This window comes from Streptomyces sp. NPDC085931 (assembly GCF_044540565.1).
Lineage (GTDB): Bacteria > Actinomycetota > Actinomycetes > Streptomycetales > Streptomycetaceae > Streptomyces.
The window spans coordinates 1-57,007 of the sequence record NZ_JBITSK010000003.1 but is presented as its reverse complement, the minus strand read 5'-3'; the positions used below and the strand labels follow the sequence as shown (position 1 = coordinate 57,007).

Sequence of the window (57,007 nt, the reverse complement as noted above, 5' to 3'; positions counted from 1 at the left end):
TCCAGCTCTCCGCGCACGGTGATGAGCACACCCTGGTCGTGGTGGGTGACGTGCACCTTCATGTCGCAGGCTTCAGGCATTGGCCCATCCTCACACCGGCCCCGCAGCGAGGCCAAGCGGGCGGCAATGCCAGGGGTCCAGGACCGAAGTGGTGGGCGTACTGCGGACTCCAGGGGCAACTCGCCGTCGCGGCACAGCCGTCGGTATCCGAGCTGGTGGCACGGGTCTCACGGGCTGGGGTTGTCGGCGCTGGGGGCCTCGGGCTCGAAGGCGAACGCGTTGTGGAGTCCGAGCCGGGTCAGCATCGCGTGGAAATGACCGGCGAGGCCGGTGAGCGTGAGCGCGCCGCCGACTGCGTCCAGACGTCGGTGCCAGACGATGAGCGCGGTGACACCGGTGGAGTCCAGGTGCTGCAGGGCTGAGGCGTCCAGATTGAGATACCGGCAGCCCTCGTCGATGATGCGGTCCACCACCGCGCGCAGTCCTGGCGTCGTGTACAGGTCGACGTCCTCGGGGAGCCGGGCGGTGACGCGGTCTCCAGCTCGGCCGGTGACATCCAGCATGCCGTACCCCCAGGCGCCGCTCAGAGCTGCCGCAGAGGGCCGGAGCGAGGTGCCCGCTGGGTTCGGACGCCCAGGCTACTGCTCACCCGGCGCGCGTGCACGTGTGCGCCCACAACCACGGAGGCCGGTGCCGGCGCCCGCCACCCACCGGGGCGCCTCTTCCCGCATGCCCCGGGTCAGTGTGGAGGACCTTTCTCCTGAGGTGCCGCCGCAGGCAGTGCCGCCCCGGGCGGACTCGTGCGGGGCGTCGTCTCGGGAATCGTGGCGTGGCTTCCGTGGTCGAGCGGCGTGGTCCCGGTGAAGCCGCTGCGGGTCATCTCGCCCCACACGGGGGTGCCGTTGCGCAGCGACGCCCACCATCCCTGCAGTCGCCACAGGGCTGTGAGCTGGCGGTAGCCGAGGTTCTCGACGATGGTGGCGGCGGCTACCGCCGCCAGGTCCGGCAGGCGGCGGTAGCGGTGCAGGCCCAGCTCGTCCAGGAGCAGAGCCAGCAGCGAGAGCAGCACCGCGTAGCCGAAGGCGGCCAGCAGGAACAGCAGGGCCAGGGACGGGGAGATCAGCGCGAAGCCGAAGCCGATGGTCACCGTGATCAGGCCCCACACCTCGAGCAGCGGGGCCAGCAGTTCGAACAGGACGAAGTAGGGGTAGGCCACCATGCCGATGACGCCGTAGCGGGGGCGCAGCAGCATCCGCCGGTGGCGCAGCAGTGTCTCGTACAGGCCTCGGTGCCAGCGCCGGCGCTGGCGTGCCAGGACGCGGCCGTTGTCGGGGACTTCCGTCCAGCAGACCGGTTCGGGGATGAATTCGATGCGGTAGGGGCGGCGCCGGTCGCGCAGGTGGCGGTGGAGGCGCACGACGAGTTCGAAGTCCTCCCCGAGGGAGTCGGCGTTCATGCCGCCGACCTCGACGAGGACGTCGCGGCGGTACAGGCCGAAGGCCCCGGAGATGATGAGCAGGCCGTGCAGGCGGGCCCAGCCGGTGCGGCCCATGAGGAAGGCCCGCAGGTACTCGACGACCTGGATGCGGGGCAGCCAGCCCTTGGGGATGCGGGGTTCGAGGACTTGTCCGTGGCGTACGAGACTGTCGTTGACGGGACGGATGACGCCTCCGGCCGCGACGACGTGCAGCGGGTCGGCGACGAACGGCTGGGCGAGGGTGAGCAGGGCGTCCTCGTCGAGCAGGGAGTCGGCGTCCACCATGCACACCAGGGGGTGAGCGGCCAGGTCGATGCCGACGTTGAGGGAGTCCGCCTTCCCCGAATTGTTCTTGCGTACGACGGTGAGGGGCACGGAGTGGGTGCTGACGTACACCGAGCGGGCCGGTTCACGTGAAGTGATCTCGTGGGGGCGTACGCGTTCGACGGGCACGAGCCCGAAGGCTTCGCGGAGCCGGTCGAAGGTGCGGTCACGTGAGCCGTCGTCGACCAGGACCACCTCATGGCGGGGGTAGCGCAGGGCGAGCATGGCGCGCACGCTCTCGACGATGGTGGGCTCTTCGTTGTAGGCGGCGGTGACGATGGACACCGGCGGGGTGAGGGGACTGGTGGCGAGGTCGTCCAGGCCGGTGAGGCGGCGGCGTCGCGCGAGCCGGGGAATGGTGCGTCCGGCCACCGCCAGCAGCACCAGGTACACGGTGTTCAGGGCGAGGAAGTAGCCGATCACCACGTACTGGCTGACGAGGATGAGGGTGACGACGATGTCCTTCACGTCCCGGGGCCTCCCCGGTGGTCGGGGGTGAGGGAAAGGGCCTCACGGGCATGGGCCCCGGCGGGATCCGCACCGCGTGCGGCGTCGGTCAGCACCGTCCGTCCCGGCGGGCCCAGGCGCAGCAGGGCGCGGGCCGCGGTGTGGGCCGGGCGGTAGGGGCGGTGCCGGAGGGTCTGCTGCAGTGCGGGTACGGCGCTGTCGTCGCCGATCAGACCGAGTGCTTCGGCGGCGGCCACCACGACCCGGCCGGAGGGGTCGGTGCGGACGGTGTCGGCCAGCGCGGCAACGGCCGCGGGTTCGCCGACCCGGCCCAGGGCCGCGGCCGCGGCCGCCCGCACCATGGGGGCGCCATCGTGCAGCGTCGCTGACAAGGCGGGCACGGCCCGGCGGTCCTTGATCAGACCGAGCAGTTCCACGGCCAGGGCGCGGTGCTGCTCGTCACCGTCGCCGGCCGCTGCCGTCAGTGCCTCGACGGCGGCCGGGCCGATCCGCACCAGTGCGTCACCGATCAGTCCCGGGGCGACCGGGCGGGGCGCGTTCACCGTGGTCAGCAGCAGGCCGGCGCTGACCGAGTCACCCAGACGCCCCAGGGCGCGCACGGCCGTCTCGCGGACCGTGACGCTGCGGTGCCCGAGCAGGGCGTGCAGTACGCGCCGGGCCTCGGGCCCGCGCACCGGATCCGTGCGCAGGCTGGGACCGGCCAGAGCGAGCAGGGTCGCGGCCCGGGCCCGTCGCAGGGAACGCGGCCGGGCGGCGTGCGCCAGGGCCGCGTCGACGACTCCGCGCTGGACAAGGACGTCGGTGAGTGCCCGGTGGGAGCCTCCTTTGACGCGGCTCAGCAACCGGGTGACGGTCGGCTCCACGGCCTGCCACGAACGCCCGTCCAGCGCGGCCAGTGCGGCACGAGCCGAAGGACTCTCGCCGCCGGCGGTCTCCACGACCAGCTGCCTGGTGGCCGTCGCCGTACCGGTCAGGGCGCGTTCCCGGCGGTTGCGCACCACGCGCACGACGCAGAGCACGAGCAGGCACAAAGCCGCCTCGGCCACGGACACCAGCAGGACCAGCTGCACCACCGTACGCACGGCTGTCCGCCCCCTTCCTCCCTCACACGGGAACAGCCTGAGGCGGCGCGCGGTCGCGGGCCACGCGGCCGACTGCAAGTGCCGAGAGGCGTCCCTCGCAGGGATGACCGGCACCCGCACGGCCGGCTCTGCGCCGGAGCCCGCACGTCCAGCCGGCGTTGCGAGGAGCGACCGGCCGGGTGAAGCTACAAAGGACTGCTGGCGTGCAATCGAGGGCAGGGATGGCCGGACTCGTCAACGCGGGCGACGACCCCGCCGAGCACCGCCGCCTCGCGGTGCTGGAGCGCTACGGCATCATCGGGGCGCCCGCACCGCCGGATCTGGACGCGATCGTCCGGCTGACCGCGCGGGTGTGCGAGGCCCCTCAGGCCGCTGTCAACATCATCTCCGCCGACCGTCAGCACCAGATCGCCGCCGTCGGTATCGCTCCCACGGTGTGTTCGCGTTCGGACTCCATGTGCGCTGTGAGCATCGCCGCCCCCGGCCAGGTTCTCGTGCCGGACGCACGGCAGGACCCCCGCTTCGCCGCCAACCCCTGGGTGACCGCCCCCACAGGCGCCGTACGGTTCTACGCCGCCTCCCAACTGCACTCACCGGAGGGCGAGACGCTGGGCACCCTGTGCGTGTTCGCCCAGGAGGTCCGGTCGCTGAGCGAGCGGCAGCGCCAAGCGCTGGACGACCTGGCCTCCCTCGTGGTGGACGTCCTGGACCTGCACCGGCACCGGCAACTGCTGCACCATGCGCTGCTGGCCGCCGATCAGGCACGGGCCGAGCTGGAGCGCTCCAACATGGCGCTGGAACAGTTCGCCGGGCAGGTCAGCCACGATCTGAAGAATCCCCTGACGGGCATCACCGGTCACGCAGGCCTGCTGGCAGAGCTACCGGGCGTCAGCGGCAACACGCAGGCGGCGGCCTTCGTCGGCCGCATCGAAGCGGCCACCTCCCGCATGAACCGCACCATCGAGGCCGCCCTGTCCCAAGCGCGTACCGGCGGACAACTGCACCTGACGGACACCGACCTCCAGGCCCTGACCCAAGAGGCCGTCGAGGACCTGCGCGAGGAGCTGACACGGACACAGGCACACGTGTGTCTGGGAACACTGCCTGTCATCTGCTGCGACGGCACGCAGATCCGCAGGCTCCTGCAGAACCTCATCGCCAACGCGGCCAAGTTCCGACGTCCCGGCCGGCCCGCGCGCATCGAGGTGAGCTGCGTCAACGACGCGGACGGCTGGAACATCCGCGTCACCGACAACGGCGTGGGAATCCCGCCCGAACAGCGCCGGCACGTCCTCGAACCCTTCGCGCGGCTGGACACCGGCGCGCCCGGCTCCGGGATCGGTCTCGCCACGTGCCTGCGGATCGCGGTGGCGCACCGCGGCACCCTCACGGTCGATGCGGCGGACGGAGGAGGGACCACGGTGACCTGCCACCTGCCCTACCCGTCCGGCATGCGCGACTGAACCGTCCGACCGCGACCGCGTCGCTCAGGAACACGAACGGGCCAGCAGGGCCTGGACCCGGCTGCCGACCTCGCGCGGGCTGAACGGCTTGGCGATGTAGTCGTCCGCCCCGGCCGCAAACCCCGCCTCCACATCGCCCTCTTCCGACTGGGCGGTCAGCAGGATGACCGGAAGCGCGGCCGTCGCCGGATCCTGCCGCAACCGCCGGCACACCTCCACCCCGGTCAGCCCCGGCATCCGCACGTCCAGCACGGCAAGGTCCAGGTCGCGGCTGCTCGCGATGCGCAGAGCCTCCGCACCGTCCGCAGCGACCACCACGGTGTGATGAGCGTTGCCCAGCTTGAAGGACACGACATCGCGGATGTCCTCGTCATCATCCGCCACCAGAATGGTCGCCACGGCACCCTCCCTGTCAGCGAACAACTCCGCGTCGCGCATCGGCCGGTCTGCGGCCCCGGGCGGCGCCCGTCGCGGCCGCGCGCCGCGACTGTCAGTATCCCGCAAGGGCACCGACCCCGCCCGGCCGCAGGCACCTGCCGCCCTTAATCGGCCCCCTTATTTCATACGGGTCGACCCGTATGATAAATCTCAGGACATGACTCCTTCACCTGCGGGGCGCGGGCGCCCGAGAGATGAGCGGTCCGGCGCCGCGATCATCCAAGCGGCTGCCGAACTGGTCGCGGAGAGCGGCTATGCGGCGATGTCCATCGGCGCGGTCGCCGCGCGGGCCGGTGTCGGCAAGGACACCATCTACCGCCGCTGGACGGGCAAGCCCGAGCTGGTCTACGAAGCGGTCTTCACCGCCGCCGACACAGCGGACCTGCCGGACACCGGCACGGTGGAAGGGGATCTGACCGCAGTGGTCCAGTCGCTGGTCGAGGAGTTCTCCACCCCCGCGGCCACAGCGGCCCTGCCCGGTCTGCTCGCCGACTTCGCCGCGACACCGCAACTGCGCGCGACGATCCGCACCCGATTCCTCCAGCCCGCCAAGGAACGGCTCGTCGCGGTGTTCGACCGGGCTGAGCGGCGCGGCGAGAGCGGCGCGGACCTGCCGGTCGACCTCGTGCTCGACACGCTGGCCGGGGCGGTCTTCTTCCACCTGGGAATCATCGGCGAACGCCCGGACGCGGATCTGGCCCGGCGCATCGCAACGATGATCGCCAAGGGAATCGAGGCCCGGTGAACGGCTGGCTGCTCACCGCGGGCACCGTCGCGGCGGCAACCACCCTCATCCACGCCACCGCCGGCGGCCGGACGGTCCTGGGCCCGCTCCTAAACAGCACGGTGGCCGCCGAGCCCAAGCACACCCTGCACGTCGTCTGGCACATGGTCACCGCCGACCTGCTGCTCAGCTCCATCGCGCTGCTGGCCCTCGCCTTCACGACCACGCCCAGCACAGCGCTCGTACTCTTCATCGCCGCCCACTACCTCGCCTACGCGGTGCTGTTCCTCACCATCGCCCTAACCGCCGACTGGCCACGCCCTCTCCTGAAACTGCCGCAGTGGCTGCTACTGCTCCCGGTCGCAGTCCTCGCCTTCATCAGCACCGCCTGAACTGCCACCCGCATGGGCGCCAACGCCGATTCGGCCTCATGGGGGTGCGGTTCGGGGGCAGTGGGGGCAGCTCGCGCCGCGCGGTCAGCGCCCGCGGCGGGCGAGAGCTAGTCGTCATGGCAGCATCCTCATCGGCGGAAGGTGCCTGATGCAGGGCTTACTGCTGCTGCGCGGATATGGCTGCTCGCCGGGGGCGCCCGCCGGGGCGGCGGACTCCTGGTGCGGGATGTCGGGAGGGGGCGGCTGGCTTGCCCGGTTCTTCGGCTCGGGCCGGCCCCGGCCGCCCGTGTCCGTCAGCGGAACGGGAACGGCGGTGTGCGCTGGGTGGATACCCGCTGCCGACACGTCAGCGGTCTCAGGGACTCTCTTCTGACGGCGGGTGCGTGGGGCGCTCGGCCGGTGCGGCGGTCCGCCTGGCCAGGAGGTCGACAGCTCGCCGGTCAGGGCTGCCCGGTTCGGCGGTGAGCAGGTGGAGGCGCAGATCGGGGTCGTCGGTGGGGGCGAAGGATTCGTTGCTGAGAGTGAGGTCGCCGACGAGGGGGTGGTGGAAGCGGGTGGTGCCATAGGTGCAGGTGGCGACCTCGTGGTGCGCCCACCAGCGCCGGAAGTCGTCGCTGCGAACGGACAGGTCACCGATGAGTGCGGGCAGGGCAGGGTCGTCGGGATGGCGGCCGGAGTAGACGTGCAGCGCGGCGATCGTGTCGCGGGCGGATCTCTCCCAGTCGGGCTGCCTGGTGCGGGCCCCGGGGTCGAGGAAGAGGTAGCGGGCCATGTTGCGCTCGCGGGCCGGGAGGGCGTCGAAGTCGGTGAACAGGGTGCGAGCCAGACGGTTGGCGGCCAGGACGTCGGTGCGGCGGCCAAGGATCATGGCGGGGACGTCGTCGAGACGGTCCAGCATCAGCCGCAGTGACGGGCGCAGGCGCTGCGGCGACTCGGGGGTCGCACGGTTGCGGGAAGGCCGCGGCGTGGCCAGGGCACGGAGGTGGGCGTGCTCGGCGGAGTCGAGCCGCAGCGCGCGGGCGACGGCGTTCAGGACGCTGTCGGAGACATTGAGGTTCCGGCCTCGTTCCAGGCGGACGTAGTAGTCGACGCTGACGCCGGCCAGTCGCGCGACCTCCTCTCGGCGCAGGCCCGGTACCCGGCGCACGCCCGCGCTCGGGGGCAGTCCTGTGTCCTCGGGGGACAGGCGGGCGCGGCGCGTGCGAAGGAAGTCCCGCAATTCAAGGTTGCCGCCGGACCCGCCGGATGATCCGCTGCTCATGCGGTCCAGCGTACGGCGGCGACACGGGCCGGTCCGGCGTTCCGAGGGGGTCTGACGGTGCCCCTCTGACACGGTGGTCCACCCCGGTGGACCTGGTTGTGTGGAGGGACGGCCGAGCGATCGTCTCACGCCGACCCCGTGCAGTGAATGGAGCACCTCATGACGACGTCCCTCCAGGTGGGCGGCATCACCGTCACCGCGCTCAACGACGGCGTGAGCCACCTGCCCCCGCTGTTCTACCCGGGCCTGGACTTCGATGCCCACCCCCACCTCCTGGAGGCCGATGGCACGCACCACATCCCCGCGGGTTGCTTCCTGGTCCAAGGGGACGGTTTCACCGTGCTGGTCGACGCCGGCACCGGGCCGGTGTCCATCCCCTTCCCCGTCGAACTGGCGGCCGCCGCCAAGATGGAGTCCGCCCCCCAGTCCATTGCGGTCGGCGGTGAGCTGCCCGGCGCGTTGGCGGCGGCAGGTGTGAGTCCCGAGGACGTGACCACCGTCCTCCTCACCCACCTGCACGCCGACCACGTCGGCTGGGTGGCCCCCGGCGGGACGCCGTTCTTCCCGAACGCCGAGGTCGTGTACGGCGCCCTCGACTGGGATGCTCTGATCGCCCCCGCGCCGGCCGGCGACCCCACCCGAGTCGTCATGGAGGGCGCCAGAAACGCTGGAGTATTGCGGGCCGTCGACGCCCCCGAGGTGGAGATCGCTCCCGGGGTCACCGCCTACCACACCCCCGGGCACACCCCTGGCCACTACATAGTGCGGATCGCCGACGGCGGCCGGGAGGCGTACCTCCTCGGAGACGCCGTCCACCACCCGCTCCAGCTGAACGACACCGGCATCTCCTTCCTCTCCGACACCGACGCCGAGCACGCCCTGAAGACCCGTGAGCAACTTCTGGCTCGGTTGGCCGGACAGGACGTCGCCATCGGCATGGACCACTTTCCCGGGCTCGGCTTCCAGCGCATCACCGTGGGCAAGGACGGGCGGGCCTGGACCGCCGCGTGAGTTCCTCGGGAACAGCGCGGAGTCGCTCGTCCGGGACCGGGCTCGGGCGAACTCGGCCGGGCAGGCGTCACAATGAGCGCGCCCAGGGCCAGCGCCGGGCCAGCAGCAGGCCACGAAAGCCGGCGATGTGGTCGATCAGCGCCCACAGCATGGTGCGGCGCGGTGCAATGCGGTCCGCCCGTGCGGCGCCGGCGATCCCCCCGGGACACTGCACGAGGGAGGCCACGGCCGGGACGACGCCGACCATGCCGAGTCCCATGCCGGGTCCCATGTCGAGCCGGTCGTGCAGGAACACCGAATGAAAGTGTCCTGCCGCATGTCCTCGACGATGCGGGGTCGGGCGGCGCCGGTGACATCCAGGACCTGGCGGCGCCGCCCCGGCCCCGGCCAGCCTCGTGAAGGCCTGTGACAGCACCAGCAAACCCCTTCACGCAGCGCACGGAGTGTGCCCCGATCGAGTGGTAGCGCGCAGATGGACTCAACGCCTTGGAAGGCGGGCTCGTTGGCAGGTCCAGTGGCAGTTTTCTTCCTACCGAGGGAGCCGGGAAAAGGTATGCGTAGTCTCAAGTCCCTTGCTGTGGCCGTGTCGAGCTTTGCTCTGGCCACCACGGGCGTCATTGCTGGCGCTGGAAGTGCCGGCGCCACTTACAGCGCCTGCATCGATACCGTGGCCGCGAACGGAGGGTTGGCGACGGCGAGCATCGTGGAGAACGCCTGTCAGGACGGAGTCGCGAAGCGATTCGACAAATGCGAGAGCGCTTTGCAGGTCACCTCCGATCCCGTGGGCAGGGGTTACGGCCCGGGCCTGTCGGAAGCGAAGGCGCAGCTGGCGTGCAAGAGGGCAGCCGTCCTGCCCGCCCCGTAACAGCAGGTAGACACCCCACCTCACCCCCCCGGAACAACACATCCGCGTCGGGGGAGAGGTGGCTGCGGCGCAGTGGAACGCCCGTCGGCGGCGGCCGCTATGAGGCGGTCTGGTGCAAAGCCGCCGGGGCCGGCTGGAGCGATCCGAGGAAGGCTCCGAGGGGACGAGGGGACGAGGGGACGGTCGCAGAGCCATGTGACGCACCTCGTCGGCCGAGACCCCCGACCTGGCCGGGGTCAGCGCCGCGGACGCGAAGCGGGTCCGCCGCAAGCTTCGCCGCCTGGGAGGCCGTCACGGGCAGCGGATGATCCTTCCCGAGGACCTCTCGCACGGGCAGGATCATCCGCCGGTCGGATCAACTGCCGTCCTTCTCCCGGCCCTCGGATGTGTCGCCCGCCTCGTACGCCCTCCGTTGCACGAAGTGCCGCTGCAGCGTCGGTACTTGCGCCGTCCGGGCCGCCCGTGCGGCTGCGGAGGTCCAGGACGGCACAGGCACGTCAGGTCGGTCGGTTGGTTCAGCCGTTGTACGCAGCGGTGACGTCCAGGACCCAGGTGATGCCGAAGCGGTCGGTCAGCATGCCGTACAGCGGTGCCCACTGCGCCGGCTCCAGCGGACGCACGATGGTCGAGCCCTCGGCGAGCTTGCCCCACAGGGCGCTGATCTCCTCGGCGTCGTCGCCGCGCACGGAGACGAAGAACGGGTTCTCGCCCTGGTTCCAGGGCAGCTGCGAGGGCACGTCGTAGGCCATGACGTGGAAGCCGTTGTCGCCGGCCACCTCGCCCCACATCACCCAGTCCGCCTCCGCCTCGTTCTGGACGGCGCCCGCGTCCTTGTACGTGACCGCGACGGTACGTCCGCCGAAGACGGACCGGTAGAAGTCCAGCGCCTCACGTGCGGTGCCCCGGAAGTTCAGGTGTGTGGTGGTCGTGACGGACATGATGTGCTCCTCGCTCGATGTGGTGACTGCACCGCCGACCGTCCCAGCTCCAGCGGCGGCTGCCGTGACCAGGAGCGATGCCCCCGAACGGCTCGTAGGCCACGATGGCAGAGGTAGAGGACAGGATGTGTCCGGTACTCCGGGAGTATGGGTGCCATGCAGAAGACATCCGCCCGGCTGCTCGCGCTGCTCTCGCTTCTTCAGACGCCCCGTGACTGGTCCGGCGACGATCTCGCCCAGCGTCTTGGCATCTCGTCGCGCACGGTGCGCCGTGACATCGACCGCCTGCGCGAACTCGACTACCCGATCAAGACCCTCAAAGGACCGGCCGGTGGCTACCGTCTGGAAGCCGGCACGCACCTGCCGCCCATGCTGTTCGACGACGACCAGGCGGTCGCCCTGGCCGTCGCGCTGCAGACCGCGGCCGCCGGCACCACCGTCGCCGAAGACGCCACCCGCGCGCTGGCCACCCTCCGCCAGGTCATGCCACCCCGCCTACGCCACCGCGTCGACCTGGTGCACATCACCACCGTCCAGCCGCCCGCGACGGCCGACGACACCCGCCAGGTCGACGCTCAGGTCCTGATGGACCTGAGCCGCGCCATCCACGCCCGCGAGGAACTGCGCTTCGACTACGGCCCGGGGCCGAGCACCTCGACCGAAGACGTCCGTCGCGTACAACCCCACCACCTGGTCACCTGGCGGCAGCGCTGGTACCTCGTGGCCTGGGACCTCCACCGCGAGGACTGGCGCACCTTCCGCGTCGACCGCATCCGGCCCCGCACACCCACCGGCCCGCGCTTCACCCCGCGTGACCTCCCCGGCGGCAGCGTCTCCACCTTCGTCACCAGCCGATTCCGCGGCAACGACGGCACCACCACCGACTGGCCCTGCCAGGGCGAAGTCATCCTCCGCCTCCCGGCCGCCGATGTCGCTCCCTTCGTCCAGGACGGAATCGTCGAGGAACTCGGCTCCCGTCATTGCCGGCTCATCCTCGGCTCCTGGTCATGGACCGGACTCGCCGCAGCCATCGGCCGCTTCGACACCGATATCGAAGTCATCAGCCCGCCCCAACTGGCCGTCGCATTCGCCGACCTCGCCGCCCGCTACGCCCGCGCCGCCCGCACCACAGGACCGGAGACCGGCCCGGCGCGGTGATCACAGAACGCACCACGCCGCTCGAGCCCGGGTGTGAGCGGTTGGGCCCCCCGGGCCCCGGCCGAGATGGCCCAGCTCTACGCCGCCTACGAGGACATCAGGCCCCAGCGCTCCGTCATCGGCATCGGACATCCCCCAGCGCCATGGTGACCGCTTCCAGGCCGCTCCGACGACGCCGACCGGCTGCATGGGGCAGCCGACGCGGACCGCGGTCACCTGCCGGGCCGGCCTCCCTGACCAGCACGGCACACGGCGGTAGCGCCCCGCGCTGACCTACTAACCGGCCCGGGCAGTCTCGCCGCGGTTTCAGCCGCCCGCGGCACCCGCCCACTGACCAGGCAGGCAGAGCGGAACGCGGCGTTCGACCGTTTCGTCAAGCTCGCCGGCCAAGGAATCACCACTGACGTGCGGCCGGAGCGCCCAGCGCTGATCGGCCGCCTTCAGGTCCGCTTCGAATTCCCGTCGGCCCACTTCACGAGGACGGCAGCTTCTGCGCCGCCCTGGCCATAAGGGCCTTTCCCTGCCACGGGCCACGTGCCGCGACATTCTCAGCGAATGCCAGGGCGTCGTAGCCTGGCCGAAGACTTCCGCCGCCCGAACGAGTCACAGTTCCAGATCGATGTGCCTCCCTCGGATGCGCGCCTGAAGCGACTCGCGGCCAGGATCCGCAGCTGGGGTGACACACCCGGCCAAGGCGGGGGGACGCTCGCTCTGGGCGCTTGACGTCGACGCAGGGTGGCGGGTAGGTGATCCGGCCGAAACCGACCTGGTAGATCGTGATCTACGTACCGTCCGGGTGGGGAACCACGGTCCGGCCGTCCGGGAGCGCCGGTAGGAATATTACCGCAATTGGGTCCGGTTTCTGGAATTCAAGCTATTTTCGGGACGCTGTGCGCCGTTCGTATGAGTGCCGATTTCCGGCCTTGTTAAAGTCGGTTACGCGGATATTTCTGCGTAATATGCGGCGGCAGTAACAGTAACGAGGCTTCCCGGGTGGCCAGTAGGTCCCGGTTTGCCATGGCCCCACAGGAAATGGCTTTTCGATGAAGTTGAAGATCCCTCAGGTAACTCACGGGCGTGGTCCGTCCGGCTTCCTGGCCTCGGCGCTCGCCGCCACGGTTGCGGCCGTGATGGTTGCCCTGACCCCGACGCAGGCAGTGGCCATCGCGACACCCGTGCCCCTGGCAACCGCCGCGGACTTCTCCGTTCTCGCCGGTCAGGGCGTCACCAATACCGGCCCCTCGGTGATCAGCCAGGACCTCGGCACGCACCCGAATCCGTCCATTACCGGATTCCCGCCCGGCCTCGTGCTGGGCGAGGTGCACGCCGGGGACGCCGTCGCACTGCAGGCCAAGTCCGACCTGGTCACGGCGTACAACCAAGCGGCGGGCCAGGCCACGGACTTCGCACTCCCGGCGGCCATCGGCAACGGCCAGACGCTGCTTCCGGGCGTCCACACCGCCGAGGTGGGGGTCGGACTCACCGGCGACCTGATCCTGAACGCCGGGGGAAACCCGAACGCCGTCTGGGTGTTCCAGATCCCCGAAGCCCTGACGACGGCTTCCAGCAGCCGGGTGCTCCTCACCAACGGCGCCTCGCCGTGCAATGTGTACTGGCAGGTCGGCAGCTCGGCCACCCTGGGCACCGACTCCACGTTCGTCGGCACCATCATGGCTCTCACCTCGATCAGCGTGAACTCGGGGGCGAACATCGAGGGCCGGGCGCTGGCCCGTAACGGCTCCGTGACGCTCGACAACAACAGGATCTTCCTCAGCGGGTGCGCGACGTCCACCAACGGCGGAACGACCACGGGAACGACCACCGGCACGACGACGGGAACGACCACCGGAACCACGACTGGCACCACCACCGGAACGACCGGTGGAGGCCTCATCAGCGGTGGCCTCGTCACCGGCGGTCTCCTGGGCGGACCCATCGCCTCACCCGGCAGCACTTCGGGCAACGTCGCCGGCAACACGTCCGGCAACACCGCGGGCAATACGGCGGGCAACACCACCGGTGGCAACGGCGGAGACAACGGCCACGGCCCCGGCAAGCCGGACCACGGCGACAAGCCCGGCAGGCCAGGCCACGGCGGCAAGCCCGGCAAGCCGGGCCATGACGACAAGCCCGGAAGGCCCGGTCACGGCGACGACTCCGACCACGGCAAGGGCCCTCATGAGGCCTACGGCTACGGCAAGCGCCCCCACGAGGCCTACGGCTACGGCGAACGGCCCCACGAGGCCTACGGCTACGACGGGACACCCAAGGGCCACAAGGGCGTCGATCACGCCAAGGGCCACGACGACTAGGCAGCGCACTGCGATCGGCCGGTTCACCTGAGAGCGGCGTGAGCGACCGACAGGGAAAGACAGGTAGGCGATGTCGAGGGGAATTGACGCAATGGGCGTCAAGGAAATTCAGCATTCCGAATCCGGATCGGTCGACCAGGAATCTCCTGACGCCACGACCACTCCGACCAAAGCGCCGAGAGGCACCCGTCCGATCAGAGCGGGCGTGTGGGTCGTAGTGGCTGCATGCCTGATGGCGAGTGTCGTCCATGTTCTTCTGGTGTTCTTGCACGTGGCACCGGCCAACACCGTCTCCAGGCGATACCAGGCGCAGATCAATGCATGGGTCTTCCCCTTCTTCGAGCAGAACTGGCGGCTCTTCGCCCCGGATCCCGAATCCGTCAACCGGCAGATCCTGGCGAGAACGGCCCGCACCACTGCCGACGGGTCGGTCCAGGTCAGTCCCTGGTACGACCTGACCGCCGTCGACGTCTCCGCGGTCGAGCACCACGTGTTCCCGAGCCACACCGCGCAGAACATGCTGCGTCGTGCCTGGTCCGGCTATACGGACTCGCACGGGGGAGACGACAGGGCGCGCACGGAACGCGCCGTCATGATGCGCAAGTACCTGACCAACATCGCCGCAGACCGCCTCGCTGCCCGAAAAGGCGGCGCCTTCGACTTCGTCCAGCTCCGTGTCGTCACACGGCCCGTCGCCGCGCCCGGATCAGCGGTCGGCGACCGCCCGTCGAAGCCCTCCGAGAACCGGCTTCTGCCCTGGTGGAAAGTGACCCGCCATGCGAAATGAGACGCACAGGACCTTCCTCGCGGACACAGACCGGTGGCTCGGTGACCGGTTCACCGCAGCATGGGACCTCCTGACCGCACGCCCGGTGTCCCTGTACGCCGCGTCGGCGCTGCGCATCGGCTACGGGCTGCTCTACCTGGTCTTCCTGCTGCGTGAGTTTCCGCACCGGGACGAGATCTGGGGCCCCGGATCTCCATGGACACCCGAGCTGGCCCAGGAACTGTTCGGACAGACGGGCTGGATCAGCGTCCTGGCCCTGTCCGACAGCCGGTACTGGCTCGAGTCCTGCTATGTACTGGCCCTCGTGACATCCGCGCTGTTCATGCTGGGCTGGCGCACCCGCCTCATGTCCGTCCTCTTCGCCGTCGTGGTGACCTCCTTCCACGCTCGCGCGATCTTCATGACGGACGGAGGTGACAACCTGATCCTGCTGATGTCCCTCTACCTCGTCCTCACTGCCTCCGGCCGACGCTGGTCCCTCGACGCGCGCAGGAACAGGAGGAAAACGGCTCGTGCCGCCAGCGCACCGCAGCCGGCGGGCAACCCTCTCGCCGACCGACTCCGCGACGGCCGGACCACGGTGGTCACGGCGGTGCACAACTGCGGCATGTTCCTCATCGCGGCCCAGGTCTGTCTGCTGTACGGATCAGCCGGTCTGTACAAGGTCCAGGGCGGCACCTGGGGCAGCGGCACCGCACTCCACTACGCACTGAACCTCGAACTCTTCCGGCCCTGGCCGGCCCTGTCACAGTTCGTCGACGAGCACACGCTCGTGATCGCCGTTGCCGGTTACCTGACCGTGCTCCTGCAGGTGGCCTTCCCGTTCGTGCTGTTCGGCAAGCTCAAATACCCGGTACTCACGATGCTGCTGGCCATGCACATCGGGATCGCCGTGCTCATGGGGCTGCCGCTCTTCTCCGCAGCCATGATCGTCGCGGACGCGGTGTTTCTTCCCGACCGCTTCTACACCGCGCTGGCCCGCTACCGGCGAGAGGTGAGACGGCGGAGGGACCGGGCAGCACCGGCACGAGTGGCGGACACCGGAGGAGTACCCGCCCAGGGCGGACCCGGCGGCGCCCACGGCCCTCAGAGACGACCGGCCGTGCTTCCCGCCGAGCACAAGGACACACACGGCCGCCCTGAGACCACATCCGCTCACCTTCCCTCCGAAAGGTGCTGACAACGCTGCTGCGGCAGACGCCCATGGAGACCTCCCAGGGCTTCCCTTCGCCCTCCCAGGGGCTTTCCTTCGGATCACGTCGCTGACCAGATGAAGATGGCAAAAGTCGGGCTCGGTGGTGCAAGGTGACCTGTCCGGGTACCGGAATCGGTACTGATTTCCCGCGCCACCGGGCGAGGTCCTGCGGCATCGGGCAATGGAGGAGTCGCTGTGACTGTAGGAGAGCCGGATGGCGGGCGGGTCTCTCGGCTGCCCGAGGGCCGAAGCGGCCGGGGTCGGGCGATGACGTTGGCGGGGACGTTGGAGGCGGCGGAGGCCGCGGCGCCGGTGGAGTCACTCGATGTGGTCGCCCGCCTGCTCCAGGAGCACCTCGGGGCGGTGTCGGTGTCGTTCCTGATCACCGACTTCACCGGCAGTTCGGTCGTGCGGCTGGGGGCGGCGGGCAGCGTCGACACCGACGAGCCCGCCCGGAGGATCACGCTGCGCGGCACCCTGTACGACGACGTGATCCGTACCCAGCGGCCGGGCGTTCAGGACGAGGGCGAGGGCGCTCTGGTGCGGATCGTGGCCCCGGTGACCAACCGCGGGGACGCCATCGGGCTCCTCGAACTGTTCCTGCCGGCAACGCCCGACGCGGAGGTGATGCGAGAGATCGGTGAGACCGCGCACGCGCTGGCGTACATCGTGATCGCCAACCGGTCCTTCACCGACGTCTACCAGTGGGGACGCCGGACCAAGCCCTTGAACCTGGCCGCGGAGATCCAGCACCGGCTGCTCCCGGCGTCGCTGGCGTGCGAGGCGGCGCAGTTCACGGTGGCCGGAGCGCTGGAGCCGGCCGACCACGTCGGGGGCGACACCTTCGACTACGCCATCGACCGCGACACCGTCCAGCTCTCCGTCACCGATGCCATGGGGCACGATGTCGAGGCCGCGCTGCTGGCCACCCTCGCGGTGGGCGCCCTGCGCCGGGCACGGCGGGCCGGCGCCGATCTCGCCGAACAGGCCCGCCAGGCCGACGAGGCCCTGCGCGAGCACGGCCACAAGGGCTACGTCACCGGTCAGCTCCTGCGCATCAGCCTGATCGACGGCACGACCGAGTTCATCAACGCGGGGCACCCCTGGCCGCTGCGGATGCGCGACGGCCAGGTGCGGGAGATCACTCCGGCTGTCGACATGCCGTTCGGTTTCGACGCTCCTCATACCTACCGTGTCCAGTCGCTGGACCTGCGTCCGGGGGACCGGCTGGTGATGCTGACCGACGGCATGCTGGAGCGCAACGCAGGCAGCCTCAACCTGCCCGACCTGATCGTGCGCACCCGCCCGCTGCATCCCCGCGAGGCCGCCCGCACCATCATCGCGGCGATCGTCGACGCCAACGACGCCCACCTGCAGGACGACGCGACCGTCATGTGTCTGGACTGGCATGGCACCAGCCACTTCCAGCGGGACGCCGCCACCGGCGCCGACCTCACCGACGCCTCACAAGCGTCAGGGACGGCACGGACCACGCCCGGGCAGTGACCCTGAGCGTTTGGTGGCGACCGGCCGAGCAGCAAGAGGCCCTTGCTGTCCCCGTGTCCCCGTCAGCCACCCGGGTCGGGTGCCGCTGAAGGGGCGTGAGCGGTTCAGGCGGCCAAGGCCTCGTTCAGGGTGGGGTGGCATTCGATGATGTCGTCGACGCCGACGATGTGCAGGACGTACAGCACGGAGTCGGTGGGTCCGGCCAGGCGGATCCAACCGTCGGCCCCGGTGACGGCCTGGTAGGCGGCGATGAGGATGTTGACGCCGGTGGAGTCCATGAAGGTGACCCGGCTCATGTCGATCACGATGCGGGGCCGGGCGGTGCCGGTGACATCCAGGGCGCGGCGCAGCTGATCGCCGGTGTGGTGGTCGATCTCCCCGGTCACGGTGAGCACGTGGGTGCCGTCCGTGACGGTGGCCACCACCGACAGCCTCCCGTCCGGCGCGGCCCGCCCGGTGTCCAGTTCTCGCCCCTCAGTCATTAGGTGATACTTGCACATCAAGACCTTCGGCCCGAAGTGCTGCCCTGCACGTCCGGGCGATGCTGCCGCGCCGGTGGGGGAGCCGGTGCGGGGGAGTGGTGCGTGTGCCGCACGGGTGCGGGTACGCGCGGGGGTGTGAACGGGGTAGCGAAAGCGGGCCGTGATGGAACCATTGCCTGTGAATGAGGACGACGGCACCGCACGAAGCGAGCAGAGCATGCAGACCACGGTGGCTCTGGAAGGTGACGGCACGGTCATCGCCCAGGCCCGTCATCTGGCATCGCAGTTCCTCACCCGGGTCCAGGGCGAGCAGGGCCTGCCCGTCTCGCAGCGTGCGATGGATCTGACGCAGCTGGTGGTCAGCGAGCTGGTCACCAACGCCCGCAAGTACGCGCCCGGCCCGGTGCTGATGGATCTGCGCATCGTCGGCGACACGGTCGAGGTGGCGGTGTGGGACTCCGAACCGGTGCTGCCGGTGGCCCGGGCCGCGGATGCCGGACGGGTCGGACAGCACGGGCTGGAGATCGTCATGGCCGTCGCTCAGGCCTTCGAAGTCCGCCGCGAGCCGGTCGGCAAGCGCATCACCGCCCGTATCGCCCTGCTGGACGACCCCGGCGGAGCCCTCGCAGGACGCAACCCCCTGTAGCGCCACCCGGGCATCCGGTGGCGGCCGGCCGCGGAGCAAGGCCGACCAGACCCGCCCCGCGTTACGTGCCAGTCATCCGTCCAGTACGCGGGAAGGCAAGGACGCCAGGTCCTCCCCCATCTCCTGCTGAAGACTTGCGGGTTGCTGCTGCGCATCGCCCCCGGACCGGGAGCGGATGCTACCGGGCCCGGCCACGCAGGCGCAGGCTCAGCCCCTCAGCCCGAGTATCGCGCCTAGGGCGACGGCACCGTCGGCGCCGCGAACCGCTTCCGATGTCGTCGTGCGGCTCCGAGCCGAGCCACTGCGCGGCGAGCATCGGCACCCACTCCGCCGCCGCTTCCGCCGGCATCCCCGCCCGCTCCGAGAGGACGCGCTCGAGGCGGGCTTCGCCGCAGAAGGCGGTCAGTGCCCCGATCTCGCGGAGATATGTCAGAGGAGTCGGCAAATTGTCGGTTCGATCATGCTCATGATTGTGTAATTTCGCCGACCCGCGTGTGATAGCGCGCCGTGGCCTGAAGTCATACTGAAGGAGCACGTTGTGTGCCCCGTGCCATGCACGCCGTAGAGACAGCGGTAAGGAAGCCACAGCGATGCTTGTACCAGGACGGGAACCACTGCCGGCGGCTCGAAGACCCGGGGACGGGTGGCCGTTGCCGGTACGGGCTTTCGTGGACGCGCTGGAGCGGCTGCCCGAGGCGGTGTCCGTGTCCGTCGCCGTGCGCGGTGCCGCTGGGCAGGCCGTGGACATGCGCGTGGAGTACATGAACAGGGCGGCACGATCGCGGCAGCCGTCTCCGGAGGCAGCCGTCGGCGGGCTGTGCAGCCAGTTGTGGCCCCAGATGGTGGACAACGGCTCCTTCGCCGCGTGCATGCGGGTGCTCAATACCGGAGTTGCCGAACACGGCGCATTCACCTGGACGCAGGATGCGACGTACCGGCCCGCCGACTACGAGTACCAGGCACTCCGGATCGACGGCGACCGCCTTCTGTGGGTGCTGCGGGACAACAGCGCCCGCGTACTGCGTGCCGAGCTGCTCTCCTCCGTCACCACCGATCTGGCCCGTGCGACCGACACGGACCAGGTACTGCGCACTCTGACCACGCAGATCATGCCGGCAGTCGGCGCCACGGTCGGCGCTGCGGTGCTGAACGAGCCGGACAGCAACACTTACGTCGTCCGTCACATTCACGACGCCGAAGAAGGGCCACGCCCACCTGTCCCCTTCAGCGTGGACGCGCCGTACCCCATGGCGCACACCGCTCGTACCGGACTACCGCTGTACTTCAGCACCCCGGCCGAACGCAGCAGTGCCTTCCCCGAAGCCGCGCGCTTCTTCAGCGACCGTCATCAGGCGACCGCGGTGCTGCCCCTGCAAGCACGCGACGCACTCCTCGGAGCCGTCAGCTTCCACTTCGCCGTCCGGCACTCCTTCGACGACGCGGAACAGGCTTTCCTCACCGCCTTGGTCGATCACTGCGCACAGGCCGTCGAACGCATCCGGCTGCAAGCCACGCTCGACAACGCGCACGCACAGTTGCAGGTCCTCGCCGACCTGGGACGACTCCTGCCCACCTCACTGGATCCGAGCACCACCTTCGACAACATCGTGGAAGCGGTCGTCCCCCGCATCGCCGACGGATGCGTCATCCACCTCCTCGACCGGGCCGGGCAACCCCATTTGGCCACCGCGCGCCACCACGACCCCAGCCAGGAAGAGGACCTTCGCTCCTTGCTGGACCGGTTCCCCCCACAGCTCGACGCCGAAGGCGGCATCGGCGCTGTCATACGCACCGGACGGCACGAGCTCATCACGAATGTGCCCGGCACCCTGGACCGGCTGGCCCGCAGCGACGAGCACCGAGCGGCGATGCGCCGCCTGGTCCCTGCCGCGTCATGGCTTGCCGTGCCCATGACCCACACCGGCAGTGTCATCGGCTCCATGGTCCTCATCCAGTCCGCGACCGCCTCCACCCTCTTCACCCCCTCGGACATTCCCTTCGCACAGGAACTCGCACAACGGGCCACCCAGGCCGTCACCAACGCCCGCCGATACGCGGAACAACACCATGTGGCCCACACGCTCCAGTCCAGCTTGCTGCCGGGCAAGCTCCCCGACCTTCCCGGCGTCGAACTGGCCACTGCTTACCACCCCGGAGCCCAAGGCACCCTCGTGGGCGGCGACTTCTACGATGTCGTTCCCACCGGTGACAACACCTGGTTGATCGCCATCGGTGATGTGTGCGGCAAGGGCCCGCTGGCCGCGGCCCTGACCGGACTCGTCCGGCACACGGCCCGCGCCGCGGCCCGAACCGACAGTCATCCCGCCGCGGTCCTGCAAGCGATCAACACCGCCATGCTCGCCGAGGACGAGAGACCGGGCTTTTGCACCGCCGCCTACGCCCGGCTTCGGCTCGGCGAACGCGCTGCCACGCTGACTGTGACCCTGGGTGGTCACCCCCGGCCGCTTCTGCGCGACGCCAGTGGCCGCATCACCGCGATCGGCCGACCGGGAACCCTCCTCGGGATGACTGCCGCGCCTCGATGGCACACCGTCGAATACCGGCTTCTTCCCGGTGATCTGCTGTTGCTCTACACCGACGGTGTCACCGAACGGCGAGCGCCGGAGGCGATGCTGGGTGAGGAGGGCATCCAGCGTGTGCTGCGCTGCACCCGGAACAGCTCCGCCAAGGACGTCGTGACCACCCTCGAGCAAACGATCATCGACTACACCTCTCGCCCGCTCGACGACGACTTCGCGGTCCTTGCTCTGCGCCTGCTGTAACCGATGTGCCTGACAGAAGCACTTCCGAAGCCGCCGCCGCTTGCTTCAGGAACCCTGCTGTCCTAAGCGGTGGATACAGGTCACTGGAGGAGAACCTGCCCGAACCCTCACGACGGCGGACGCCGCCCCAGAGCTGTGGCTGGGAAGGAAGAGGGGGGCAGACCCGAGGTGCTGCCAGCAGGCCTGCCGGACCAGGTGCTCCTGTGCAGCTGGCGCCCGAACCCCACGGTGAGACGGGGCCGGTCGCCGTACTGGGGTCCGGGCCGAGGTAACGCCGGACACCTCTCGCGCGCCGGATCTTTACAGCCCAGGCCTCGCTTCCTCAACGTACAGGCGTGTCAGCGTACCGCTGAGGGTGACTCGGCAGGTGAGGGGTGGGGACGTAGCCCCTCGGGTTCTTCGCCGGCCGGATGGCACGGCCGGCGAAGAACCTCCACGGCTTGCATGTGATCTTCGCGCAGGTGGCAGGTCTTGCGGCTCCGTGACCGGGCAGGCGTACTGGAAACAGGATCTCGCCCCCACGATGGAGACTCCGGCGATGACGACTTCCCGCCCACAGCACCACATGCCCGTGAACGGTCGTGAGGACGTGGTGGCCCGGCTGGAGCGGGAGAACGCGCAGCTGCGCCATGCGGTCGCTTCCCACGCCACGGTCGACCAGGCCATAGGCGTCCTGCTCGCCGAGCACCGGCTCGAGCCCGCGGCCGGCTTCGACGTGCTGCGCGAGGTGTCCCAGCACACCAACATCAAGCTGCACATGGTCGCCGAAGCAGTCATCGAGAGTGCCCTGCGCGAAGAACCTTTGCCGCAGCCGGTCGACCAGGAGCTGCAAGCGGCCCTGCAGCGACACTCACACACCGGCAGCAGCCGGCACCACCCCGGCTAACTGATCGTTTCGCCCGTCGCTGCGGCCGTCGGATCGAGCAGAGAGCGGGCATGCAGACGTCTTTCCCTCAATGGCGTGAGGCTGAGACGTGGGCGATCCCCGGGCCTGCGCCGAGGGACAGCGAGGGCGCCGGGGGACAGCGAGGGCGCCGGGGGGAGCCAAGTCGCCGAAAAGAGCGACGCCCTTGGACGGCCTGCCCCTCATCGCGGCTGAACCCCGCGGCCCGCGAGCGAGACCTGGTCGCCTCCGCTTCACCGCTCGGCGTTCCTACCCTCGTGGACGGGGACGGCTTCGCGTACCGCACCGGGGCCCGGACCGGTTTGAACTGGGCGCGCTGGGTCACGGACCCCGCGGTCGGCAGGTCGCTGAGCGGCTGGCGCCGGAGATGCGGACCTGGGATCGCGAGTACCGCGGCGACCGCGCGCACATCGAGGTCCACCTGGCCGGGACGCCAGACCGCCGACTTCCCGCGGGCCGGGTCATCGACCGGCAGCACTCGCGGGTCACGATCTGCTGGCGGTCGCGCCCACAGCGTTGTGACCAGAGGGGGGGCACAGCACATCCCCCTAGCAGATCGGAGGAGGACGGGATGACCCCGCAGGACAGCTCCATCTCGAAGGCGCGACCGACCACGCGGCGGACGGCGGGTCGGACTTCGACCTGAGGATCGAGACGTTCGCCTCTGCGGCTGTCCCCGGCGCGCTGCTGAACGACACCAGTGATGGCTGCGGCCCGTCATGCCGTTCCGCCTGCTCGACCAGCACCTGCATCGGCGGCTGACCTGTCGCCCGGGGGCGGTCCGAGCAGCCGGCCGGTCCGCCCCTGGGCCCGCTGATCCCTGAAGTGGGCCCGCGGCTGTAGGTTCTCGCGCGCTGCAGGCACCGTGCCCCCGTGGTGAAGGTCCCGCGGCCCCGCCCGTGGAGTGATCGCGCGGTGAAGCCGAGAGACGCGGGGGCGTTGCGGACGCGGGGGTGTGTCACCCGATCTTGCATTTCAGGGTGCCGGTAACGAGCGGCGAACCAGGTGACAAGTAACCCGTCAGATCACTTGGTCGAAGATGTTCTACGCAGAAGAGGCCCCCGGCCGTCGCCGGGGATGCCGTGGCTGTGCAGGTCAGCCGAGGGTCTTGTGGGGGCCGCCGTCGGCTTGAGCGCAGGCGCCTTCGGGAGCCGCACTGGCCTCTTCGGGTGTGGTCCCGTCGGCCAGCTGCTGCAGCCATTCACGCAGCAGTGCCGTTTCCGTGGCTCGCAAAGGCACCCCGGCGGCCGCAGCCGTGGGTCCGGTGGTGAGTGCGGTCTGAAGTGCGGCGTCGAGGGCTAGTGCGCGCGAGGCCAGGTCCGACCCGGATGAGGGGGGCGAGTCCGTGGTGACCGAGGCGATGACCGTGTCCCGCAGCCGTGCCGAAGTGGTCAGGTCCCGCCTCGAGGGCTCTTCGCCGATCAGGGCCAGCGTGACACCGGTCGTCGCCGCGTGGATGACACGGGTGGCCTTCTCCACCGGAACGCGAAGGCGCCCGGCCTCGGCCGCCCGGCCCAGCAGTTCCACGAGCAGGGCGTGCGCCTCGTCCGCGGCCGGGGGCCGCCGCCCGGGCTGCACCGTGCCGTACATGAGCATGTAGAACGCGGGGTGCTGCACTCCGAACTCGACGTGCAGGTCCCAGCCGCGGTAGAGGTCTGCGACCGGGTCGTCCGGGGTCAGCGCCAGCGCCTCTCGCTTCTCGGCCAGGTACATCTCGAACCCGTAGGCGGCCAGCTCGGCCAGGAGCCCGTCCTTGTCGTCGAACATCCGGTACAGCGCCGGGCCCGTAATGCCCGCGGCTGCGGCGACTGCGCGCGTGGAGAGCGCCTCGCTGCCGCCCTCCTCCAAAAGCTTGGCGGCCACCTGCAGCACCTGGCGCCGCGCGGCCCGTCGTTCCTCGTTCATGGAGCAACGATATCTCAGTTTGCGTATCGCCGCCTTATCAATGCTACGGTTCAACGCGTAACGACGATCCGCACGGCTGGTGGTCGGCGCCGGCCCGAGATTCCTGAGCATGCGCGGCACCCGGCCGGGGACGTCGGTCCCCACGCGTGGAGCAGTGCGGCCGACCACCGCAACGGACAACTCGTCGTCCGCCGGCACCACCCGCGCGCTTGAGAACCCGCTGCTCGATACCGAACACGCCGCCGTCGCGGCAGGAGAGGAACACCCCCCATGTCCGAGATCTCGATCGTCATCGCGTCGCATTCCGGCTACGGCCACACCGCGCAGATCGCCACGGCCGTCGCGGACGGAGCGCGCTCCGTCGCCGGGGCGCACGTCCACCCCGTGGACGTCGCCTCCCTCAGCGACGCCGACTGGGAACTGATGGACGCCGCGGACGCCATCGTCTTCGGCACCCCCACCTACATGGGCACCGCGTCGGGGGCGTTCCACGCCTTCGCCGAGGCCACCAGCAAGCGGTGGATGACCCGCGCCTGGAGCGACAAGCTCGCGGCGGGATTCACCAACTCCGGCTCCATGAGCGGCGACAAGCTGCACACGCTGCAGTACCTCTCACTCCTGGCGGCCCAGCACGGAATGCTCTGGGTGAGCCTGAACCTCCTGCCGGGCTGGAACACCACCACCTCCAGCCCCCAGGACGACAACCGTCTCGGCTTCTACCTCGGCGCCGGTGCACAAAGCTTCAACGACACACCCGAGGTCCACGACGCAGACCTGGGCACCGCCCGCCACCTCGGCCGGCGCGTCGCCGAACAGACCCGGATCCACCGCGCCGGACTGGCCGTCGCAGCGCAGTGACACAACGGCCCGGCAGACAACACCTTTCGGTTCCTTTCCAAGGAGTGCGTCATGCACCATCGGACACTGGGAAGCCAGGGCCTCAATGTCTCGGCGATCGGTTACGGCGCGATGGGCCTGACGATGGCCTACGGCCCCACCGACGAGGAGGCCGGCATCGCCGCCCTCCGCCGCGCCCACGACCTGGGCGTCACCTTCTTCGACACCGCCGAGATGTACGGCTGGGGCACCGGCTCCAACGAGATCCTGGTCGGCAAGGCGGTCAGGGACTTCCGTGACGATGTGGTCCTGGCCACCAAGTTCGGTGTCGACATGTCGGTTCCTCCGGAGCAGATCGGCGGCCCTGTCAACAGCCGGCCCGACAACATCCGCAAGGTCGCCGACAACAGCCTGCGCCACCTCGGCGTGGAGCACATCGACATCTTCTACCAGCACCGCGTCGACCCCGAGGTGCCCATCGAGGAGGTCGCAGGCACCGTCAAGGCACTGATCGATGCGGGAAAGGTGAAGTACTTCGGCCTCAGCGAGGCCGGACCCGAGACGATCCGCAAGGCACACGCCGTACAGCCGGTATCCGTCCTGCAGACCGAATACTCCCTGTTCGAACGTGACGTCGAGCAGATCTTCCCCGTCCTGAACGAACTCGGCATCGGCTTCGTCGCCTACTCGCCCCTCGGTCGCGGGTTCATCACCGGCGCCGCCAAGCCCGCCGACCAGTACGAAGCCACCGACATCCGCACCGTCGACCCGCGCTGGCAGCCGGGCAATTTCGAGAGGAACGTGGAAGCCGTCGACCGGCTCGCCGAGCTCGCGGCGGCCAAGGGAGCCACCGTCTCCCAACTCGCCCTGGCCTGGCTCCTGACCCGGGGCGAGCACATCGTGCCCATCCCCGGCACCCGCAGCCCGAAGCGCATCGAGGAAAACGTCGGCGCCGCCGACCTCAGCCTCACCGACGCCGACCTCAGGGCCATGGGCGAGATCCTGCCCCACGGCGGCTTCGGCGCCCGCTACGCCGAGGGGCATGTGCCCTCCTGGATCTGATGATCCACCTTCGGACAGACGCCAGGTAGGCGTGCTCCGGTGAGACCGGGGTGCCGGTCGGGACCTTGCCAGTGCGGAGAGGGCTGGGGAAGGATACGGCTTTTGGATCAACAACCAGGCCCCGGGCACACGCGCCCAGTTCCTGGATGAGAACAAGGACGTCCTCTCCAGCACGCCCGGCGCCTACTCCGCCAGCTCCAGCTACAACTGGACGCTTGTCTGGTACGTCCGCAGCTGCTGGTTGCGTGAAAAAGGCCCCGGGATCTGCTCGGGTGATGGCGAATGTATGGCCAAGTCCCGGAGTCCTGGCCGGGCTCCGTGGAAGCCTCGCCCTGTGGTGCGGGCCCCGCTCCTTCCCGGGCGGGGCCCGCAGTGGTTGGGCCAGGGCCGGCTGGTGAGCCGTTCGCGCCGGTGACGGTGGCATGGGGTGGGCGGTGTGCACTCGATGATCTCGTCGACGGTGGCCGGGGACAGCTGCGCCGGGTTGGCCGTCCTCACCGTCTGGCGAGGAGGCCATGTGGGCGGCGCGCCAGTCGCCGTCGTTCCGCGGACCTCCAGCCCGGCGTGATGGCCGGCGCCCCGACCGCCGCGGCCGCAGCCAAGCCGTCCGGCAGAGGTCGATGCCTGGCCGAACCGCTGGCGTAACGCTCAGCGGGGCCTGAGTCCGTCGACGACGACGCCCAGCATCCGGTCGAGCTGGGGGCGCTGCTCGGGTGCGCCGGCCACGGAGAGCAGACCGGCGAGGATGGCGCCTACCTCGACCGGGTCGATGTCGCTGCGCAGTTCCCCTGCCGTGGCGCCGGCCTCGAGCACCATCGCCAGGATGTGCTGGACCTCGTCGCAGACCGGTCCGGTGCCGAAGCGTCCGGTAGCGCTCATGGCGACCAGGGCTTCGCAGATGCCGCGGCGTTCGCCGGCCCAGTCGGCGAATCGGAGCATCCACGCGTGGAGGGCCTGGGCGGGCGGCTTGGTGGCCAGGAGGGTGTGCGCGTCTTCGCGCAAGGGGCGGATCTGGTCCCGGTAGACCTCTTCGACCAGATCCTCTCGGGTGGGGAAGTGCCGGTACAGGGTGGCGTTCCCCACTCCCGCGCGTTTGGCGATCGCGTCCAGCGAGATCGGGCGTCCGGAGGCGAAGGCCTCGGCGGCCGTGGCGATCAGCTGCTCGCGGTTGCGCTGCGCGTCGGCGCGCAGGGTGCTGCGTGGAGGTGTCATGACTTTCGCGATCGTGAGTGTCGGATGAGGCTCGGGAACGATTCGGGGATGTCCCCGGTTCAGTGTACGGTGAGATAACCGGGGAGGTCCCCGTTTGAGGGTGGTCTCACCCCCCGCTTCAGCGACGAAAGGTTTGCCATGCCCACAGCGCTCATCACCGGGGGCACGACCGGGATCGGCAGAGCGACGGCCGAGCTGCTGCACGCCCGCGGCTACCAGGTCGCGGTCACCGGACAGAATCCCGAATCCGTCGCGCGGGCGCAGTCCGAGCTGCCCGGTGACGTGCTCGTCGTCCGATCCGACGGGCGCGTGCTCTCGGACACCGACGCCCTGATGTCGGCGGTGTCGGCACGGTTCGGATCGTTGGACCTGCTCTTCCTCAACGCCGGGATCTTCCGCCCGGCACCGGTTGCCGAGGTGACGGAGGAATCGTTCGACGAGCACGCCGACCTCAACTTCAAGGGCCAGTACTTCACCCTCCAAAAAGCCCTTCCCCTCATGAACGACGGCGGCTCGATCGTGCTGACCGTCGGCATCGGATCCCGTCGCGGCACCCCTGGCGCCACGGTGGGGGCGGCGACACGCGGCGCGCTGCTGGCCATGCTGCCCTCCCTGGCCCTCGAATTGGGCCCGCGCAGGATCCGCGTCAACGCCGTGAGCCCCGGGGCCACCGACACTCCGCTGCTCACCAAGCTGGGGGTGACCGAGAGCGGCCGGGACGCCATGCGCTCGAAGATCCCCTTCAAGCGCTTCGGAACCAGCCAGGAGGTCGCGGAAGCAGTCGCCTTCCTCGCCTCGGACGCCGCCGGCTACATCACCGGCCAGGACCTCACCGTGGCCGGCGGCTACGGGCTCGGCGCCTGAAACCCGGGCGAGTCGACCACCGATTCGCACCCCTCGAACGCCGCGAACCACACCTCACAGGAGGACACGATGGCACTCACCCTCGACACCTATCGGCTGCTGGGCCGTTCCGGACTCCGGATCTCACCGCTGGCGCTGGGCACGGCGACCTTCGGCACCGAGTGGGGCTGGGGCGCCGAACGCGACGAGGCGCGCAAGCTCTTCGACCGCTACACCGAACTCGGCGGCAACTTCTTCGACACCGCCAGCACCTACACCAACGGCAGCTCCGAGCGGCTGCTCGGCGAATTCGCCCGCACCGACCGCGACAAGCTGGTACTCGCGACCAAGTACTCGACGCTGCGTCAGCCCGGTGACCCGAATTCCGGGGGCACCCACCGCAAGAGCATGCTGGCGTCGGTGGAAGCCAGCCTGCGGCAGCTGAACACCGACTACATCGATCTGCTCTACGTGAACGTATGGGACTTCAGGACGCCCGTGGAGGAGATCCTGCGCGGCCTGGACGACCTGGTGAGGCAGGGCAAGGTCCTGTACGTGGCGATCTCCAGCGCCCCGGCCTGGCAGGTGTCGCGCATGCAGGCGATCGCCGACCTGCGCGGCTGGTCACCACTGGTCGCACTGCAGACCGAGTACAGCCTCATCGAGCGCACCGCGGAACGTGACCTGATCCCGATGGCACGCGAGATGGGACTCGGAGTGGTCCCCTTCTCCCCCTTGGGCGGCGGGGTGCTCACCGGCAAGTACAGCCGGGAGGACCAGAACCAAGCGGGCTCCGTGGCCGGCGAAACCGCCGGCGACCGCAAGAGCCTCAACGTCGCCCTGGGATGGGTCACCGACCGCAACCTCGCCATAGCCGCCGTGGTGAAGCAGGTGGCCTCGGAGCTGGGCCGCACACCCGCCCAGATCGCACTGGCCTGGACCCTGAACGCCCCTGGCGTGACGGCACCCATCATCGGCGCCCGCACCATCGCGCAGCTGGAGGACAACCTGGGTGCCCTGCAAGTCGACCTCACCCCTTCCCAGTTGGCCCGCCTCGACGAGGTCAGCACCATCGACCTCGGCAATCCGCACGGCCTGCTCGCCAGCGATCACATCCGCACGGTCACCACGGGCGACATGAAGATCGAAACCCTCGGGTGAGTTCGCTCCATGAACGGCGGCATCCACCTGTACCGGCAGGTTTCGATGATGGAACGGAGCAACCTCGGTATGAATAAGTACGGCGACAAGAATGTGGTGATCACGGGTGGCAGCAGCGGCATGGGGCTCGCGCTGGCGGAGCTGCTGGCGCAAGGCGGAGCCCGCGTGGTCATCACCGGCCGTTCTCAGGCCAAGCTCGACGCAGCGCGCGAGCGGCTCGGCGAGAACGCCGTGACTGTCCGGGCGGATGTGGCCTCCCTGCCCGACCTGGATATGCTCGCCGACCGTGTAAAAAGCGAACTCGGCTCGATCGAAGCCTTGTTCGTCAACGCCGGCATCTCACCCCTCACGCCGCTGAAGTCGACGACCGAGGACGTGTACGACGAGCTGTTCGCGATCAACGTCAAAGGCGCCTTCTTCACCGTGCAGAAGCTCGCTCCGCTGCTGAGCGCGAACGCCGGCATCGTCCTCACCACCTCCATCGCGAACGTCATCGGCATGGTGGACACCAGCGTCTACGCGGCCGGCAAGGCGGCGCTGCGCTCGATGGCCCGCACCTTCTCCCGGGAGCTGCTTCCACGGGGAATCCGTGTCAATGCGATCAGCCCGGGTCCCATCGACTCGGGCATTCTGGAAACGATGAACCTGTCCGAAGAGGCCGCTGACCAGTTCAGGGCGGAGCGGACCGCGAGCAACCCCATGAAGCGCTACGGCACGGTCGAGGAGTTCGCCAAGGCGGCCGCCTTCCTCGCCTTCGACGCCACGTACACCACAGGCATCGAGCTGGCCGTGGACGGCGGCGAAACCCAGCTGTGAGCTCGTCTGCCGATCATCCACGGGCGTAAGGCCCACTTCCACGGCGGTTTCAGGGGGGAGCCCTCGACAGGGGGTCGTGTGGATCAGGCCATCGGACTCCGACGATCCGAGGGAGGGGGCTGCTGGCGCCTGGAGCCGTTTGGTGGAGAGCATGGCCCTCATGGCCCTCATGGCCCTCATGGCCCTCATGGCCCTCACGGCATTCCTTTGGTGCTCGATCTGTGCCCCGACGGTCGGCACGTCAGGTATCCGCTCCCCTTGCCCTCGGTAGCGGCCACGGCTCGCTCCCCACTCAGTCGGGTATCCGTCCCGTACCGGCCGGTGCGCACGCGGCTTCACCGGGCACCGGTGCGGCCGGACGCCCGACAGGTGGAGGCGCGCCGACCGGCGTCGAGAGGTGGCCCGGACCCGCTCGACAGCGGAATCGACACACCAGGGGCGTGCGCGTTGGCGGCCCACGCTCCCGACGTGCGCCCCACGCTCCCACTGGTCTCTCCGGCCAGTCCGATTCCGGTGGCCACATCCGCCTCGTCCCCTAGGGTGAGGCTCCTCGGCTCGCTTGCGGCCGCAGACACCCGAACAGGCAGATGGGAGCCGTGCCTTGGGGTCCGCGCTGTGCGACATCCGGTGGCGAGCCGCCGTATGACAGGGGGGACTCATGGATCTCAGCAAGAGGGAGCAGGGCAGGTCGCGCTGGCAACTCGGACCGCGTTGGGTCGAATTGTGCGTGGTCAGCGTCGTCACCATCGCGACGGGCTTCGTCACCGGCCGGGTGAGCGAGAGCCGCAACCAGGCGGACGGCCCGGAGCCGGCCGCGACCGTCACCGTGCGTGCCACAGAGACCGTCACGGCCTCACCGAAGCCAACGGCGGGCGCGGAGGGCACCGAGGGCACGGAAGGGACCTCGGACCCGGACAACTCCGGGACGGCGGACGCCTCGTCGGGACGCCCCGCACAGGTGCACCTCTCCGAACTCGACTCCGTCGACTACCGCGGGTACTACGAGAACGACCCGGTGCAGATGTTGGGGGATCCCTACCCCAAGAGCGTCAAGATCGGCTGTGCGACCGACGACGACGACAGCGTTACGTACAACACCAGCGGCTACACGGCGCTCAAAGCGACCTTGGGCATCCCCGCCGACGCCGACAACGCGATCGGCTCGGTCGCCCGCGTCAAGGTGTTCGGCGCCTCCGGCGAACAACTCGGTGACGGGGTCGACTTCCGGTCCAGCGACACCGCCGACCTGTCCGTCGACATCTCCGGCCAGGACCAAATCAAGATCACCTGTGCGCTGGTGAAGTCGGGCGACCCGGACCGCTCCAAGACGACCGGCGGTCTCGGCGACGCCGTGCTGACCTCCTGAGGGGCCCTCATGCTGCAGATACCGCACGAAGACGCAGAGAAGATCCGGACCCTGTGCGGACCTGCCGTCCTCGAGGGGGTCGTCCGTCGGGCCGAAGAGACCGGATGGACGGACCTGTCCCTGCGGCGGCCACCGTGGACCGTGCCGGGCAACAGCTACACCGGTGCGGTGCTGCTCGCCGTCGATATCGCGCCGCCGCCCTGGCAACTCGTGGTCAAGGTGGTACCCGACGGCGCGCCCGGAAGGGAGGCGGAGGCGCTTGCGGACGCGCTGGCCGCTGTCCCGGAGTTCTCCCGGCGGCACCTTTCCGGGCAAGCCTTCGCACCCCTGCACCTGGCGGACGGCAGAAGTGTGCTGTTCCAGGAGATCGCCGGCGGCAGCCTGCGCGACGCGGTGCCCGCCGGATCGCTCGGCGGCAAGGACATGACCGGGGTCATCGAGCACGTGGTCAGCGGGCTGCTGACCGAGTGGAACGGCCCCGCGCTCCGACAGGCCGTGCCCGAGCCGGTGACGGTGTCCGATTTCCTCCGCCGCGAGTTGGGCACAGTCTGGACGGGCGGCGGTTCCCTGCACGCGTTCGGCCGCGACCTCGGCGTCTTCGCCCCCTCGCCCCCGTGGCTCTACAGCTATGGCAAGGCGGTGCCCAACCCGTACCTGATGGTGGAGGGCACAAGCCCTGCCCTGCCGGACCCCGCCGTGCGCGTCCTGCGTGGGCTGGGCCACGGGGATCTGCACCTCGACAACGTCCTGGTCCCGAGGAACGAGAAGGTGCCGCAGGCCGATGCCTACCGCCTCATCGACCTGTGCACCTTCAGCAGGGACGCGGACCTCGCCCGTGACGCCGCGACCCTGCTGCTGTCAGCCCTCGTTCCGTTCGTGAGCCACGAGCCGGCGCCGGAGCAGCGGCGCGCGCTCCTGCGGTTCATCGTCGACCCGGACGCCACTCACCGCGCGCTGATCGTCCCTGAGGCCGTGGCCCGTGTGGAAGCCGTGCGGGCCCCCGCGCGCGCGGCCATGCAGCGCTGGAGGGACCCTTGGGATGTGCAGTTCCTGCTCTCCCTCGCAGCGGGATCGCTGCTGTTCACGACCTACACCGGGATCGGCGAGGCAGGCCGCACCTGGTTCGCCAGTCTCGCCGCGCACGCGCTCGGAGAGGTCCTGACGCTGACCGGAGAGGGCGGCCTCAAGCCGCCGGAGCCAGAACCGGGGCGGGACTCGTTCGGCATGACCGGCTTGGGGAAGCAGGGCCGGACGGCATACGGGGCGGCCGACGAGTTCGAGCCTGGGCAAGCCCCCCGGCGACGGCGGTGGGAGTGTGACGCGGGGGTGCGGGACGACCGGGCAGTGCTCGGCTTCGGCCCGAACCACACCGTCGTGGTGGTCGACAGTGAAGGCGGTGTACGACGCTGGAGCGTCACGGGTGACCCGCTGCCCGGTGCCGAGGGAAGGCGCTCCCCCCGGCTCAGGATCGGCCACCAGGCCCTCGTGGCCTCCCTGGAGCACAGTGTCGTCGTGGCCCGCCCACGGGAACTGGAGATCGTGCACTTCCCCCAGGGGGGTGGCACCGTCCGCTCCGCCCCCATCCCGCTGCCCGACGAGCACTTCCTCGTCACCAGCGGCGGCGATGTCTTCGCCACCCACGACAAAAGGCACCTGCTCGTCCGGGACTTCGAGAGCGGGGTGGTGATCGAGACGTACCCGTGCCCGTCCTCCCTCGCGGCCAGCGCGGTCAGCATCGACGCCTCCGTCATCGCCATGGCCCGTTCGCGGGAGGTGCACATCCACCGCAGGGGCCGGCAGCCGTTGGTGCGAACGATCGCCAACAGCATGCCGCTCCTACGGTCCGGTTTCTGGCAGGCGCTGACCCCCGCCCCCGGTTGCCAGGTGGCGGTGTCGCCGTCGGGCGGCCATGTCGGGTGCGTGAGCTTCGAGGAGGTCGTCGTGTGGAGCACGGACGACGGACGGGAGGTCTATCGCCGCAGGCTCACCGACCGTGAGAGCCGTGAGGCCCTGGGCGCGAAAGGAATGCGCCTGCTGTGCACGGAGACGGGCACGCTGTTCTGGCTCCGGCGGGGCCGGCTGTCCACTCCGACAGTGGACGGCGGGACTCAGCTGCGCCAATCGGGTATGCATGGTGACGTGGCCATCTCCCCGGACGGAACGCTGATCGCGATGCTCGGCAGCGAGGGCCGGCTGGAGATCTGGGATCTGTAGCCCCATCACCGGAGCCCGGAGCCCGGAGCCCGGAGCCATCGCCGGACCTCCCGCCCACGACGCGGCTCCCCCCACCCCTCGTCCGGACCCGGTATGCGACGCCTCCGATCACCCGCTTCGATCACGTTCGGTGCACGGTGACAGACGCGGCGCATGCTCCCGAAGCGAGTTGGGCATGCTGTCTCCCGGTCGGCCCAATGCCAACGCCGACCGTTCGCACACGCGTTGGGGGGACACCGTGGGTGCAACGGGCACTTCGATCCTCGCTCGGCAGAACGACCCCGAGCTGCTGCACTTCCTCAAGGCGGCCTCGGTGTCGCATCGCCGGGCTCAAAGGCTCACGTCGGCGCACATCCTCCTCTCCGCGCTCTTGGCGGGCCTGGGGGTCGCCGGGGTCTTCGCGCCGGCTCTGAAGACGCCGGGCACGCTGCTCGGCCTGGTGTGGGCGTTGGCCTACGCCGCGGGCGCCCGGCTGTGGGCGGTCGGGGAGATGCGGCGGGCCGCGCTCTTCCAGGAGATGTTCGACGTCCACATCCTCCGGCTCCCGTGGAACACCGTCCTGGCCGGCGGTGACGCGCCCCCCGCACATGAAGTGGGCCGGGTGGCCCGGCGCTACCGGGCTCCGGAGTCCCTGCTGCGGGACTACTTCTTCGAGGCCACACGGTTGGGCCGACCGCTGGACGTGCTCGCGTGCCAGATGCAGTGCCTCGGATGGGGCTCCCGGGTGCGCCGCCGCTACGCGGCAGCCGTCTCGTGGGCGCTGTTGCTGTGGGGTGCGGCCGGCGTCGGGTTGGGCCTGGCGCGGTCCCTGAGCGTCTCCGACCTGCTCTTGCACTGGTTCGTGCCGTCCCTGGGACTGATACTGCTGGGCTTTGAGACGGCGGTGTCCCAGCGGGACACGGCGGCCGCGCGCGAGCATGCCCAGAAGGTGCTGATGGACGCGATGCGCATGCACGTGTCTCGCGGCAGGCCGGCCGAGGACCACCCCACCCTTTTGCAGTTGGCCCGCCAGATCCAGGACGTCCTGCTGCAGACCCGGCTGCGGCAGACCCGGGTGCCGAACTGGTTCTTCAAGCGGTTCCAGACCTCGGACCGGGCTGACTTCGTCCACGCCATGCGGGAGCTGGACCAGATGGCAGCCGATCCTGCCCCCTGACCCGGCAGCCGTCAGACGCCGTCCTGTCCCGAGGTTTCGCTGACGATACCGTCCGCGTCCTCGTCGACCGTCAGTCCGCGCGACAGATGCGGCGGTTCTCCCACGACCCGGCGCGCGGCGGAACCCAACTGCACGTAAGTAGGCGGATGTCCAGGACGGACGCGCCGGTGCGCCGCCTCTCGCGGCGTACGGCGGTGAGCCCTGCCGCGAGAGCCGCCTTGGCGGCAACGTAGTCGGCCATGCCCGTCGGCGGCGCGTCGGGCCCCACCATGTGCCCGGCAATCAGGTGGGCGGGCCCGTCGGGCCGTTCGGGCAACCCGGGCAGCGCGGGGTAGGCGTAGACGATGACGTGCGCGGACGTCAGCGCGAAGGCGCGGCCCGGAGCGGGTGCCGACGGCGTTCGGGCCCGGGTGAAAACGGCGAACAGCTCGGTGAAGGCCCGGTCGTTGTCTCCGACTTGATGGACTTCGACAGAGCGCACTGTACGTCGCCGGCATGGACGTCCGATACGACCTGGGCGACGATCACCGGCTCGTCGACACCCTGTGCCCGGACATGAAGATGACGCCGGAGCGGCCCGGCCCGGACATCGCCACCGCGGTGACCGGGGGCGGCGGATCTGTTGCGTGTGGGGCGCGGGCTCCTGCTCCACCTTGTCGACCGCTGTGCAGCGCCTGGGTCTTGCTCACCGTTCAAAACCTCGACGCCACCACGCTGGTGCGTGTGCTGAGCACACGGTTCGGCCAACCGGCCTGAACACCGCATTAACAGTCGTCTCAGGTTCGCTCAGTAGGAACTAGCCATCCAGACAAGCGATGCAACCTGTATGTAGGAGGCCAGTGATGGCAGTCAACGCAGCGTCGGCCGGGCAAGCGCCGGCCGGCCGGTTGGCAGGCCGGTGGGTGCCCTGGTTGGTGATCGGCCTATGGCTGGTGCTGGCGGCGGGCATGGTGCCGCTGAGCGGAAAGCTGAGCTCGGTCACCACCGACAGCCCCGTGGACACCCTGCCGGCCAGCGCCGAGTCCACCAAAGTGGCGGCGCTGGACGACAGTCTCCCGGGTGGTGACGACAACACGTTCGTCTTCGTGTATCACCGCGCCGGCGGCATGACCGACGCCGACCGCGCGACGGTCGAGCGCCACTACGACACCCTTGCCAAACGGTATCCGCCGAAGGCGACGGCGACGGCGGCGGCCGGCGAGGACGACGAGGGCTCACCGATGAGACCCTCCACCGACGGCAAGGCGATGATGTTCACCCTCGAAGTGAGCACGGCCTACGGCGCGCCGGAGACCATCGTCAGCCCGTTGCGTGACGCCGCGAAGGACCGCCCCTCCGGCCTGGAACTCGACGTGACCGGCCCGGGCGCGATCGACGGCGACATGGACGCCGTCTTCGACGGCATCGACGAGCAGGTCCTCCTCACGACCATCGTCGTCGTCACGCTCCTGCTCATCCTCACCTACCGCAGCCCGGTGTTGTGGCTCATCCCGCTCGTGGCCGTGGGCGCGGCCGCACTGACCGCGATGGGGACTGTCTACCTGCTCGTCAAGGGCTTCGGCATCGTGGTCAACGACCAGAACTCGGCGCTGCTGACGATCCTGGTGTTCGGCGTCGGCACGGACTACGCGCTGTTGCTCATCGCTCGATATCGGGAGGCACTGCATCACCATGGGAACGTCCGGGTCGCAATGGTCCACGCGCTGCGCGGCGCGGCGCCGGCCATCGTCGCGTCCGCGGCCACCGTGGTCGCCGGTCTGCTCTGCCTCCTCGTCGCGGACCTGAACAGCACCAGCGGGTTGGGCCCGATCGGCGCGGCCGGCATCCTGTGCGCGCTGGTGGCCATGCTGACGCTGTTCCCGGCGGTGCTCGTGGTGCTCGGCAGGCGGATCTTCTGGCCGGCCGTCCCGCGGTTCAGCACGGCCGTGGAGGAGAAGCCGGGGCTGTGGGGACGGCTCGGCAACGCCATCAGCCGCCGCCGGTGGGTGGCGACGCTCGGCTCGCTCGGAGTCCTCGGCGTGCTCGCCCTCGGGCTGGCGGGCAACACCGGCGCCTTGCGGGAGCAGGACCAGTTCCTGTCCGCGCCGGAGTCGGTCACCGGCTTCACCGTTCTCCGCCAGCACTTCCCGGAGCTCGGCGGCCAGCCGATGACGGTCCTCACGCGGCCGGCGCACCAGGAGCGGGTGCTCGACGTCGTCAAGGACACTCGTGGTGTGGCCCTGGCCGTCCCGGAGCAGACCAGCGGTGGCTGGGCCACCATCTCGGTGTTTCCGAAGGACGCGCCGGACACCGTCGCGGAGTACGACACGATCAAGCGGGTGCGCACCGCCGTGCACGCGGTGCGCGGGGCGGAGGCGATCGTCGGCGGACCGAGTGCGGAGAACCTCGACACCGAGGAGACCACCAGGCGCGACGAGAAGCTGGTGATCCCGCTGGTGCTTGCCGTCGTCCTGATCGTCCTTGCTCTGCTGCTGCGCGCGATCCTGGCCCCGCTGGTGCTGATGGCCACCGTGATCGTCTCGTTCGCCGCAGCCTTCGGCGGCAGCGTGTTCGTCTTCGACACGATCCTCGGGTTCAAGGGTGTCGACTATTCGGTACCGCTGCTGGCATTCCTGTTCCTGGTGGCGCTCGGTGTCGACTACAACATCTTCCTGGTCAGCCGGGCACGGGAGGAGACCGTGCGTCTCGGCACCAGGAAGGGCATGCTCAAAGCCCTCTCGGCCACCGGTGGCGTCATCACCTCGGCAGGCCTGGTCCTGGCGGCCACGTTCGCGGTCCTCGTCACACTTCCGCTGGTGATGCTGATCGAGGTCGGGTTCCTGGTGGCCTTCGGCGTGCTGCTCGACGCCCTGCTGGTGCGGTCGGTCCTGGTGCCCGCCCTGACCTTGCTGATGGGGCGGCGGATGTGGTGGCCGAGTCGGCTGTCCCGGTCAGCGGCGGAGCTGCCGGACGGTCAACGGCCGCCCGCCGACGACGAGGAGCCCGCGCTGCAACGGTGAGCGCGGCGGCACGGACGAGATCCGGGACGGGCCATCGGCCCGTCCCGGTTTGTTCATGGGCCCGACGGCCGCCGCCTCTGGTCCTGTGCCGTTCGGTTCTCTGCCGAGCGGCCGGGGCTGGGGTGGGGCGTATCGGGGTGTCCTGCCCCGACGGTGAGCTGCGCGGGGCCGTGCCCGAGGGCCGCCGTTCCTTGTCCCGCGCCGCGCCGCCGGGGCGGGTCAGCGGACCGGGGCGTTATCCCCGGCGGTGAGCTGCGCCGCCGGGGCGGACCGAGCCGCGGCCGGAAGGTCGACCCGAAGCAGCGCGCCACCGCGTGCGGAGCGGGCGACGGTGGCCCGGCCGCCGTGGGCGTCGACGACCCGCTGCACGATCGACAGCCCCAGACCGGATCCCGGCAACGCCCGGGCGCTGTCGGCACGGTAGAACCGGTCGAACACCCGCGGTACGTCGGCGGCGTCGATGCCAGGCCCGGCGTCGTCGACCTCGAGCACCGCCGACGCGCCCTCGGCCCGGAGCCGGACTTGGACCGGCTGGTCCGCGGGGGACCACTTGCCGGCGTTGTCGATGAGGTTGAGCACCGCTCGCTCGAGCGCGGCGGGACGCCCGCTCACCCACACAGAGGTCACGTCGAGCGCCACCTCGATGTCGGGCATGCGGGAGCCCGCCCGGGTCGCGGCGGCCGCCACCACGTCGGCGAGATCGAGTACCTCGGTGCTCTCGTCGCTGATGTCACCGCGCGCCAGGTCGGTCAGCTCGGCGACAAGGGTGCTCAACTCGTCCACCTGGGCGCCGAGATCGTTGAGCAGCCGGGTCCGGCTCTCCGCCGGCAGCGCGCTGTCCAGGGTGCCGCGATGATCGAGCCGGATCAGCAGTTCGGCGTTGAGGCGCAGGCTGGTGAGCGGGGTCTTGAGCTCGTGGGCGGCGTCCTCGGCGAGCAGCCGCTGGGCCCGCCGGGAGTCCCGGAGCGCGGCGAGCATGTCGTTGATCGACTGGATCAGCCGCCGGATCTCCCCACCGCCCTCATCGGGGATGTCGGCGTCGAGGTCCCGGGTGTGCGCGACACGTACCGCGGCGGCGGTCAGCCGGTCGATCGGTGCCAGCCCGGTCCGTGCCACGGTCCGCCCGACAAGAGCGCCGCCCACCACGCAGAGCAGCCCGATCAGCAGCATGCCGAACCCGAACCGGTTGATCGGGCTGTCATCGGCGACCTGGGCCACCTGGACCGCGCCGTCGCCCGCCCGCAGCGTGTAGATGACGTAGCCGTCCTCGTCGCTGTCGTTCGACTCCATCAGGTCGGCCGACGCGCCCTCCGCCACGCGCCCGGCTTGCTCACTGACCGGGGGGAGAGAGGGTTGGCCGGCCGGAGTCCGGTTCGAGCCGTCGGGCAGGATGACCCGCACCAGCCGACCGGATCCGGGATACGGCGGTAGGTGGAACTGCGCCAGACCGGCGCGCTCCGCGTTCGTCGCCAGGACGCGGGAGTCGGCGCGCAGCTGATTCTCGGCGGTCCTCTGCAGCTCCCAGCCCATGAGCTGGCTGGCCACCTGGAAAGCCACGAACACGCTGACGGCGATGGCCGTAGCCGCGATCACCGTCAGCCTGGCCCGCAGGGACCGCCGGCGCCACCATCGGATCACCGGGCGCGGTTGCCGTCCCGCGGGCCTGCTCACGGAGGAGTCTCCCGCAACGTGTAGCCCAGGCCGCGCAGCGTGTAGATCAATCGTGGCTCACCCTCAGCCTCCATCTTGCGACGCAGGTAACTCACGTACACCTGCAGGTTGTTGGCGGTAGAGCTCATGCCGAAGCCCCAGATCGCCTCGAACAGCGCGTCGCGGGTCAAGACCCGGGTCGCGTTGCTCATGAGGACCTGCAGGAGGGAGAACTCGGTCCGGGTCAGGTGCAGCGGGCGCCCACCCCGCCACGCCTCGAACCTGTCCGGATCGAGCCGGACGTCGGCGAACGAAAGGATCTGCGACTCCTCATCGACCGGCGTGCGCCGACGCAGCAGGGCCCGCACCCGGGCCAGCAACTCCTCGGTGGCGAACGGCTTGGGCAGATAGTCGTCGGCGCCCGCGTCCAGCCCCGCGACCCGGTCGGAGACCTGATCACGGGCGGTCAGCATCAGCACCGGCAGATCCCGACCCGCGGCCCGCAACCGTCGGCAGGTCTCCAACCCGCCGAGGCGGGGCATCATCACGTCGAGGAGCAGCAGATCCGGCGCGTCGCCACCGAGCCTGTCGAGCACGGCGAAACCGTTGGCGACGGTGCTGGTGTCGTAACCCTCCACCTGGAGCACCCGCTCCAGCGACTCACGGATGGCCGCCTCGTCATCCGCGATCATGATCCGCACGCTGGCCCGCCCCCTCCGGTCGGCGCTTTTGCCGCCCATTCTCCCCGGTCAACCTGAGACCAGCATTAGAGGGTCGCTGAGGACCACGCTCCTTTGGATACCTGAGAGCAGAACCCACCTGGGCCGACGGTCGGCAAGCCATCTGCTCACCACCTGGTCCCAGGGAGCACCGTCCATGCGGGTAAGCAGCCGACGGACCGTGGCCTCCGCGTGCACCGGCTTCGGGGCAGCAATGGCCCTGGGCGCACGGCGAGTCGCTCCAGCACGTGCGGCGGCGCGTCCGCGATCCACTCGCCGACCGCCACGGCAGCCCCCCAGCCCCACCGCTACACCGGCGCCCGCCTCGACCCCACGGGCCTGTACAAGATGGGCCACCGGTACTTGCCCCCTCTCTCGGCCGCTTCACCCAACCCGACCCGTCAGGGCAGGAAATCAACCCCTACCTCTATGCGAGCGGAGACCCTGTCAACCATGCTGATCCGTCTGGGCCTGGGCTTCTGCGACAACGCCTTCGGGAAGGCAGCCGGCGGCGTGGTGTGCGTATCGAACGAAGTCAACAAGGGGGCGACAGGCGTCGCGGCGGGCGCTGGTGTCTGCACGATAGTCGCTGGGCCGACGCCCGGCGGTGCCGGTTGCGGTGCTGTAGGGGCGACAGCTGGTGTCGTGCCCTTCGTGACTATGGAACAGCAAGTACCTGCGGACGTGACTCGAAGTCGCGCCCGCAGCCGGTCTCTCGGGAGTTGCAGTGTCAGACACGAACAATAGGTCGCTACCCCTCGTGATGCTGGCGGTGGCCTGCATCATCGTGGGTGTCTTACTGGCGATTGCGGCCGGTGGAAACGTGTGGATGTACGTCGCCGCAGCAGCGCTGGGCCTGGCAGGGATTTCTCTGCTGACGAACAGGTTCGGTCTGGGAAAGAGGTAGGCGGACCACCGGTTCTTGACCGCCAGCAAATGCTCAGCGCCGACGTGGCCAGTGGTTTCGAACGGACGCACGTCCGTCTGCTGAGAGCTGTTCGGCAATGCCCGGTTGGGTACGAACGGGGCGGATAACCTAGTCGGCCACTGCCTGGCATGGCTACCTCCCTCAGACCGGCCGCTTACGAGACGACCCAACCCATGCGGGGCACCGCGCGGGTTGGGTCGTCCACGGCCGTGTGGGGCCCGGCGGGAGGCCCGCCCACGGCAGTCGGGGTTCCGGTCATGCGCTACGGCCTGCCGCAGTTGTTCGCACTGCACCACTCATCGGCCCCCCAGCCAGGCCCCGGCGGGGTCGCCCACTCCTACGAGGAGGCACTCAACGCCCTGGAACTCGCCGAGCGCCTCGAACTGAAAGACCCGGTGCTGCGGGCGGCCGACCTGCTCGTCTATCCCGTCCTCACCCGCGACCGGCAAGCCATGGCCGAACTCGTCGTCAACACCCTCTGCCACTCACCACGGCCCGTGGCGGCGCCCAGCCCCTCCTGGACACCCTCACCGCCTACTTCGACTCCCGCGCCAGGTCGTTCGAGGTCGGCGCCTGGCACGTCATCGCCTCGGAGACCGGGTTCAACACCTCGCCCGGCAGCCATACTTGAGTATGCGGGGGCATCCCGTGGTGGTGTGACTCGGGAGAGGCAGCAATCCGGTGAACAGCGACACTCAGAGGGTGAGCAAGGCCGAGGTACGGCTCAAGTGGGACCCGAGTCCCTGGAATCGGCCAGCTCATCATCTCGACATCATCGCCACGACCTACTCGGCGGATGCCCCCTACGGCCGGCCCGTGTACGTCGTCCACTACGACAGTCGCTCACCGGACGGCACCATCAACATGGGCCGGCACAGCCAGACCGGTCAGGGTTTCGGCTACGTCGAGGTCATGACCTTGGAGTTCGATCGTCTGGCTTCCTCCTTCGCACGGGTGGTCGTGGGCGTGGCGATCCACCAGAACAACGGCGCCAAGACCTTCGGTGACATGTCGAACGCCGGCGTACTGGTCGTCGAGGGGTACAGGGAACTCCTGAAGGACGATTTCACCCAGGTCTCGGGATCCACCGCGGCGACGGTCGCGGAGTTCACCCGTGGTCCTTCCGGAGCCTGGGAGTTCCACGAGATGGTCCGTGGGTTCGACAGCCAACCCACGGTCTTCACCGCGGAGATGGGCAACGCCGCACAGCCGTGACCCGGATCGCCGAGCCGTCCGCAGGCACCAGAGTGGTGGGACAGTGCGGACGAGCGGAGCGGTCGGGTGCGTTGTCGGTTCCGAGACCAGAAGTCAGGTGCGCGCGAGTCCGGCGGCTCCGAAGGACACGTCGAAGCGGTCGCACCAGATGCTCACACTGGTGTACCGGGACGGGTCCACGTCGGCGGGCACGGTGTAGTTCTGACTGCCCTTGTTGCCCTTGAGCTTGCCGAGACTCACGTAGGCGCCGTCGTCGAAGACGTGCCATCCGGCCTGTCCCTCCTTGACCGGCGCGTCGGTCAGCCATACGCGCAGATCCGGGCCGTTGCTGGTGTCGAGGTTCTCCAGCCGTACGACGTGGGATCCGTCGGCGAGCCGTACGAGCTTGACCTTGCCCGAGGTGGCGTGCTCGTGGCTGATCAGGTCGCCGCTCGCCAGTGTCCGGGGCTCGGCTGCCGGGGGAGGGGACGCTGACGGCACTCCGGCCGATGGAGCCGCGGAGGTCCCGGCACTGGGCAGGGCCTCCTGGACGGTTTCGTCCTGCCACAGCTTCCACGGCTGGAACCAGTACAGCCCCGAACCGGTACCGGCGACCGCCACCACCAGCGCTCCGATGACCAACGGCCCGCCCATCGTCCTGCGTCCCCGCCCCATGCCTGCCTCGATTCCTGAGTACTTCCCCTGCCCCATTCAACAAGGTGCGCGAGTGGCGTGCACCTGGTTGATGATGACGGAAGTCTTACGCCGCCACCGCGCCCGCGAGCCTGGCCGCCTGTACGGGCCCGTGCCCACTCGGGCCTTGGTGGAGACGGGCCCGTACGTCTGGCTCCAAGATCGGCGGCCCACGAGCAGCCGCCTACAACCGGCCGGCGAGTTCCGCCTGGTCGCGTCGCCGGTCCAGGTAGCCGATGGCCGGGGTCGCCATGACGCCGTGCAGCACCACGGAAATCACCACGGTGAGGGCCACGACGGCCCACAGCTCCCGCTCCAGGCCGGCAAAGGAGTCCTGCCCCAGCGCGTAGGAGAGGTAGAACAGCGAACCGATGCCCCGGATCCCGAACAGGGCGACCACGGCGCGCTCCTTCTTCGCCACGGCGGTGCGTGCCTGTGCCAGCCACCCCGTGAGCGGCCGTACGACCAGCAGCACCAGGACGCCGACGAACGCGCCCGCCCACGTCAGGGCGGACAGGGCGCCGTCCACCAGGTATCCGCCGAGCAGGAACAGGAGCACGGCCGTGAGCAGCCGTTCGATCTGCTCGGTGAACTCGTGCAGCACTTTGTGATAGCCGTGGCTGCGCTCGGCGGCCCGGATGACGCAGGCCGTCACGAACACGGCCAGGAAGCCGTAGCCGTGGAGCACCTCGGCGATGCCGTACGACATGAAGGTGGCGCCCAGCGCCACGAAGCCCTCCATGTGCTCGGAAAGCCGCAACGCCCTCGTACGCGCCCGGAAGAACATCCACCCCAGCACCCAGCCGACTCCGCCGCCGACGGCCAGCCCGACCACGCACTTGCCCAGCAGGTCGGTCAGCGCCCACGAACCGATCCACTCCGCCGACCACCCCGTCCCGGCCGCCGCGGCCAGGGCGATGGCGGCGTAGACGAACGGAAAGGCGAGCCCGTCGTTCAGCCCTGCCTCGCTGGTCAGAGCGAACCGCACCTCGTCCTCGTCGCGTTCGGTACCCAGCGGCTCGCCCACCCGCACCTCACCGGCCAGCACGGGATCCGTGGGCGCGAGCACGGCGCCCAGCAGCAGGGCGGCAGCGGGCGGCCAGTCCAGCAGCCCCCAGGCCAGCAGGGCGACGACCGCCACGGTCAGCGGCATCGTGATGCCCAGCAACCGCCACGTCGTCGACCACCGGCGCCACGCGAAGGGCCGGTCGATGGCGAGCCCGGCGCCCATCAGCGACACGATCACACACAACTCGGTGGCGTGCTCGACCCACAGCCGATGACGTACGGGATCCACACTCGGCACCCCCACCGGCAGCAACTCGATCAGGACCCCCGCGGCGAGGAACACCATGGGCAGGGACAACGGTCGCTTGGAGACCACCCGGGGCAGCACGGCCGCACCCAGGGCCCCCAGGCCCAGACAGACGTAGACCACGTCCGAAAGTGTCACTGCGACCTCCTGCCCGAAACGATCAATCCCAGGTCACGTGTGTACCCCGTCCGCACCTTTGTTCGCCCGAGTGTGTCGCGGAGTTCGCTGTCTGCACGGTTGCGACGGAAGCGGTGGAGGTGGGCCGACGCACCCACTCCGGTTGACCAGCCCTGCACCCGTCGGCGCTGCAGGATGTAGAAGACGACGAGTCCGGCGACCGCTCCCGCCAAGGCCCAGTAGTTCAGGTCCGAGGTGAAGAAGAGGGCGATGATCAGGGTCGCGCCGAGGTCGTCGACGGGGCCTGGACCTCTCCGTCGGTCACCGACATGCCTTCGCCTTGGCGGTCCTGGCGGTCATCTCCACCCACCTGCCCACCGCCCTGCGCGCCTTGCTGCTGACCCTCGTCGCGGGAGTCGCCATGGGCCTCATCCTGCGCACCGTCCGCGACCAGGATGAGAACGCATGAGAACGCATCACCCGCAGAACGCACCGGACATCTGCTGCACCCGCTGTCCGCCGGCCTGTGTGTGCCCCTGTTCGCGCTGTTCGCCGCCGGGGTCAGCGTCTTCGGTGACGCACTGGGCGCGGTGTTCACCACTCCCGAACCGCTCGGCGTCATCCTCGGCCTGGTCGCAGGCAAGATCATCGGCATCTTCGCCGGCACCTACGTCGCCGCCCGCTTCACCCGAGCCCGACTCAACCCGGACCTGGCCTGGGCCGACGTCCTCGCCCTGGCGGCCCTGGCCGCAATCGGCTTCACCGTCGCCCTGCTCATCGGCGAACTGGCCTTTCCCGGCACGGCCGTCGGCGAGCACGTCAAGGCCGCCGTCCTGATCGCCTCGCAGCGCACGCAATCCAACGGCACGTGACCTGACCGGCGCCGTTGCGTCACCTGTGGGGTGGGCTCAGGCGTCGCCGGACGTCTGCCCCCGGCGCGGTGCCTGGGGTGACTTCGCCGCCTCCGCCTCGGCCTTGGCGTCGCTCACCGCGGCGGCGGCCTGCTTCCCGGCCTCGTCGGCCGCCGCGGCGGCGTCGAACGAAGCCGTCCAGCCCGCGTCAAGCTCGGGGGTCCCGTGCGCGTCCGGTGGGTGGTCCGCGCCAGCTGCGGCTGTTTCGTCCGGTTGCGCCGCTGATTGGTCACCGAAGGCACGGGTGACGGTCCGGATCGCCTCGGTCAGCTCCCCTGGGATCACCCAGAAGGTGTTGTTGTCGCTGTTCGCCAGGTGCGGCAGCGTCTCCAGGTACTTGTAGGCCAGGATCTTCGCGTCGGCATTGTTGCGATGGACGGCCTGGAAGACGAGCTCGACCGCCTTCGCCTCACCGTCCGCGCGCAGGATCATGGCCTGCTGCGCGCCCTGCGCCTCCAGGATGTCCTTCTGCTTCGTGCCCTCCGCGGTGAGGATCTTGGCCTGCCTCTCGCCTTCGGCGTGCAGGATGGCCGCGCGTTTGTCGCGCTCGGCCCGCATCTGCTTCTCCATCGCCTCCTTGATGGTGTGCGGTGGATCGATGGCCTTGATCTCGACACGGTTGACTCGGATGCCCCACTTGCCGGTGGCGTCGTCCAGGACGGCGCGCAGCCGGGAGTTGATCTCCTCGCGCGAGGTGAGTGTCTCCTCCAGGTCCATGCTGCCGATGACGTTCCGCAGCGTGGTCACGGTGAGCTGGTCGATCGCCTGCAGATAGTCGGCGACCTCGTAGGCCGCCGCCCGCGGATCGGTGATCTGGTAGTAGAGGACGGTGTCGATGTTCACCACGAGGTTGTCCTCGGTGATCACCGGCCTGGGATCGGAGGAATAGACCTGCTCGCGCACGTCGAGCTTGGTGTTGATGCGGTCCGCGACCGGCACGACGAGGTTGAGCCCGGGTTGCAGGGTCCGGCGGTACCGGCCGAACCGCTCGATGTTGTACCGGCGGGCCTGCGGCACGATCCGCACGCTGGCGGCCCCGAGGAAGACGACGACGATGACCGCCACCAGGGCGAGGACGACAAGTGGATCCACGGTGCCTCCGTTGCTGGATGTTCAGCCGTTCACGGAAGAAGCTCACGGGGGTAGACGATGGCCGTGGCGCCTTCGATCTCCACGACGTCCACCAGCGCCCCTACCGGTATCACGAGGCTCTCGTCGAAAGCGCGGGCGGACCACTCCTCGCCGGAGAGTTTGATCAGGCCGCGGGTTGCGGTGACCTCTTGCATGACCTCGGCCCGTCGGCCGATCAAGGCGTCGCTGCCCTCGCGTACGAGGGATGGCTGTGCCATCTGTCGCAGCGCGACCGGACGAACGACGAGAAGACCCGCAGCTGCCGCGACTCCGAAGGCCACGAACTGGCCGAGTACGCCGACACCTACACCGGCGACGACGGCGGCGACCACGGCGGCACCCGCCAGGAGCCCGAGGACCAGGGTCAGAGTGAAGAACTCCGCGGCACCCAGGGCTGCAGCGGCGGCCAGCCATATGAACCAGGGCATGCCATCGCCCTCCTTCGGGGGCCTGTCTCCTCCAAGCTACCGCCCGGAACTCCGGACAGACACAGCGAGGCAGCGGTTATTGATCATTCAAGCGTGATGGCCGCCCGGTCGATGACTGCCTCCTTGGGAGCCTTCACGACGATGCTCGGGCGCAGCCCGGCGCCCACGTGACCGCTCGTCGTCTCAGGACCACTCGCCCAGCGTCACCGCCGGCGAGGACGGTGTTCGGCACTGCCGGCGCCGCGTGTGTCGGCGCTCCGTAGTCACCGGCGCGCTCTGGGGCGCAGGGCGCGACGCCGCTGGCGCCACCATCGAGGGGGTAACGCAGGCGGAGCGGCAGAGCTGAACGCGCAGGGACTCCGGCGCCGGCCGGGGGTCCCTGCGCGTCTGCGTGGCGTGTCAGTGGCTGCCGGTGAGTTGGCCGGTGAGCTTGGCGTGGAGGTCGGTGCTGGAGGTGTTCAGGCCGGTGATCCGCACCTTCTTGCCGCGCTGGGCGTACTTGGTCTCGATGGCGTCCAAGGCCGCGACCGATGAGGCGTCCCAGATGTGCGCGGCGGACAGGTCGATGACGACCTTGTCGGGGTCGCCGGCGTAGTCGAACCGGCTGACGAGGTCGTTGGAGGAGGCGAAGAACAGCTCGCCGGTCACGGAATACACCACCGTGCTGCCGCCGGGGTCGGTGACGGCGGTGACGTGGGTGAGGTGGGCGACGCGTCTGGCGAAGATGACCATGGCGGTGACGGAGCCGACGACGACCCCGATGGCGAGGTTGTCGGTGGCGACCACGCAGATCACGGTGATGGCCATGACGGCGATTTCGCCGGCGGGCATCCGCTTGAGGGTCTTCGGCGCGACGGAGTGCCAGTCGAAGGTCGCGAACGACACCATGACCATGACGGCGACCAGGGCGGCCATGGGGATGTCGGAGACGACCGGGCCGAAGGCGATGCACAGCACCATCAGGAACGTGCCGGCGAGGAAGGTGGACAGGCGGGTGCGGGCGCCGGACACCTTTACGTTGATCATGGTCTGGCCGATCATGGCGCAGCCGCCCATGCCGCCGAAGAAGCCGGTGACGATGTTGGCGATGCCCTGGCCGATGGACTCGCGGGTCTTGGAGGAGTGGGTGTCGGTGATGTCGTCGACCAGCTTGGCCGTCATCAGCGACTCCATCAGGCCGACCAGCGCCATCGCGAGCGCGTAGGGGGCGATGGTGGTCAGGGTGTCCAGGGTGAACGGCACGTCCGGCAGGCCGGGGACGGGCAGGGAGGACGGAAGGGCGCCCTTGTCACCCACGGTCGGCACGGCGATGCCCGCGGCTACCGTGATGACGGTCAGGATGACGATCGAGACCAGCGGCGCCGGGATCACCCGGGTGATCTTCGGGAAGAACACCATCAGTGCCAGCCCGCCGGTGATCAACGGGTACACCGCCCACGGCACGTTGTGCATCTCGGGCACCTGCGCCATGAAGATCAGGATGGCGAGCGCGTTGACGAAGCCGACCATCACCGAGCGCGGCACGAACCGCATCAGCTTCGCCACCCCGAGCGCGCCGAGGACCACCTGGAAGATGCCGGCGAGGATGACGGTGGCGACCAGGTATCCCAGACCGTGTTCGCGGTGCATGGGGGCGATGACCAGCGCGACGGCGCCGGTGGCGGCGGAGATCATCGCCCGTCGGCCGCCGACGATGGAGATCGTTACGGCCATGGTGAAGGAGGCGAACAGGCCGACCGCGGGGTCGACCCCGGCGATGATCGAGAAGGAGATCGCCTCGGGAATCAGGGCCAGGGCGACGACCAGGCCGGCCAGGATCTCGGTGCGCCAGATTTCCGGATCGTTCAGCCAGTCGGGCTTGAGGCCGCGCAACCGCGCGGCGGGAGTCACAGCAGCAGAAGACAAGGAGATGCGTACCTGTCGTGCTCGGGCACACCCCGCGGGCAGGCCGGGGCATACGGGAAGGGCGTGCAGGGGCCGGGCTGGCACCCGCGGACGGCTCGCAGGGCGGGCCGGAAGGTCGAAGGGGGGGCGCGAGGCGGGGCGGCACGCACGGGCGGCCGACGGCTCACGTCCAGGGGCGAAGCCTCACGGCGGGCAGGCGGCGGCGATCGGCGTCAAGGGCTCGCGCACGCTCTCTCCTGCAAGGATCGGATCTTCGCCGGAGGCGCCATCGGCCCGGGAACGGCGACAGGCGAGGGAGCCGGGCTGCCCTCACCATCAGCGACTCTACCCTAACGTTAGGGTAGAGATCGGCGGTGTCCACCCGGGCTGAAACGCCAACGACGACAAAGGGCCAGAGGATCGCGAGCGTGGACAGCAAGCACATGCAGATCGGCGAGGTCGCCGCGCGTACGGAGCTGTCCCTGCGTACCATCCGGCACTACGAGGAGACCGGCCTGGTCATCCCCTCGGCCCGTTCCCAGGGCGGCTTCCGTCTCTACACCGAGACCGACGTCGCCCGCCTCATGGTCATCCGCCGGATGAAACCGCTCGGCTTCACCCTGGAACAGATGCGCGACCTGCTGGACGCCACCGACCGCCTGGACCGCGGCGATGCTCTTGACGCCGACGAGCGGGAGGTCCTGCTGGAACGCGTACGGACCTACCAGCAGGCCGCGGCCGAGCAGGTGGAAAAGCTGCGCATCCAGCTCGCCCGCGCCGAGGACTTCGCCGCCACCCTGAGCGCCCGCCTGGAACAGAACCCTGGGGCTGCCCGCCTCCAGAACCGCCGGTCCCCGGCCGGTGTTGCCCCGCCGCCGGGTGGGCCGAGCACCGGAGCTGCACGTGCGGTCGCGGTAGGGGAGCAGGACCAAGGCGAGGGTGCAAGCAAGCCCTCGCGCACCAGGGCCGAGCCGTAGCGGCGGGTGAAGGTCGACACCACCTCGGACCGCTGCGCTTGCCCCGGCCGTGGGCAGCTCGTAGGCGCGTCGCCCGGTGCAGCGGGAGGTGGAGGCGCTGGAGTCGGCCGAACCTCAGCGCCTCGTTCTCCCCGCCGTCGCCCCTCACAGCGCCCGCGAGGCAGAGCAACGCCGCGCTCTGGCCGCCTTCTGGACGGCTGGGAAGCGGCGGGCGGAGCGCGCCGACGTAGCGCCTGTGAGGGCGCCCGCATCTCAGGTGGGTGTGGGGCGCGGGTGTCGGCCGCAGCGCCGTGACCGGGGAGAGCCAGACCGTTTCCACCAGTCTGGACGTCCGACCCAGCGGGCACTTCGCTCTCGCCCTCTGAGACAGCTCTGAGCGGCGCTCAGGCGGTGCGGCAGCGCTCGATGTCCCCGGCCGAGCCGGGGGCCGCGTCACCGCACGCCTCCCCGAGGATGTCGACCTGCACACCGGGCCTGTGCGCCCTGGTGAACCGCATGATCGACGAGGGCTGCCGGCACCTCACGTTGGACGCCTTCGCCGTGAGACACCTGAACTCCACCGGCGTCACCCCGTTCCTCGCCTGGTACCAGCGCCTCGCCGCCCCGGGCGGCCCCCTCATGCTCAAGGCCCCCACCGGCCGGATCCCGAGGGGCGCACCGGCCATCGAGGGCTCCGGTCGGAGGGGGGGAGCCGGAGGCCGGGAGCGGGAGGTCGCCGGTCTCCGTGTGATCGGTTGGCTCGCCGTCGCCGCAGTCGGGTCAGACCGAGTGCCCCTGCGATCGCAGCCAGCGGTGCACGGTGTCCTTGTCCGCCGGTGTGATCCGGACGTCGCTTTCGACGTGCGGGCCCTCGTCCTCGTTGAACGCCGTGTCCGTGACGCGTGCCGTGACCCACGTGGCCAGGTCCTGCGCAGCCGGTTCGGGGAGGGAGCCTTGCTCCCAGCCGGCACGGGCCTTTCCGGCGGCGTCATGGTCGTGATGTTCGGTCTCGGCCAGCCACGCCCTCACCAGTCGCTCCACTGTCCCGCGCTGTTGGTCGCCGATGGGCTGCCTGTCGTTGTCGTCCATGCTGTCCCGAGTGCCCGCCCCGGCTGCCGCCTCCCCTCTGCGCTCCGGATGTCCCCCGGCGCGGCGTACCGCCCTGCCACCAACGTCGGCCCGAAGGGACTGTCCCGCAGGGGGGTGACCTCCTGCGTGCCCGGGGCGAGGAGCTGCTCGCGCAGCGTCGGGGCGTCGGAGGTGCGCAGCCACAGCGCCACGCCCAGGCCAGGACGTGTGACAACGTCAAGGTCGACATCGGGCAGCGGCTCGCGGACGGCGCGCGGCGCCATGGACAAGGCCCTGCGCGAGCACGACCTCACCGTCCCGCAGTACTCCTGCCTGGAACCCCTCGACGAACAGCCCGGTCTGTCCAACGCCGACCTCGCCCGGGGCACCTTCGTCACCCGGCAGTCGGCCAACGTCGCCCTGCGCGGCCTCAAGGACGCCGGCCTGATCAGCCAGGCCACCAGCACCGACCGCGGACGCGCACTGACCATCCATCTGACCGAGGCCGGCCGACACCGCCTGCACGCTCTGCCGATGCGTCCCCTTCCAGCCGTAGCGGCAGCGCATTCGGTGGGGCGGTTGGGAGTGCCCGTCCGCCAGGACACCGGACGGGACCCGCCTTTGCCACCGCGCCGACCGCGGCCCGCTGCTCATCGTCTCCGGCGTGAAGGACCGCACCGTCTCGTGTGTCAACGCGTCCTAGAAGCAGCGGAAGAGGAACTCGGGAGTCGAGATCGCCGAGATCGAGAACCGGAGCCACTCCCTGATCATCGACAGCGGCTGGCGGGAGGTCTGGAACACCGCCCTCGCCTTCATCAAACGCTTCCACTGAGCAGCGAGAATCCCCGACCTGGTGCACGGCGCCTCGACCGCCGGTTGACGGGGTCGGCGTCTTTGCCGTTCACACAAGGTGACCCGCAGCCACCGGGCGCAGAGACGGCCCCAGCACCGCTCATGCCCTGGTGCTGGGACCGTCGTACGTCGGTCAGATCCCCGCTGATGCCTTGCCTGGGAGACGCAGCGAGACCCACCCCGTATCCGCGCCGGTGTGCAATTGCGCGCCAAAGGTTGCAATGGGTTGGCACTGTTCGGGCAGGATCCCCACGCGCATGCCGCTCATGGTGTGGTCCATGTCCTCGTCGGAAGAGTCGGTGTCGAAGACGTCGCCCAAAACGCCCCGCGCTGATCGGAGTTCCCCCGGTTTGAGGTCACGGCGTGGGCCGTGCGCAGCTGGACGGTCATCGCCGCAGTGGGGGAGTCTGGCGCGCGGCTCGGAGGCGGGCAGGCGGGTCACCCGCCGCAGGCGGAGCGGATCTTGTAGAAGGTGGACAGGTACTTGGCGTGGTAGTCCGCGCTGGTGATGCGCACGAAGGACTCGTCGGCGGAACGCAGCGACGAGCCGGTCAGGTTGGCGCTGCCCGTGTAGACGCGGGGCGTGATGTCGCCGTTGTAGTCGCCGTCGATGAGGATCTGCTTGTTGTGCGGACGCACGTCGATGCCCGGGCCGTTGGGGATCATGCAGGCGCGGTGCTGGATGTTCGCGCCGGTCAGTCGGGACGTGACCTTCGGCTCGGCGGACGCGTACACGATGTCGATCCAGCAGCCCTGGCCGCGCAGTTCGGCGAGTCTGTCGGCCACCTGGATGCGTGAGTCGTTGAAGTACAGCATCACGATGCGGATGTCGGTCTGGTGGCGTTTGCCGTCGGTACCGGTGTAGGAGCAGGAGACCTCGTCGAGTGCGTTGACCACGGTGTCGGTTGCCGGGTTGTTGTACGAGGAGTCGCCGCGGGGGAAGAAGAAGCCGCGGTAGGCGGAACCGGTGGGCGTGGAGAAGTAGGCGTTGGTGTTGCCGCCGGCCAGATGGCGTCCCGCGCGCAGCTTTTCGTGGTAGCTCGCGTAACCGTCGTATACCGCGCCGTCGGAGAAGGTGACGGCGTCGTTGAAGGACTCCTCCTTGTACCAGTCCGACAGGTTGGAGGAGGTCTGGAAGACGACCTTGGCGTAGCTGGTGCCGTCGTTGAAGGGGCCGACCTTGGAGAAGAGGAAGAACTTGTTGTGGTTGTACGCGGGGCCGGGCGGTGCCACCGCTAGACAGCCGCGCTGGACGTCGTCCACGCCGTCGTCGTCCTCGAACCGGTCATCGCAGACGACCACCCAGGAGCGGGCGCTGTCGTTGTTGCCGAGTCCCGTCTTGAGCGACTCGTAGGCGGGGTTGGCGATCTCCTTGCCGTCGCCGCCGACGTACGTCGAGTCGTCGACGATCAGCCTGACGTCGACGCCGCGCCGGTGAGCGGCGAGCAACGCGTCCGCGACCTCCTGGTCGCGGAACTCGAACATGGATCCCCGGATCGTCTGCCCCGTCGGCGTGGCCTCGATCAGCGCGACGAGCTGGGTGAAGATCGCCTTTTGCTGGTCGGCCGCCCCCAACGGGTCATTGAACACAGGCCCGTTGATGACGGGCTTGGCCGCGGCGGAGGCCTGGGGCGCACCGCCGAGAGCGAGTAAGGCGACGAGGGCCAGGAGCCCGGTGAGCATCCTGGCCGAGCGGCGAGGACGGCCGCCGCCGGTGAAGAGCGTGCGTATGTCAGGCATGGGTGAGCCCTCTGGTGAGCTGGATGGATGTTCGGCGTGGACCGGCGTGGAGCAGCCGGCCTCCGTGGCCTCGGAGGGAGGATGGGGCCTGGCCCGCCTTCTTCGCGGGCCGGGCCGTACCGTCTGCTCAGCAGCTGGGCCAGAGGTCGGTGGAGTACGAGCTGAAGTTGGCCTCCGACATCCACCCGTGGATGTTCGTGCCCTTGATGCGGCCGAAGGCCCAGTCGTTGCCGTACGCGTTCTCGTACCAGCAGTGGAAGTACAGGACGTCGCCTTCGAACATGGTCGTGACCGTGCCGCAACTGGCGTAGGGCGCGACCTTCAGTCCGTAGGTGCCCTTGAGCACGCCGGACCCTTCGTCGGCATTGCGGGTTGCCGGGCTGGTGCAGGACACGGCCGCGGCACTCGCCGCCGAGGTCATGCTGACACCGGTGGTCAGAGCCGCACCGGCCGCGATGGTGGCGGCCCAGCGCCTGGCGCGCATGCGCATGTTTCCCCCTTGTGCGTGTGGTGCCCAGCCGTCCTGAGGTGGGCATGACGAAGGTGGTCACCCGGCATCCTGGCGCTCCTGCGCGACCGCGTCTTTGGCACGCAGCGCCATCCCCTGCGCACCCCGCGCCGGACGTGGACGGCAGTGCCGCTCACCTCTCAGCGCCGTCCCGTGGCACGGGCCCGCCATGCCGCCCAGAGGTGCTTGGCGCAAAGGCCCCTGGCCCACCCTGATCACCGCGATCCACACTGCTGTGCGACCACTGGTCGAAAACGTCGCACACGGGAATCGGGGGAGGCCCATGATGATGACGGTGCTGGACACCACTGACCTGCCGCCGGGCGACCGCACGGAGGCATGGGTGCAGACCACGGCGCTGGCCGCGGTGACGACGCGGTTCAGGTTTCCGCAGCCCGAGCGGTTCGGGGCGCGGATACGAGCGATGGAGCTGGGAGCGGTCCAGCTGTCCACACTGAACTACGCGCCGCTGGTCTCCTATCGCTCCGCGAAGCTCATCCGGCAGGCGGACCCGGAGGTGTACCAGCTCGCGCTGATCACTTCCGGCCGACAGGACATCGAGCAGGCGGGTCACCGCACCTCGCTCGGGCCCGGGGAGATACTGCTCTACGACAGTTCCCGGCCCTTCGAAGCCCAGGTGGACGTGTCACAGGACAGGTCGAGTTCCGTTCTGCTCCAGTTTCCCCGCCATCTCATGCCCCTCCCGGACAAGGTGGTGGCCCCGGCCTGCGGCTCGGCACTGCGCGGCTCGCCGGGCCTGGGACGGGTGTTCGGGCAGCTGTTGACCTCGCTCGCCGATCCCGGCGCCGAGCTCACCGGCAACGACCGGGTCCGGCTGGGCACGACCCTGATCGACCTCGCGGCGGCCCTCGTCGCCGGACATGTCGAGCAGACCTCCGCGCTACCGCCGGAAGTCCATGGGACCGCCCTCTACCAGCAGATGACCGGCTTCATCGTCCGCCAGCTGCACGATCCCCAGCTGGGCCCCGCCGCCGTGGCTGAGGCGCACTGTCTGTCCCTGCGCTCGGTGCACCGCGTCTTCCGGGCTCACGCAACGACCGTGAGCGAAGTCATCCGCGGTGAACGGATGTCACGGTGCCGCAGGGACCTAGCAGATCCTGCCCTCGCGACCACACCCGTCGGCGCGATCGGTGCCCGCTGGGGCTATCCGCGCCCCTCGGACTTCACTCGCGCCTTCCGCCGCGCGACGGGCATGACGCCCACGGCCTACCGGGTCCAGATGCAGAATCGTTTCTGACAGCCGTGGTGGCCGGGACCGGGGAACGCGCTGGCGGGTACCGCGGTTCACTACCACGACTACGGCCAAGCCCGGCACGGCCACATGCGTGTCGCTGATCTGGCTCATGCCCGGCATGAAGGATCACCGCTCCCCGCCGCTGCCGTCGGGCTGATCCGGCATCGTCTGCACCGCCGCTTCCGGACTTGGTACCAACCAGCGTCTCTTGGAAGACGGTTGCCGAAGGGGTGTACTTGCTCGGGAAGCGGGCGAGTATGTCGGTGTGCCGGATGATTCTGCTTTATATGGTCTGGTCGGTGCGGTAGCGGGGGCTTTCCTGGGTGCAGGCGCGGCCGTGCTGGGCCCGTTGCTGTTGCACCGTCGCCAAACCCGAGTCCAACGGGATATGGAAGCCCACACGCGGCGTGAGGCCCGGGTGGGCCGGATGATTCGTCTGCGTAGCTCCACCCGGGACTGGCAGGACGTCCTCGAAACAGCCTGGAACACCTTGGAAATGGGACGCCCCGTCGACCCCGAGCGGCTACAGGAGGCGTGCCGTGATGCCCGCGCTGCGGTGAACCTCGCCTTCGACGAGGGACTTTACGACGGCCTGTGGTGGTCGCACCCGCGGCACGAGGGGCTGGCGCCCGAGTTCCGCGTTCCGACGGACCGTCGATACCCACGCTCTGGCTGGGACATCACCGACCTCGGAGACGCACTCACCACAGCCACCCAGCTGCTTCTCAGATGCGCCGAAGCCGGCCCCCCGATCCCGCCGCGCCTGCACACCGACACCACCCGGGCACTGGAAGAGTTGCGCGCCGCCCGGGAACAACTCGCCGCCCGCATTCTCGACCTGATCGAAGCAGAGGATCCCACCCGCGCTCGACACTGAGCGACGCAGAGAGGGTGCTGATGATCATCCGCGCTGGGTGGAACGGCGCTGGAGCCGGCCGTACCAGTGGAGCGCCCCATGAGCAAGGCGGCGTGGGATGGGATGGGGCGGGGCCTCGGCCGGGCAGGCAGGGCGCTCGAGCGCCCTGCCGCCTCGCGTCCGGCGAAGACTCCCCGTTCGGCCGCCTCCGGCCGTTTTCCCTCGGGTTCGCGCTGCCCGTCTTCGCGCTGATGTCGGCCGGTGTCTCGATGAACGGCCGGGGTTGCCTCTTCGTCGAACTCTCCGAGACCAGCCAGACGCCCCTCGTCGATGCCAAGGGTGCCGTCCTCCTCGCCCCGCCGCTGTCCCGCTGGCCGCGCTCGTGTTGGCTGCCGCAGCAGCTACCACGAGCGCCTCGCCCATCGACCCGAGCAGCAGGAAAGGACGTGGTCGACGGCCGACAGCCGTAGTTTCCGCGTCATGCACACCCTCCTCGGCCGCCGCAGCGTGGCGATGAGGGCGAGTCGCTCTTCAGCCAGATGGCGGATGCCCGCCCAGAGCTCCTCGATCTCCTGGTGCGGAAGGTGCGTCACGGTGTGCCCTCCCATCCGAGGAGAGAGCGGATTGTGTCGGCGAGGGTGAGGGGATCGAAAGGCTTGGCCACCACTCCGTCGATGTCCAGCTGTCGCGTCATCGGCTGGTCGGCGTTTGCTGGCCGAGAATGTCCGCACCGCGGCCCAGCCCGCTGGCACCCGCGCACGCCCAGACCCGCACCGCAGCCGCTGCTCTGCTTACCACCGAAGTCGGCACGGTCTGCCGTGGAAGCGGGCCGCTGTGGCCGCCACAGCGCGGCGGATCAGCCCGGGCGGCCGACCGGGCTGTGGTGACTGTTTGGAGCCTGTATGGGCGGGCTGGTGATGCTAGTGCCGCATCAGGCAACGTTCGCCCTGGGTGGTCTGCGACGATGACTCCATGGACGAAGAGGTCATTCCCATTCTTCGCGTCGAGGACGCTG

General features: G+C 69.7%; 50 protein-coding genes and 5 pseudogenes (1 of these 55 cut by a window edge). 32 read left to right on the top strand and 23 right to left on the bottom strand.

What is annotated here, in order from left to right:
* From ACIGAN_RS06485 to ACIGAN_RS06470, 4 genes are all read right to left on the bottom strand, one after another.
* Nucleotides 1-80 carry the 5' end (the start) of an STAS domain-containing protein gene (locus tag ACIGAN_RS06485; RefSeq protein ID WP_399855455.1) on the bottom strand. It extends 259 nt beyond the left edge of the window, so the window shows 80 of its 339 coding nt (coding positions 1-80); its start codon is at nt 78-80; its stop codon lies off the left edge, out of view.
* A 147-nt stretch (nt 81-227) separates the two neighbouring features.
* On the bottom strand, nt 228-563 hold the full coding sequence (locus ACIGAN_RS06480; protein WP_399855453.1) for an STAS domain-containing protein: 336 nt from the start codon (nt 561-563) through the stop codon (nt 228-230).
* 176 nt (nt 564-739) lie between these two features.
* A complete protein-coding gene (locus ACIGAN_RS06475; RefSeq protein ID WP_399855450.1) occupies nt 740-2,269 on the bottom strand; it encodes a glycosyltransferase family 2 protein in 1,530 nt (509 codons plus the stop codon).
* A complete protein-coding gene (locus ACIGAN_RS06470; RefSeq protein WP_399855448.1) occupies nt 2,266-3,351 on the bottom strand; it encodes a HEAT repeat domain-containing protein in 1,086 nt (361 codons plus the stop codon). The genes ACIGAN_RS06475 and ACIGAN_RS06470 overlap by 4 nt, the downstream gene beginning before the upstream one ends.
* A 203-nt stretch (nt 3,352-3,554) precedes the next feature.
* Between ACIGAN_RS06470 and ACIGAN_RS06465 the strand changes: the two genes are divergently transcribed.
* On the top strand, nt 3,555-4,814 hold the full coding sequence (locus ACIGAN_RS06465) for a sensor histidine kinase (RefSeq protein ID WP_399855445.1): 1,260 nt from the start codon (nt 3,555-3,557) through the stop codon (nt 4,812-4,814).
* Nucleotides 4,815-4,838: 24 nt separating this feature from the next.
* Here ACIGAN_RS06465 and ACIGAN_RS06460 read toward each other — a convergent pair whose 3' ends face one another.
* A complete protein-coding gene (locus ACIGAN_RS06460) occupies nt 4,839-5,213 on the bottom strand; it encodes a response regulator transcription factor (RefSeq protein ID WP_399855443.1) in 375 nt (124 codons plus the stop codon).
* A 196-nt stretch (nt 5,214-5,409) separates the two neighbouring features.
* On the opposite strand from ACIGAN_RS06460, the gene ACIGAN_RS06455 reads away from it, so the two are divergent.
* Nucleotides 5,410-5,997, top strand: a complete 588-nt coding sequence (locus ACIGAN_RS06455) for a TetR/AcrR family transcriptional regulator (protein WP_399855440.1) — start codon at nt 5,410-5,412, stop codon at nt 5,995-5,997.
* On the top strand, nt 5,994-6,368 hold the full coding sequence (locus tag ACIGAN_RS06450; protein ID WP_399855438.1) for a hypothetical protein: 375 nt from the start codon (nt 5,994-5,996) through the stop codon (nt 6,366-6,368). The genes ACIGAN_RS06455 and ACIGAN_RS06450 overlap by 4 nt, the downstream gene beginning before the upstream one ends.
* 355 nt (nt 6,369-6,723) lie before the next feature.
* Here ACIGAN_RS06450 and ACIGAN_RS06445 read toward each other — a convergent pair whose 3' ends face one another.
* Nucleotides 6,724-7,629, bottom strand: a complete 906-nt coding sequence (locus ACIGAN_RS06445; protein WP_399855436.1) for a helix-turn-helix domain-containing protein — start codon at nt 7,627-7,629, stop codon at nt 6,724-6,726.
* Nucleotides 7,630-7,788: 159 nt separating this feature from the next.
* Here ACIGAN_RS06445 and ACIGAN_RS06440 point away from each other — a divergent pair, with 159 nt between their 5' ends.
* A complete protein-coding gene (locus tag ACIGAN_RS06440; RefSeq protein WP_399855433.1) occupies nt 7,789-8,640 on the top strand; it encodes an MBL fold metallo-hydrolase in 852 nt (283 codons plus the stop codon).
* A gap of 67 nt (nt 8,641-8,707) precedes the next feature.
* Here ACIGAN_RS06440 and ACIGAN_RS06435 read toward each other — a convergent pair whose 3' ends face one another.
* Nucleotides 8,708-8,935 (bottom strand): hypothetical protein, encoded by a 228-nt coding sequence (locus ACIGAN_RS06435; protein ID WP_399855431.1) that lies wholly within the window; start codon nt 8,933-8,935, stop codon nt 8,708-8,710.
* A 258-nt stretch (nt 8,936-9,193) separates the two neighbouring features.
* Between ACIGAN_RS06435 and ACIGAN_RS06430 the strand changes: the two genes are divergently transcribed.
* On the top strand, nt 9,194-9,505 hold the full coding sequence (locus ACIGAN_RS06430; RefSeq protein ID WP_365096115.1) for a hypothetical protein: 312 nt from the start codon (nt 9,194-9,196) through the stop codon (nt 9,503-9,505).
* Nucleotides 9,506-10,020: 515 nt separating this feature from the next.
* Here the strand turns inward: ACIGAN_RS06430 and ACIGAN_RS06425 are convergent.
* Nucleotides 10,021-10,443 (bottom strand): VOC family protein, encoded by a 423-nt coding sequence (locus ACIGAN_RS06425; RefSeq protein ID WP_365096113.1) that lies wholly within the window; start codon nt 10,441-10,443, stop codon nt 10,021-10,023.
* A gap of 156 nt (nt 10,444-10,599) precedes the next feature.
* On the opposite strand from ACIGAN_RS06425, the gene ACIGAN_RS06420 reads away from it, so the two are divergent.
* The 5 genes from ACIGAN_RS06420 to ACIGAN_RS06400 all read left to right on the top strand — a co-directional run bounded on the left by ACIGAN_RS06420 (nt 10,600) and on the right by ACIGAN_RS06400 (nt 17,401).
* Nucleotides 10,600-11,601, top strand: coding sequence for a helix-turn-helix transcriptional regulator (locus ACIGAN_RS06420; protein WP_399855429.1), 1,002 nt, complete (start codon nt 10,600-10,602; stop codon nt 11,599-11,601).
* A 1,043-nt stretch (nt 11,602-12,644) separates the two neighbouring features.
* Nucleotides 12,645-13,913 carry an ice-binding family protein gene (locus ACIGAN_RS06415; protein WP_399855427.1) on the top strand — a complete coding sequence of 423 codons (1,269 nt, stop codon included), beginning with the start codon at nt 12,645-12,647 and terminating at the stop codon, nt 13,911-13,913.
* A gap of 91 nt (nt 13,914-14,004) precedes the next feature.
* Entirely contained in the window at nt 14,005-14,700 is a 696-nt protein-coding gene (locus ACIGAN_RS06410) for a DUF5819 family protein (RefSeq protein WP_399855424.1), read from the top strand.
* Entirely contained in the window at nt 14,690-15,880 is a 1,191-nt protein-coding gene (locus ACIGAN_RS06405) for an HTTM domain-containing protein (protein ID WP_399855422.1), read from the top strand. The genes ACIGAN_RS06410 and ACIGAN_RS06405 overlap by 11 nt, the downstream gene beginning before the upstream one ends.
* 282 nt (nt 15,881-16,162) lie before the next feature.
* Entirely contained in the window at nt 16,163-17,401 is a 1,239-nt protein-coding gene (locus ACIGAN_RS06400) for a PP2C family protein-serine/threonine phosphatase (protein WP_399855420.1), read from the top strand.
* Nucleotides 17,402-17,505: 104 nt separating this feature from the next.
* On the opposite strand, the gene ACIGAN_RS06395 is transcribed toward ACIGAN_RS06400, so the two are convergent.
* Complete coding sequence (locus ACIGAN_RS06395; RefSeq protein ID WP_399855417.1) at nt 17,506-17,883, bottom strand: STAS domain-containing protein; 378 nt, start codon at nt 17,881-17,883, stop codon at nt 17,506-17,508.
* Nucleotides 17,884-18,046: 163 nt separating this feature from the next.
* On the opposite strand from ACIGAN_RS06395, the gene ACIGAN_RS06390 reads away from it, so the two are divergent.
* The 4 genes from ACIGAN_RS06390 to ACIGAN_RS06375 all read left to right on the top strand — a co-directional run bounded on the left by ACIGAN_RS06390 (nt 18,047) and on the right by ACIGAN_RS06375 (nt 22,978).
* Nucleotides 18,047-18,529 carry an ATP-binding protein gene (locus tag ACIGAN_RS06390; RefSeq protein WP_399855415.1) on the top strand — a complete coding sequence of 161 codons (483 nt, stop codon included), beginning with the start codon at nt 18,047-18,049 and terminating at the stop codon, nt 18,527-18,529.
* Nucleotides 18,530-19,197: 668 nt separating this feature from the next.
* Nucleotides 19,198-21,312 (top strand): SpoIIE family protein phosphatase, encoded by a 2,115-nt coding sequence (locus ACIGAN_RS06385; protein ID WP_399855412.1) that lies wholly within the window; start codon nt 19,198-19,200, stop codon nt 21,310-21,312.
* Nucleotides 21,313-21,850: 538 nt separating this feature from the next.
* Nucleotides 21,851-22,198, top strand: coding sequence for an ANTAR domain-containing protein (locus ACIGAN_RS06380; RefSeq protein WP_399855409.1), 348 nt, complete (start codon nt 21,851-21,853; stop codon nt 22,196-22,198).
* A gap of 573 nt (nt 22,199-22,771) precedes the next feature.
* Nucleotides 22,772-22,978 carry an FxLD family lanthipeptide gene (locus tag ACIGAN_RS06375; protein WP_399856201.1) on the top strand — a complete coding sequence of 69 codons (207 nt, stop codon included), beginning with the start codon at nt 22,772-22,774 and terminating at the stop codon, nt 22,976-22,978.
* 333 nt (nt 22,979-23,311) lie between these two features.
* Here ACIGAN_RS06375 and ACIGAN_RS06370 read toward each other — a convergent pair whose 3' ends face one another.
* Complete coding sequence (locus tag ACIGAN_RS06370; protein WP_399855407.1) at nt 23,312-24,121, bottom strand: TetR/AcrR family transcriptional regulator; 810 nt, start codon at nt 24,119-24,121, stop codon at nt 23,312-23,314.
* Between the two features lie 270 nt (nt 24,122-24,391).
* On the opposite strand from ACIGAN_RS06370, the gene ACIGAN_RS06365 reads away from it, so the two are divergent.
* On the top strand, nt 24,392-24,979 hold the full coding sequence (locus ACIGAN_RS06365) for a flavodoxin family protein (protein WP_399855405.1): 588 nt from the start codon (nt 24,392-24,394) through the stop codon (nt 24,977-24,979).
* Nucleotides 24,980-25,030: 51 nt separating this feature from the next.
* Nucleotides 25,031-26,020: an aldo/keto reductase gene (locus ACIGAN_RS06360; protein ID WP_399855403.1), complete on the top strand. Its 990-nt coding sequence runs from the start codon at nt 25,031-25,033 to the stop codon at nt 26,018-26,020.
* Between the two features lie 648 nt (nt 26,021-26,668).
* Here ACIGAN_RS06360 and ACIGAN_RS06355 read toward each other — a convergent pair.
* The gene (locus ACIGAN_RS06355; RefSeq protein ID WP_399855400.1) at nt 26,669-27,232 is read right to left on the bottom strand and encodes a TetR/AcrR family transcriptional regulator; all 564 of its coding nucleotides are present in this window, start codon (nt 27,230-27,232) and stop codon (nt 26,669-26,671) included.
* A 138-nt stretch (nt 27,233-27,370) separates the two neighbouring features.
* Between ACIGAN_RS06355 and ACIGAN_RS06350 the strand changes: the two genes are divergently transcribed.
* The 6 genes from ACIGAN_RS06350 (at nt 27,371) to ACIGAN_RS06325 (ending at nt 34,788) form a co-directional block, all read left to right on the top strand.
* Complete coding sequence (locus tag ACIGAN_RS06350) at nt 27,371-28,096, top strand: SDR family oxidoreductase (RefSeq protein ID WP_399855399.1); 726 nt, start codon at nt 27,371-27,373, stop codon at nt 28,094-28,096.
* 69 nt (nt 28,097-28,165) lie between these two features.
* Nucleotides 28,166-29,236: an aldo/keto reductase gene (locus ACIGAN_RS06345; RefSeq protein ID WP_399855397.1), complete on the top strand. Its 1,071-nt coding sequence runs from the start codon at nt 28,166-28,168 to the stop codon at nt 29,234-29,236.
* A gap of 69 nt (nt 29,237-29,305) precedes the next feature.
* The gene (locus ACIGAN_RS06340) at nt 29,306-30,052 is read left to right on the top strand and encodes an SDR family oxidoreductase (protein WP_399856198.1); all 747 of its coding nucleotides are present in this window, start codon (nt 29,306-29,308) and stop codon (nt 30,050-30,052) included.
* 658 nt (nt 30,053-30,710) lie between these two features.
* Complete coding sequence (locus tag ACIGAN_RS06335; RefSeq protein WP_399855394.1) at nt 30,711-31,418, top strand: hypothetical protein; 708 nt, start codon at nt 30,711-30,713, stop codon at nt 31,416-31,418.
* 9 nt (nt 31,419-31,427) lie between these two features.
* Entirely contained in the window at nt 31,428-33,632 is a 2,205-nt protein-coding gene (locus ACIGAN_RS06330) for a hypothetical protein (RefSeq protein ID WP_399855391.1), read from the top strand.
* 238 nt (nt 33,633-33,870) lie between these two features.
* Nucleotides 33,871-34,788, top strand: coding sequence for an S-4TM family putative pore-forming effector (locus ACIGAN_RS06325; RefSeq protein ID WP_399855388.1), 918 nt, complete (start codon nt 33,871-33,873; stop codon nt 34,786-34,788).
* 70 nt (nt 34,789-34,858) lie between these two features.
* Here the strand turns inward: ACIGAN_RS06325 and ACIGAN_RS06320 are convergent, their stop codons facing one another.
* Nucleotides 34,859-35,269: a hypothetical protein gene (locus ACIGAN_RS06320; RefSeq protein ID WP_399855386.1), complete on the bottom strand. Its 411-nt coding sequence runs from the start codon at nt 35,267-35,269 to the stop codon at nt 34,859-34,861.
* 14 nt (nt 35,270-35,283) lie between these two features.
* Between ACIGAN_RS06320 and ACIGAN_RS06315 the strand changes: the two genes are divergently transcribed.
* Nucleotides 35,284-35,544 (top strand): hypothetical protein, encoded by a 261-nt coding sequence (locus ACIGAN_RS06315; RefSeq protein WP_399855384.1) that lies wholly within the window; start codon nt 35,284-35,286, stop codon nt 35,542-35,544.
* A gap of 86 nt (nt 35,545-35,630) precedes the next feature.
* Nucleotides 35,631-37,787, top strand: a complete 2,157-nt coding sequence (locus tag ACIGAN_RS06310) for an MMPL family transporter (RefSeq protein WP_399855382.1) — start codon at nt 35,631-35,633, stop codon at nt 37,785-37,787.
* Nucleotides 37,788-38,006: 219 nt separating this feature from the next.
* Here ACIGAN_RS06310 and ACIGAN_RS06305 read toward each other — a convergent pair whose 3' ends face one another.
* Together ACIGAN_RS06305 and ACIGAN_RS06300 are read right to left on the bottom strand one after the other, a co-directional pair.
* Entirely contained in the window at nt 38,007-39,458 is a 1,452-nt protein-coding gene (locus ACIGAN_RS06305; protein WP_399855379.1) for a HAMP domain-containing sensor histidine kinase, read from the bottom strand.
* The gene (locus ACIGAN_RS06300) at nt 39,455-40,138 is read right to left on the bottom strand and encodes a response regulator transcription factor (RefSeq protein WP_399855376.1); all 684 of its coding nucleotides are present in this window, start codon (nt 40,136-40,138) and stop codon (nt 39,455-39,457) included. The genes ACIGAN_RS06305 and ACIGAN_RS06300 overlap by 4 nt, the downstream gene beginning before the upstream one ends.
* A 266-nt stretch (nt 40,139-40,404) precedes the next feature.
* Between ACIGAN_RS06300 and ACIGAN_RS06295 the strand changes: the two genes are divergently transcribed.
* From ACIGAN_RS06295 to ACIGAN_RS06285, 3 genes and pseudogenes are all read left to right on the top strand, one after another.
* On the top strand, nt 40,405-40,920 hold the full coding sequence (locus ACIGAN_RS06295) for an RHS repeat-associated core domain-containing protein (RefSeq protein WP_399855374.1): 516 nt from the start codon (nt 40,405-40,407) through the stop codon (nt 40,918-40,920).
* 469 nt (nt 40,921-41,389) lie between these two features.
* A pseudogene (locus tag ACIGAN_RS06290) lies at nt 41,390-41,631 on the top strand (PucR family transcriptional regulator); the annotation flags it as partial.
* A gap of 155 nt (nt 41,632-41,786) precedes the next feature.
* Nucleotides 41,787-42,299 carry a TerD family protein gene (locus ACIGAN_RS06285; protein ID WP_399855372.1) on the top strand — a complete coding sequence of 171 codons (513 nt, stop codon included), beginning with the start codon at nt 41,787-41,789 and terminating at the stop codon, nt 42,297-42,299.
* Nucleotides 42,300-42,392: 93 nt separating this feature from the next.
* On the opposite strand, the gene ACIGAN_RS06280 is transcribed toward ACIGAN_RS06285, so the two are convergent.
* From ACIGAN_RS06280 to ACIGAN_RS06270, 3 genes and pseudogenes are all read right to left on the bottom strand, one after another.
* Nucleotides 42,393-42,953, bottom strand: coding sequence for a DM13 domain-containing protein (locus ACIGAN_RS06280; RefSeq protein WP_399855370.1), 561 nt, complete (start codon nt 42,951-42,953; stop codon nt 42,393-42,395).
* 202 nt (nt 42,954-43,155) lie between these two features.
* Nucleotides 43,156-44,424, bottom strand: coding sequence for a cation:proton antiporter (locus ACIGAN_RS06275; protein WP_399855368.1), 1,269 nt, complete (start codon nt 44,422-44,424; stop codon nt 43,156-43,158).
* 146 nt (nt 44,425-44,570) lie between these two features.
* Nucleotides 44,571-44,702: pseudogene (locus ACIGAN_RS06270) on the bottom strand (Na+/H+ antiporter NhaA); the annotation flags it as partial.
* Here ACIGAN_RS06270 and ACIGAN_RS06265 point away from each other — a divergent pair.
* A pseudogene (locus ACIGAN_RS06265) lies at nt 44,703-45,248 on the top strand (Na+/H+ antiporter NhaA); the annotation flags it as partial.
* Nucleotides 45,249-45,311: 63 nt separating this feature from the next.
* On the opposite strand, the gene ACIGAN_RS06260 reads toward ACIGAN_RS06265, so the two are convergent.
* The 3 genes from ACIGAN_RS06260 to ACIGAN_RS06250 form a co-directional block, all read right to left on the bottom strand.
* Nucleotides 45,312-46,406, bottom strand: a complete 1,095-nt coding sequence (locus tag ACIGAN_RS06260; protein ID WP_399855366.1) for an SPFH domain-containing protein — start codon at nt 46,404-46,406, stop codon at nt 45,312-45,314.
* Nucleotides 46,407-46,435: 29 nt separating this feature from the next.
* On the bottom strand, nt 46,436-46,873 hold the full coding sequence (locus tag ACIGAN_RS06255; protein WP_399855363.1) for an NfeD family protein: 438 nt from the start codon (nt 46,871-46,873) through the stop codon (nt 46,436-46,438).
* Nucleotides 46,874-47,272: 399 nt separating this feature from the next.
* Nucleotides 47,273-48,778, bottom strand: a complete 1,506-nt coding sequence (locus ACIGAN_RS06250) for a SulP family inorganic anion transporter (RefSeq protein WP_399855361.1) — start codon at nt 48,776-48,778, stop codon at nt 47,273-47,275.
* Nucleotides 48,779-49,185: 407 nt separating this feature from the next.
* Between ACIGAN_RS06250 and ACIGAN_RS06245 the strand changes: the two are divergent.
* Nucleotides 49,186-49,575 (top strand): annotated as a pseudogene (locus tag ACIGAN_RS06245) (MerR family transcriptional regulator); the annotation flags it as partial.
* Between the two features lie 918 nt (nt 49,576-50,493).
* Here the strand turns inward: ACIGAN_RS06245 and ACIGAN_RS06240 are convergent.
* Complete coding sequence (locus tag ACIGAN_RS06240) at nt 50,494-50,802, bottom strand: hypothetical protein (protein WP_399855359.1); 309 nt, start codon at nt 50,800-50,802, stop codon at nt 50,494-50,496.
* A 261-nt stretch (nt 50,803-51,063) separates the two neighbouring features.
* Here ACIGAN_RS06240 and ACIGAN_RS06235 point away from each other — a divergent pair.
* Nucleotides 51,064-51,309 (top strand): annotated as a pseudogene (locus ACIGAN_RS06235) (MarR family winged helix-turn-helix transcriptional regulator); the annotation flags it as partial.
* A gap of 762 nt (nt 51,310-52,071) precedes the next feature.
* On the opposite strand, the gene ACIGAN_RS06230 reads toward ACIGAN_RS06235, so the two are convergent.
* Together ACIGAN_RS06230 and ACIGAN_RS06225 are read right to left on the bottom strand one after the other, a co-directional pair.
* Nucleotides 52,072-53,373: a phosphatidylserine/phosphatidylglycerophosphate/cardiolipin synthase family protein gene (locus tag ACIGAN_RS06230; protein ID WP_399855357.1), complete on the bottom strand. Its 1,302-nt coding sequence runs from the start codon at nt 53,371-53,373 to the stop codon at nt 52,072-52,074.
* Nucleotides 53,374-53,500: 127 nt separating this feature from the next.
* On the bottom strand, nt 53,501-53,857 hold the full coding sequence (locus tag ACIGAN_RS06225; RefSeq protein ID WP_399855354.1) for a hypothetical protein: 357 nt from the start codon (nt 53,855-53,857) through the stop codon (nt 53,501-53,503).
* A 313-nt stretch (nt 53,858-54,170) separates the two neighbouring features.
* On the opposite strand from ACIGAN_RS06225, the gene ACIGAN_RS06220 reads away from it, so the two are divergent.
* Together ACIGAN_RS06220 and ACIGAN_RS06215 are read left to right on the top strand one after the other, a co-directional pair.
* A complete protein-coding gene (locus ACIGAN_RS06220) occupies nt 54,171-55,139 on the top strand; it encodes an AraC-like ligand-binding domain-containing protein (protein WP_399856196.1) in 969 nt (322 codons plus the stop codon).
* A 424-nt stretch (nt 55,140-55,563) separates the two neighbouring features.
* A complete protein-coding gene (locus tag ACIGAN_RS06215; RefSeq protein ID WP_399855351.1) occupies nt 55,564-56,013 on the top strand; it encodes a hypothetical protein in 450 nt (149 codons plus the stop codon).
* Nucleotides 56,014-57,007: the final 994 nt, after the last annotated feature.

Coding starts and splice junctions, on each gene's coding strand:
- ACIGAN_RS06480 (WP_399855453.1), bottom strand. CDS start 563: ATGCTGGATGTCACCGGCCGAGCTGGAGACCGCGTCACCGCCCGGCTC.
- ACIGAN_RS06455 (WP_399855440.1), top strand. CDS start 5,410: ATGACTCCTTCACCTGCGGGGCGCGGGCGCCCGAGAGATGAGCGGTCC.
- ACIGAN_RS06445 (WP_399855436.1), bottom strand. CDS start 7,629: ATGAGCAGCGGATCATCCGGCGGGTCCGGCGGCAACCTTGAATTGCGG.
- ACIGAN_RS06440 (WP_399855433.1), top strand. CDS start 7,789: ATGACGACGTCCCTCCAGGTGGGCGGCATCACCGTCACCGCGCTCAAC.
- ACIGAN_RS06430 (WP_365096115.1), top strand. CDS start 9,194: ATGCGTAGTCTCAAGTCCCTTGCTGTGGCCGTGTCGAGCTTTGCTCTG.
- ACIGAN_RS06425 (WP_365096113.1), bottom strand. CDS start 10,443: ATGTCCGTCACGACCACCACACACCTGAACTTCCGGGGCACCGCACGT.
- ACIGAN_RS06420 (WP_399855429.1), top strand. CDS start 10,600: ATGCAGAAGACATCCGCCCGGCTGCTCGCGCTGCTCTCGCTTCTTCAG.
- ACIGAN_RS06415 (WP_399855427.1), top strand. CDS start 12,645: ATGAAGTTGAAGATCCCTCAGGTAACTCACGGGCGTGGTCCGTCCGGC.
- ACIGAN_RS06410 (WP_399855424.1), top strand. CDS start 14,005: ATGGGCGTCAAGGAAATTCAGCATTCCGAATCCGGATCGGTCGACCAG.
- ACIGAN_RS06405 (WP_399855422.1), top strand. CDS start 14,690: ATGCGAAATGAGACGCACAGGACCTTCCTCGCGGACACAGACCGGTGG.
- ACIGAN_RS06400 (WP_399855420.1), top strand. CDS start 16,163: ATGACGTTGGCGGGGACGTTGGAGGCGGCGGAGGCCGCGGCGCCGGTG.
- ACIGAN_RS06395 (WP_399855417.1), bottom strand. CDS start 17,883: ATGACTGAGGGGCGAGAACTGGACACCGGGCGGGCCGCGCCGGACGGG.
- ACIGAN_RS06390 (WP_399855415.1), top strand. CDS start 18,047: ATGGAACCATTGCCTGTGAATGAGGACGACGGCACCGCACGAAGCGAG.
- ACIGAN_RS06380 (WP_399855409.1), top strand. CDS start 21,851: ATGACGACTTCCCGCCCACAGCACCACATGCCCGTGAACGGTCGTGAG.
- ACIGAN_RS06370 (WP_399855407.1), bottom strand. CDS start 24,121: ATGAACGAGGAACGACGGGCCGCGCGGCGCCAGGTGCTGCAGGTGGCC.
- ACIGAN_RS06365 (WP_399855405.1), top strand. CDS start 24,392: ATGTCCGAGATCTCGATCGTCATCGCGTCGCATTCCGGCTACGGCCAC.
- ACIGAN_RS06360 (WP_399855403.1), top strand. CDS start 25,031: ATGCACCATCGGACACTGGGAAGCCAGGGCCTCAATGTCTCGGCGATC.
- ACIGAN_RS06355 (WP_399855400.1), bottom strand. CDS start 27,232: ATGACACCTCCACGCAGCACCCTGCGCGCCGACGCGCAGCGCAACCGC.
- ACIGAN_RS06350 (WP_399855399.1), top strand. CDS start 27,371: ATGCCCACAGCGCTCATCACCGGGGGCACGACCGGGATCGGCAGAGCG.
- ACIGAN_RS06345 (WP_399855397.1), top strand. CDS start 28,166: ATGGCACTCACCCTCGACACCTATCGGCTGCTGGGCCGTTCCGGACTC.
- ACIGAN_RS06340 (WP_399856198.1), top strand. CDS start 29,306: ATGAATAAGTACGGCGACAAGAATGTGGTGATCACGGGTGGCAGCAGC.
- ACIGAN_RS06335 (WP_399855394.1), top strand. CDS start 30,711: ATGGATCTCAGCAAGAGGGAGCAGGGCAGGTCGCGCTGGCAACTCGGA.
- ACIGAN_RS06330 (WP_399855391.1), top strand. CDS start 31,428: ATGCTGCAGATACCGCACGAAGACGCAGAGAAGATCCGGACCCTGTGC.
- ACIGAN_RS06315 (WP_399855384.1), top strand. CDS start 35,284: ATGGACGTCCGATACGACCTGGGCGACGATCACCGGCTCGTCGACACC.
- ACIGAN_RS06310 (WP_399855382.1), top strand. CDS start 35,631: ATGGCAGTCAACGCAGCGTCGGCCGGGCAAGCGCCGGCCGGCCGGTTG.
- ACIGAN_RS06280 (WP_399855370.1), bottom strand. CDS start 42,953: ATGGGGCGGGGACGCAGGACGATGGGCGGGCCGTTGGTCATCGGAGCG.
- ACIGAN_RS06255 (WP_399855363.1), bottom strand. CDS start 46,873: ATGCCCTGGTTCATATGGCTGGCCGCCGCTGCAGCCCTGGGTGCCGCG.
- ACIGAN_RS06240 (WP_399855359.1), bottom strand. CDS start 50,802: ATGGACGACAACGACAGGCAGCCCATCGGCGACCAACAGCGCGGGACA.
- ACIGAN_RS06230 (WP_399855357.1), bottom strand. CDS start 53,373: ATGCCTGACATACGCACGCTCTTCACCGGCGGCGGCCGTCCTCGCCGC.
- ACIGAN_RS06225 (WP_399855354.1), bottom strand. CDS start 53,857: ATGCGCGCCAGGCGCTGGGCCGCCACCATCGCGGCCGGTGCGGCTCTG.
- ACIGAN_RS06220 (WP_399856196.1), top strand. CDS start 54,171: ATGACGGTGCTGGACACCACTGACCTGCCGCCGGGCGACCGCACGGAG.
- ACIGAN_RS06215 (WP_399855351.1), top strand. CDS start 55,564: ATGATTCGTCTGCGTAGCTCCACCCGGGACTGGCAGGACGTCCTCGAA.